The 55,012-nt window shown below is 72.3% G+C and carries 57 protein-coding genes (2 of these 57 only partly in view); 33 read left to right on the forward strand and 24 right to left on the reverse strand.

Features of this window, described 5'->3' with window-relative positions; translation table 11 throughout:
• The 4 genes in view from ACFUJ1_RS25425 to ACFUJ1_RS25440 are tightly spaced (at most 52 nt apart) and all read right to left on the reverse strand, a layout consistent with a single transcriptional unit that may run on beyond the window.
• Positions 1-605 carry the 5' end (the start) of a cytochrome bc complex cytochrome b subunit gene (locus ACFUJ1_RS25425; protein WP_378649471.1) on the reverse strand. 1,057 nt of this gene lie to the left of the window's left edge, so 605 of the gene's 1,662 nt are visible here — the first part of the coding sequence; it begins with the start codon at positions 603-605; its stop codon lies beyond the left edge, outside the window.
• On the reverse strand, positions 602-1,879 hold the full coding sequence (locus ACFUJ1_RS25430; RefSeq protein ID WP_378649473.1) for a ubiquinol-cytochrome c reductase iron-sulfur subunit: 1,278 nt from the start codon (positions 1,877-1,879) through the stop codon (positions 602-604). Before ACFUJ1_RS25430 ends, ACFUJ1_RS25425 begins: the two co-directional genes overlap by 4 nt.
• A complete protein-coding gene (locus tag ACFUJ1_RS25435; protein WP_378649475.1) occupies positions 1,876-2,739 on the reverse strand; it encodes a c-type cytochrome in 864 nt (287 codons plus the stop codon). Before ACFUJ1_RS25435 ends, ACFUJ1_RS25430 begins: the two co-directional genes overlap by 4 nt.
• 52 nt (positions 2,740-2,791) lie before the next feature.
• Positions 2,792-3,403 carry a heme-copper oxidase subunit III gene (locus ACFUJ1_RS25440; protein WP_233016725.1) on the reverse strand — a complete coding sequence of 204 codons (612 nt, stop codon included), beginning with the start codon at positions 3,401-3,403 and terminating at the stop codon, positions 2,792-2,794.
• A gap of 95 nt (positions 3,404-3,498) precedes the next feature.
• Between ACFUJ1_RS25440 and ACFUJ1_RS25445 the strand changes: the two genes are divergently transcribed.
• Positions 3,499-3,894 (forward strand): hypothetical protein, encoded by a 396-nt coding sequence (locus ACFUJ1_RS25445; protein WP_378649477.1) that lies wholly within the window; start codon positions 3,499-3,501, stop codon positions 3,892-3,894.
• A gap of 84 nt (positions 3,895-3,978) precedes the next feature.
• Positions 3,979-5,079, forward strand: coding sequence for an anthranilate phosphoribosyltransferase (gene trpD / locus ACFUJ1_RS25450; RefSeq protein WP_378649479.1), 1,101 nt, complete (start codon positions 3,979-3,981; stop codon positions 5,077-5,079).
• 59 nt (positions 5,080-5,138) lie between these two features.
• Here trpD and ACFUJ1_RS25455 read toward each other — a convergent pair whose 3' ends face one another.
• Complete coding sequence (locus ACFUJ1_RS25455; protein WP_067655137.1) at positions 5,139-5,414, reverse strand: Lrp/AsnC family transcriptional regulator; 276 nt, start codon at positions 5,412-5,414, stop codon at positions 5,139-5,141.
• 17 nt (positions 5,415-5,431) lie between these two features.
• A complete protein-coding gene (locus ACFUJ1_RS25460; RefSeq protein ID WP_378649481.1) occupies positions 5,432-7,165 on the reverse strand; it encodes a DEDD exonuclease domain-containing protein in 1,734 nt (577 codons plus the stop codon).
• A gap of 469 nt (positions 7,166-7,634) precedes the next feature.
• Here ACFUJ1_RS25460 and ACFUJ1_RS25465 point away from each other — a divergent pair, with 469 nt between their 5' ends.
• The 14 genes from ACFUJ1_RS25465 to ACFUJ1_RS25530 all read left to right on the forward strand — a co-directional run bounded on the left by ACFUJ1_RS25465 (position 7,635) and on the right by ACFUJ1_RS25530 (position 20,187).
• Positions 7,635-8,186 carry a C40 family peptidase gene (locus tag ACFUJ1_RS25465; RefSeq protein ID WP_378649483.1) on the forward strand — a complete coding sequence of 184 codons (552 nt, stop codon included), beginning with the start codon at positions 7,635-7,637 and terminating at the stop codon, positions 8,184-8,186.
• A gap of 156 nt (positions 8,187-8,342) precedes the next feature.
• The gene (locus tag ACFUJ1_RS25470) at positions 8,343-9,398 is read left to right on the forward strand and encodes an NlpC/P60 family protein (RefSeq protein ID WP_378649485.1); all 1,056 of its coding nucleotides are present in this window, start codon (positions 8,343-8,345) and stop codon (positions 9,396-9,398) included.
• A 5-nt stretch (positions 9,399-9,403) separates the two neighbouring features.
• Positions 9,404-10,351, forward strand: a complete 948-nt coding sequence (locus ACFUJ1_RS25475) for a hypothetical protein (protein ID WP_378649486.1) — start codon at positions 9,404-9,406, stop codon at positions 10,349-10,351.
• Between the two features lie 10 nt (positions 10,352-10,361).
• Positions 10,362-11,489, forward strand: coding sequence for a glycosyltransferase family 4 protein (locus ACFUJ1_RS25480; protein WP_378649487.1), 1,128 nt, complete (start codon positions 10,362-10,364; stop codon positions 11,487-11,489).
• Positions 11,490-11,537: 48 nt separating this feature from the next.
• Complete coding sequence (locus ACFUJ1_RS25485) at positions 11,538-11,933, forward strand: polyketide cyclase / dehydrase and lipid transport (protein WP_378649488.1); 396 nt, start codon at positions 11,538-11,540, stop codon at positions 11,931-11,933.
• A 46-nt stretch (positions 11,934-11,979) separates the two neighbouring features.
• On the forward strand, positions 11,980-12,417 hold the full coding sequence (locus ACFUJ1_RS25490; RefSeq protein WP_378649489.1) for an SRPBCC family protein: 438 nt from the start codon (positions 11,980-11,982) through the stop codon (positions 12,415-12,417).
• Positions 12,418-12,440: 23 nt separating this feature from the next.
• Complete coding sequence (locus ACFUJ1_RS25495) at positions 12,441-13,664, forward strand: ArsA family ATPase (RefSeq protein WP_378649591.1); 1,224 nt, start codon at positions 12,441-12,443, stop codon at positions 13,662-13,664.
• Positions 13,661-14,239, forward strand: a complete 579-nt coding sequence (locus tag ACFUJ1_RS25500; RefSeq protein ID WP_378649490.1) for a hypothetical protein — start codon at positions 13,661-13,663, stop codon at positions 14,237-14,239. Before ACFUJ1_RS25495 ends, ACFUJ1_RS25500 begins: the two co-directional genes overlap by 4 nt.
• Positions 14,236-15,219, forward strand: a complete 984-nt coding sequence (locus ACFUJ1_RS25505) for an ROK family glucokinase (RefSeq protein ID WP_378649491.1) — start codon at positions 14,236-14,238, stop codon at positions 15,217-15,219. Before ACFUJ1_RS25500 ends, ACFUJ1_RS25505 begins: the two co-directional genes overlap by 4 nt.
• A 127-nt stretch (positions 15,220-15,346) precedes the next feature.
• Positions 15,347-16,084 (forward strand): lysophospholipid acyltransferase family protein, encoded by a 738-nt coding sequence (locus ACFUJ1_RS25510; protein ID WP_378649492.1) that lies wholly within the window; start codon positions 15,347-15,349, stop codon positions 16,082-16,084.
• A 70-nt stretch (positions 16,085-16,154) separates the two neighbouring features.
• Positions 16,155-16,922, forward strand: coding sequence for a sporulation protein (locus ACFUJ1_RS25515; protein WP_378649493.1), 768 nt, complete (start codon positions 16,155-16,157; stop codon positions 16,920-16,922).
• 117 nt (positions 16,923-17,039) lie between these two features.
• The gene (locus ACFUJ1_RS25520) at positions 17,040-17,435 is read left to right on the forward strand and encodes a hypothetical protein (RefSeq protein WP_378649494.1); all 396 of its coding nucleotides are present in this window, start codon (positions 17,040-17,042) and stop codon (positions 17,433-17,435) included.
• A gap of 132 nt (positions 17,436-17,567) precedes the next feature.
• Positions 17,568-18,866, forward strand: a complete 1,299-nt coding sequence (locus ACFUJ1_RS25525) for an MFS transporter (RefSeq protein ID WP_378649495.1) — start codon at positions 17,568-17,570, stop codon at positions 18,864-18,866.
• Positions 18,867-18,906: 40 nt separating this feature from the next.
• A complete protein-coding gene (locus ACFUJ1_RS25530; protein WP_378616435.1) occupies positions 18,907-20,187 on the forward strand; it encodes an FAD-binding oxidoreductase in 1,281 nt (426 codons plus the stop codon).
• A 60-nt stretch (positions 20,188-20,247) separates the two neighbouring features.
• Here ACFUJ1_RS25530 and ACFUJ1_RS25535 read toward each other — a convergent pair whose 3' ends face one another.
• Together ACFUJ1_RS25535 and ACFUJ1_RS25540 are read right to left on the reverse strand one after the other, a co-directional pair.
• The gene (locus tag ACFUJ1_RS25535) at positions 20,248-20,664 is read right to left on the reverse strand and encodes a cytochrome c oxidase subunit 4 (RefSeq protein WP_378649496.1); all 417 of its coding nucleotides are present in this window, start codon (positions 20,662-20,664) and stop codon (positions 20,248-20,250) included.
• A 13-nt stretch (positions 20,665-20,677) separates the two neighbouring features.
• The gene (locus ACFUJ1_RS25540; protein WP_378649497.1) at positions 20,678-21,679 is read right to left on the reverse strand and encodes a cytochrome c oxidase subunit II; all 1,002 of its coding nucleotides are present in this window, start codon (positions 21,677-21,679) and stop codon (positions 20,678-20,680) included.
• A 346-nt stretch (positions 21,680-22,025) separates the two neighbouring features.
• Here ACFUJ1_RS25540 and asnB point away from each other — a divergent pair, with 346 nt between their 5' ends.
• Positions 22,026-23,966: an asparagine synthase (glutamine-hydrolyzing) gene (asnB, locus tag ACFUJ1_RS25545; RefSeq protein WP_378649498.1), complete on the forward strand. Its 1,941-nt coding sequence runs from the start codon at positions 22,026-22,028 to the stop codon at positions 23,964-23,966.
• A 4-nt stretch (positions 23,967-23,970) separates the two neighbouring features.
• Here asnB and ACFUJ1_RS25550 read toward each other — a convergent pair whose 3' ends face one another.
• From ACFUJ1_RS25550 to ACFUJ1_RS25560, 3 genes are all read right to left on the reverse strand, one after another.
• Positions 23,971-25,389 carry an ATP-binding protein gene (locus ACFUJ1_RS25550; RefSeq protein ID WP_378649499.1) on the reverse strand — a complete coding sequence of 473 codons (1,419 nt, stop codon included), beginning with the start codon at positions 25,387-25,389 and terminating at the stop codon, positions 23,971-23,973.
• Positions 25,390-25,476: 87 nt separating this feature from the next.
• Entirely contained in the window at positions 25,477-26,448 is a 972-nt protein-coding gene (locus tag ACFUJ1_RS25555) for a carbohydrate kinase family protein (protein ID WP_378649500.1), read from the reverse strand.
• Positions 26,449-26,544: 96 nt separating this feature from the next.
• Positions 26,545-26,901, reverse strand: coding sequence for an iron-sulfur cluster assembly accessory protein (locus ACFUJ1_RS25560; protein WP_233016704.1), 357 nt, complete (start codon positions 26,899-26,901; stop codon positions 26,545-26,547).
• A gap of 175 nt (positions 26,902-27,076) precedes the next feature.
• Here ACFUJ1_RS25560 and ACFUJ1_RS25565 point away from each other — a divergent pair, with 175 nt between their 5' ends.
• Complete coding sequence (locus ACFUJ1_RS25565) at positions 27,077-27,736, forward strand: DUF3043 domain-containing protein (RefSeq protein ID WP_378649501.1); 660 nt, start codon at positions 27,077-27,079, stop codon at positions 27,734-27,736.
• 63 nt (positions 27,737-27,799) lie between these two features.
• Here the strand turns inward: ACFUJ1_RS25565 and ACFUJ1_RS25570 are convergent, their stop codons facing one another.
• Complete coding sequence (locus tag ACFUJ1_RS25570) at positions 27,800-27,961, reverse strand: hypothetical protein (protein ID WP_378649503.1); 162 nt, start codon at positions 27,959-27,961, stop codon at positions 27,800-27,802.
• Between the two features lie 86 nt (positions 27,962-28,047).
• Here ACFUJ1_RS25570 and ACFUJ1_RS25575 point away from each other — a divergent pair, with 86 nt between their 5' ends.
• The 5 genes from ACFUJ1_RS25575 (at position 28,048) to ACFUJ1_RS25595 (ending at position 32,512) form a co-directional block, all read left to right on the forward strand.
• Positions 28,048-29,016 (forward strand): helix-turn-helix domain-containing protein, encoded by a 969-nt coding sequence (locus ACFUJ1_RS25575; protein WP_378649505.1) that lies wholly within the window; start codon positions 28,048-28,050, stop codon positions 29,014-29,016.
• A 10-nt stretch (positions 29,017-29,026) separates the two neighbouring features.
• The gene (locus tag ACFUJ1_RS25580; RefSeq protein ID WP_378649507.1) at positions 29,027-29,569 is read left to right on the forward strand and encodes a bifunctional adenosylcobinamide kinase/adenosylcobinamide-phosphate guanylyltransferase; all 543 of its coding nucleotides are present in this window, start codon (positions 29,027-29,029) and stop codon (positions 29,567-29,569) included.
• 79 nt (positions 29,570-29,648) lie between these two features.
• Entirely contained in the window at positions 29,649-30,728 is a 1,080-nt protein-coding gene (cobT, locus tag ACFUJ1_RS25585; protein ID WP_378649509.1) for a nicotinate-nucleotide--dimethylbenzimidazole phosphoribosyltransferase, read from the forward strand.
• 82 nt (positions 30,729-30,810) lie between these two features.
• Entirely contained in the window at positions 30,811-31,554 is a 744-nt protein-coding gene (locus ACFUJ1_RS25590; RefSeq protein ID WP_378649593.1) for an adenosylcobinamide-GDP ribazoletransferase, read from the forward strand.
• Between the two features lie 244 nt (positions 31,555-31,798).
• Positions 31,799-32,512: an MBL fold metallo-hydrolase gene (locus ACFUJ1_RS25595; RefSeq protein WP_378649511.1), complete on the forward strand. Its 714-nt coding sequence runs from the start codon at positions 31,799-31,801 to the stop codon at positions 32,510-32,512.
• Between the two features lie 61 nt (positions 32,513-32,573).
• Here the strand turns inward: ACFUJ1_RS25595 and ACFUJ1_RS25600 are convergent, their stop codons facing one another.
• A complete protein-coding gene (locus ACFUJ1_RS25600) occupies positions 32,574-33,671 on the reverse strand; it encodes a branched-chain amino acid aminotransferase (protein ID WP_378649513.1) in 1,098 nt (365 codons plus the stop codon).
• A gap of 27 nt (positions 33,672-33,698) precedes the next feature.
• A complete protein-coding gene (gene gcvT, locus ACFUJ1_RS25605) occupies positions 33,699-34,799 on the reverse strand; it encodes a glycine cleavage system aminomethyltransferase GcvT (protein ID WP_378649515.1) in 1,101 nt (366 codons plus the stop codon).
• A 68-nt stretch (positions 34,800-34,867) separates the two neighbouring features.
• Here gcvT and ACFUJ1_RS25610 point away from each other — a divergent pair, with 68 nt between their 5' ends.
• Positions 34,868-36,391: a leucyl aminopeptidase gene (locus ACFUJ1_RS25610; RefSeq protein WP_378649517.1), complete on the forward strand. Its 1,524-nt coding sequence runs from the start codon at positions 34,868-34,870 to the stop codon at positions 36,389-36,391.
• Between the two features lie 26 nt (positions 36,392-36,417).
• Here the strand turns inward: ACFUJ1_RS25610 and ACFUJ1_RS25615 are convergent, their stop codons facing one another.
• The gene (locus tag ACFUJ1_RS25615) at positions 36,418-36,780 is read right to left on the reverse strand and encodes an oxidoreductase (protein WP_378649519.1); all 363 of its coding nucleotides are present in this window, start codon (positions 36,778-36,780) and stop codon (positions 36,418-36,420) included.
• Between the two features lie 250 nt (positions 36,781-37,030).
• Here ACFUJ1_RS25615 and sucB point away from each other — a divergent pair, with 250 nt between their 5' ends.
• From sucB to lipA, 5 genes are all read left to right on the forward strand, one after another.
• A complete protein-coding gene (sucB, locus tag ACFUJ1_RS25620) occupies positions 37,031-38,794 on the forward strand; it encodes a 2-oxoglutarate dehydrogenase, E2 component, dihydrolipoamide succinyltransferase (RefSeq protein ID WP_378649521.1) in 1,764 nt (587 codons plus the stop codon).
• 18 nt (positions 38,795-38,812) lie between these two features.
• Entirely contained in the window at positions 38,813-39,721 is a 909-nt protein-coding gene (locus tag ACFUJ1_RS25625) for a TIGR01777 family oxidoreductase (RefSeq protein ID WP_378649523.1), read from the forward strand.
• Between the two features lie 71 nt (positions 39,722-39,792).
• The gene (locus ACFUJ1_RS25630; protein ID WP_378649525.1) at positions 39,793-40,317 is read left to right on the forward strand and encodes a GNAT family N-acetyltransferase; all 525 of its coding nucleotides are present in this window, start codon (positions 39,793-39,795) and stop codon (positions 40,315-40,317) included.
• A 10-nt stretch (positions 40,318-40,327) separates the two neighbouring features.
• Entirely contained in the window at positions 40,328-41,044 is a 717-nt protein-coding gene (gene lipB / locus ACFUJ1_RS25635) for a lipoyl(octanoyl) transferase LipB (protein WP_378649527.1), read from the forward strand.
• A gap of 10 nt (positions 41,045-41,054) precedes the next feature.
• Positions 41,055-42,113 carry a lipoyl synthase gene (lipA, locus tag ACFUJ1_RS25640; RefSeq protein ID WP_378649529.1) on the forward strand — a complete coding sequence of 353 codons (1,059 nt, stop codon included), beginning with the start codon at positions 41,055-41,057 and terminating at the stop codon, positions 42,111-42,113.
• Positions 42,114-42,158: 45 nt separating this feature from the next.
• On the opposite strand, the gene ACFUJ1_RS25645 is transcribed toward lipA, so the two are convergent.
• The 4 genes from ACFUJ1_RS25645 to glnA all read right to left on the reverse strand — a co-directional run bounded on the left by ACFUJ1_RS25645 (position 42,159) and on the right by glnA (position 45,128).
• Positions 42,159-42,665 carry an MmpS family transport accessory protein gene (locus tag ACFUJ1_RS25645; protein WP_378649531.1) on the reverse strand — a complete coding sequence of 169 codons (507 nt, stop codon included), beginning with the start codon at positions 42,663-42,665 and terminating at the stop codon, positions 42,159-42,161.
• A gap of 73 nt (positions 42,666-42,738) precedes the next feature.
• Positions 42,739-42,885 (reverse strand): hypothetical protein, encoded by a 147-nt coding sequence (locus ACFUJ1_RS25650; RefSeq protein WP_378649533.1) that lies wholly within the window; start codon positions 42,883-42,885, stop codon positions 42,739-42,741.
• The gene (locus ACFUJ1_RS25655) at positions 42,882-43,478 is read right to left on the reverse strand and encodes a type IV toxin-antitoxin system AbiEi family antitoxin (protein ID WP_378649595.1); all 597 of its coding nucleotides are present in this window, start codon (positions 43,476-43,478) and stop codon (positions 42,882-42,884) included. The genes ACFUJ1_RS25650 and ACFUJ1_RS25655 overlap by 4 nt, the downstream gene beginning before the upstream one ends.
• A gap of 213 nt (positions 43,479-43,691) precedes the next feature.
• Entirely contained in the window at positions 43,692-45,128 is a 1,437-nt protein-coding gene (glnA, locus tag ACFUJ1_RS25660) for a type I glutamate--ammonia ligase (RefSeq protein ID WP_378649535.1), read from the reverse strand.
• 434 nt (positions 45,129-45,562) lie between these two features.
• Between glnA and ACFUJ1_RS25665 the strand changes: the two genes are divergently transcribed.
• Entirely contained in the window at positions 45,563-46,015 is a 453-nt protein-coding gene (locus tag ACFUJ1_RS25665) for an RDD family protein (RefSeq protein WP_378649537.1), read from the forward strand.
• Here the strand turns inward: ACFUJ1_RS25665 and ACFUJ1_RS25670 are convergent, their stop codons facing one another.
• Together ACFUJ1_RS25670 and ACFUJ1_RS25675 are read right to left on the reverse strand one after the other, a co-directional pair.
• Complete coding sequence (locus ACFUJ1_RS25670; RefSeq protein ID WP_378649538.1) at positions 46,016-46,753, reverse strand: DUF4191 domain-containing protein; 738 nt, start codon at positions 46,751-46,753, stop codon at positions 46,016-46,018.
• Between the two features lie 25 nt (positions 46,754-46,778).
• Complete coding sequence (locus ACFUJ1_RS25675; RefSeq protein ID WP_378649540.1) at positions 46,779-47,249, reverse strand: hypothetical protein; 471 nt, start codon at positions 47,247-47,249, stop codon at positions 46,779-46,781.
• A gap of 173 nt (positions 47,250-47,422) precedes the next feature.
• On the opposite strand from ACFUJ1_RS25675, the gene ACFUJ1_RS25680 reads away from it, so the two are divergent.
• From ACFUJ1_RS25680 to ACFUJ1_RS25690, 3 genes are read left to right on the forward strand one after another with little or no spacing between them, the layout of a single operon-like run.
• Positions 47,423-49,078, forward strand: coding sequence for a CocE/NonD family hydrolase (locus ACFUJ1_RS25680; RefSeq protein WP_378649542.1), 1,656 nt, complete (start codon positions 47,423-47,425; stop codon positions 49,076-49,078).
• Positions 49,075-50,424, forward strand: a complete 1,350-nt coding sequence (locus ACFUJ1_RS25685) for a M20/M25/M40 family metallo-hydrolase (RefSeq protein WP_378649544.1) — start codon at positions 49,075-49,077, stop codon at positions 50,422-50,424. The genes ACFUJ1_RS25680 and ACFUJ1_RS25685 overlap by 4 nt, the downstream gene beginning before the upstream one ends.
• 26 nt (positions 50,425-50,450) lie before the next feature.
• Positions 50,451-51,326 (forward strand): alpha/beta hydrolase, encoded by an 876-nt coding sequence (locus ACFUJ1_RS25690; RefSeq protein WP_378649546.1) that lies wholly within the window; start codon positions 50,451-50,453, stop codon positions 51,324-51,326.
• Here the strand turns inward: ACFUJ1_RS25690 and ACFUJ1_RS25695 are convergent.
• The 3 genes from ACFUJ1_RS25695 to ACFUJ1_RS25705 form a co-directional block, all read right to left on the reverse strand.
• Entirely contained in the window at positions 51,323-52,762 is a 1,440-nt protein-coding gene (locus ACFUJ1_RS25695; protein WP_378649548.1) for a metallopeptidase, read from the reverse strand. The genes ACFUJ1_RS25690 and ACFUJ1_RS25695 overlap by 4 nt on opposite strands.
• A 73-nt stretch (positions 52,763-52,835) precedes the next feature.
• Positions 52,836-54,011 carry an endonuclease/exonuclease/phosphatase family protein gene (locus ACFUJ1_RS25700; RefSeq protein WP_378649550.1) on the reverse strand — a complete coding sequence of 392 codons (1,176 nt, stop codon included), beginning with the start codon at positions 54,009-54,011 and terminating at the stop codon, positions 52,836-52,838.
• 190 nt (positions 54,012-54,201) lie between these two features.
• Positions 54,202-55,012, reverse strand: the 3' end of a protein-coding gene (locus tag ACFUJ1_RS25705) for a bifunctional [glutamine synthetase] adenylyltransferase/[glutamine synthetase]-adenylyl-L-tyrosine phosphorylase (RefSeq protein ID WP_378649552.1). 2,201 nt of this gene lie beyond the right edge of the window; the window shows 811 of its 3,012 coding nt (coding positions 2,202-3,012); the start codon falls outside the window, past its right edge; it ends in the stop codon at positions 54,202-54,204.

Genomic DNA, 55,012 nt, shown 5'->3' on the forward strand with positions numbered 1-55,012 from the left:
TCGCCGGGGAAGTCACCGCTGAAGATCAGCCAGTGCATCCAGGTGCCGATCACCGGGATCGAGATGGTGATGCCGGAGAACGCGGCGCGCAGGCCGGTGCCGGAGAGCAGGTCGTCCGGGAGCGAGTAGCCGAAGAAGCCCTCGAACATCGCCAGGATCAGCAGCAGCGAGCCGATCACCCAGTTCGCCTCGCGCGGCTTGCGGAACGCGCCGGTGAAGAAGATGCGGAACAGGTGGATGATGATCGAGGCCGCGAAGAGCAGCGCCGCCCAGTGGTGCACCTGGCGCACGAACAGGCCGCCGCGCACCTCGAACGAGATGTTCAGCGCGGTTTCGTAGGCCCGCGACATCCCGACGCCGCGCAGCGGCTGGTACGAGCCGTCGTAGACGACGTGCGTCATCGACGGGTCGAAGAACAGCGTGAGGTAGATGCCGGACAGCAGCAGGATGATGAAGGCGTACAGCGCGATCTCACCCAGCAGGAACGACCAGTGGGTCGGGAAGACCTTGTTCACCGACCGCTTCACGAAGGCGGCGGCGCGGTACCGCTCGTCCAATTCGTTCATCTGGGCGGCCGCGCGGCCGCCCGATGCTTCAGCACTCATGATCGACGCTCCCAATAGGCGGGCCCGAGCGGCTCGATGAAGTCGCGGGCGGCGACGAGGTACCCCTCGGAATTGACGGTGATCGGCAGCTGCGGCAGGGCGCGGGCGGCCGGACCGAAAATCGGTTTGCCCCATTCGGTCGCGGAGAACTGCGACTGGTGGCAGGGGCACAGGATCCGGTTGGTCTGCTGCTCGAACAGCGAGGTCGGGCAGCCGAGGTGGGTGCAGATCTTCGAGTAGGCGAAGTAGTCGCCGTAGTTGAAGCTCTCCTGGCCCTTGCGCTTGATGGCGCTCTCCGCGTCCTCGGTGCGGAGCCGGATCAGCATCACGGCGTTGCGGATGCCGCGCAGCGACTGCAGCGTCTCGTGCGAGTCACCGCGCCACTTCTCCTTCCACGGGAACACCGTCTCCATGGCGCCCGCGTCCAGGTCTTCGGGCCGCACCAGCACGACGTCCTCGGGACGACCGGTGTCGCGGCGCAGGTAGATGGTCTCGCCGGTGTAGTCCGGGGTCCAGCCGGAGACCCAGAGCGGCGACTTGTCGCGCTTGGCCCACGGGTTCTTGATCAGGCCGCCGACGAAGACCAGCAGCGCGCCGACGCCGAGCACGCCGACCCCGGCGCCCGCGGTGCGGGTGATCATCTTGCGGCGGCCGAGCGTCGTTGTCTCCAGCGCGTCCGACATCTGCGCGGCCAGGGTGCGCCGCTCGACCTCGTCGGACGGCCCGTCGTGGCGGGTCTGGATGGAGAGCTCGTGCGGGATGAACCGCTTCCTGATCAGCACCACGGCGATGCCGATGACCAGCACCGAGATGCCGAAGGTGAGCCCGACCAGCGGGGTGAAGAGCGCGTACTCGGCGTGCCCCGCCTCGTTCGCGCCCTTGAACTCCCACGGCCAGAAGAGGAAGACCCCGACCAGCGCGGCCGCGGCGATGCCGGAGACGGCGAACCAGAAGCTGACCGCCCGCTCCGCGCGCTTCTCGGCCCTGGTGCCCGGCTCCGGGAACCGCTCGGCCCGGTAGGCGACATCGACGTCGTCGCGCGCGGTGCCGATGGCGACCAGTTCGTCCCGGGAGAGCCCGTCGAGCTGCTCGGAGGTGAAGGTGCCCTTGGGGTCGAGCTTCCGCTCGGCAGTGTCGTGCCGCTCGGCAGTGTCGTGCCGCTCGGCAGTGTCGTGCCGCTCGGCAGTGTCGTGCCGCTCGGCGGCGGACTGCCGCTCGGCGCTCTCGGACCCCTCGTCCGGCCGGACCATGTCGTTGCGCTCCTCTGCACTCATACCCGGGTTCCGATCCACATCGCCGCGCCGACGACCGCCGTGACGCCGATCACCCAGAGGGCGAGCGCCTCGGTCGCGGGGCCGAAGCCGCCGAGGTCCCAGCCGCCGGGCGCCTTTTCTTCCCTGACGTTCAGCACGTACGCCACGATGTCGCGCTTCTCCTCGTCGCTCAGCTGGCGATCGGAGAACTTCGGCATGTTCTGCGGGCCGGTGAGCATGGCGGCGTAGATCTGCTGCTCGCTGGCGGGCGCCAGCGGCGGGGCGTACTTGCCCGAGGAGAGCGCGCCGCCGCGGCCGGTGAAGTTGTGGCAGGAGGCGCAGTTCATCCGGAACAGCTCGGAGCCGCGGCCGATGTCGGTACCGCGCAGCGACTCCTGGGCGATCTCGCCGTTCGCGTCGCGGATCACGGTCGGGCCGCCGCCGTTGGCCGCCACGAAGGCGCCGAGCGCGTCGGTCTGCTGCGGGTCGAACTTCGGGGGCTTCCGCTCGGCCTGGGCCTCGTTGCGGGTCATCGGCATGCGGCCGGAGGACACCTGGAAGTACACGGCGGCCTCGCCGACGCCGATCAGGCTGGGGCCGCGGTCCTCGACGCCCTGCAGGTTGGCGCCGTGGCAGGTGATGCAGGAGGTGTCGTACAGCTGATTGCCCTCGCGGATGAGCGCGGAGGTGTCCTCGTTCGCCGTCGCCACCTGGGGCTCCGGGGTGAGGGCGGTCGCGAGGAACCCGGCTCCGACCAGTCCAACCAGGAGCGCGAGGCCGCCCGCGATCCGCCTGCGCAGCCTGCGCTGCCTGCGGGTCGTGCCGGCCTCGCCCTTTCCGGGGCCGGCGGGCTTCGGCGCTGACGGGGGAGATGAACTCATCTGTGTCCCTTTGGAGTAGACGGAACCGACGTTACGTTTCGCCACGCCCGCGTCAGCGGACGAAGTAGATCGTCGCGAACAGGGCGATCCACACGATGTCGACGAAGTGCCAGTAGTAGGAGACGACGATGGCCGCGGTGGCCTGCGCGGGCGTGAACTTGCTCATCTTCGTGCGGGCCAGCAGGAAGACGAACGCGATCAGCCCGCCGATCACGTGCAGGCCGTGGAAGCCGGTCGTGATGTAGAAGACCGAGCCGTACACGCTGCTCGAGATCGAGGTCCCCTCGTGCACCAGGTGGTAGTACTCGTAGCCCTGCCCGGCGACGAAGAACGCGCCCATGGCCAGGGTGACGGCATACCAGCGCCGCAGCCCGAACACATCACCCCGCTCGGCGGCGAAGACGCCCATCTGGCAGGTGAAGGAGGATGCGACCAGGACCGCGGTGACCGGAACGGCGAGACCCAGGTTCAGCTCGGTGGGCTCCGGGGGCCAGTTCCCGTTCGCCTGCGCGCGCGCGACGAAATACATCGCGAACAGGCCGGCAAAGAACATCAGCTCGCTGGACAGCCAGATGATGGTACCGACGCTCACCATGTTGGGCCGGTTCAGCGAATGCACACGCTGGGTTATGGCCGATCCTTGGGTCCCTACTGCGGTCGTCACGGGGTAAGTATGACTCCCCGTAGTACGACAGAGGTAGCCGGGTGCGAAAGTCGCTCCCGCCGTGTCGGGAAGAACACTCGAGAAGGAGGCAGGAGATGGCGGACGGACCCTGGTGGCGGCGGCTGTTCGGCGCGGCGCGGGCGGTGGGGCTCGATCCGGCGCGCCCGGATCTGGTCGTCGTGGCGGCGAGTTTCGACGATGCCGAGGCGGCGTCCGCGGCGCTGGAACGGGGCGATCGGCTGGTTCCGGGCGACGAGGTCGTGCTCCGGCACCACCTCCGGGTGCCCGCCGAGCACGTCGAGCGGGTCTGCGAGCTGGCCGGGCAGGACGGGTACGTGCGGGCCGAGTCCGGCGACCCCGGGTTGCTGCTGCTCCAGCGCGTCCAGGTGCTGGACGCGCTGCACTGCTCCCAGGAGCGTTCCCGCATGGCCGGGCTCGCCCAGCGCCACGACGGCGTCGCCGAGGGCTGGGAGGCGCTGCAGCCGGGCTGAGCCGCGCCGGGTGGAATCCGGCGGCGCGGGCGCGCCGTTCCGCACTACTCTGCAACCCGACATCGAACGGAAGAACGGGTGGAGATGAGCGTGCGCAGCTGGCCCCAGGTACTCGGCGTACTCGCCGACGGCGGCGACCTGACGGCGGACGACACCACCTGGGTGATCGACGAGATCTTCTCGGACAACGCCACCTCGGCCCAGATCGCCGCCTTCGGCGTCGCCATGAAGATCAAGGGCCCCACCCCCGCCGAGCTGGGCGGCATGGCCGCGGGGATGCTGGGCCACGCCACGCTGGTGCGGGTGGAGGGCGACGCGGTCGACATCGTCGGCACCGGCGGTGACCGCTCCGGCTCGGTGAACATCTCCACCATGTCCTCGGTGGTGGTCGCGGCGGCCGGGGTTCCGGTGGTCAAGCACGGCAACCGGGCCGCCACCTCGAAGGCGGGCGGCGCCGACGTGCTGGAGGCGCTCGGCGTGCGGCTCGCGCTCGGCGCGGAGGCGGTGGCGCGCTGCGTGCGCGAGGTCGGGGTCGGCTTCTGCTTCGCGCCGCTCTTCCACGCCGGGCTGCGCTTCGCCGGCCCCGCGCGCAAGGAGATCGGCATCCCGACCGTCTTCAACGTGCTCGGCCCGCTCACCAATCCCGCGCAGCCGCGCGCGGGGCTGGTCGGCTGCGCCTTCCCCGACCTGCTCCCGGTGATCGCCGGGGTCTTCGCCGAGCGCGGGGCGAGCGCGCTGGTGGTGCGCGGCAACGACGGGCTGGACGAGATCACCACCTCGGACACCACCGCGGCCTGGGTGGTCTCCGGCGGGGTGCGGCGCGCGGCCGTGATCGACCCGGCGCGGGTCGGCATCCCGCTGGTGCACCTGGATGCGCTGCGCGGCGGCGATGCCGCGATGAACGCCGCCGTGGCGCGGGACGTCTTCGCCGGGGCGAAGGGCCCGGTGCGGGACGCCGTGCTGCTGAACTCGGCGGCCGCCATCGTCGCCTACGACCTGGCGGTCGGCGCGGAGAGCGCCGGCGAAGTCGCTGCCGCCCTTGCCGCAGGCGATCCGGCGCTCGGCGACGCGCTGCACACCGCGCTCGGCGCGGGAATCGAGCGCGCCGCCGCCGCTGTGGACGGCGGGAAGGCCGCCGAGCTGCTGGACCGCTGGGTCGCGCTCACCGCGGTACTGGCGGACTGAGCCCCCGCCGTACTTCCCGAGCCGGAACCCCGCTCCCACATCGGCGCTGCAGCGCGACCTCACTCGCCGAGCGAGAACCCCGCCTCCACGTCCGCGCTGGAGTACGACTTGAAGGCGATGTGCGTGGTGGTGCGCAGCACGCCGGGCACCTTGTCGATCCCGGCGGTGACGACCTCGGCGACCTGCTCGTGGTCGCGCACCCGCACGATGGCGATCAGGTCGACGTCGCCCGCGCAGGAGTACACCTCGGTGACGCCCGCGGTGTCCGCGACCGCCTGCGCGGTCTCCGGGATGCGGGCGTTGTCGGCGTGGATCAGCACGATCGCGGTAATCATGGTGCCAGCGTAGGCGGTCAGCCCGCCCGTTCCCGGTACTCCCGTTCCGGGTCCGGCGGGCGGGCCGCCGCCCGCGCCTTCTCCGCCCACGCCAGGTGCCCGGCGGCCCCGGCCAGCGGCTCGGCGTAGCCGATCTCGGTGCGCACGATGCGCACTCCCGGCCGCAGCAGCCATCGCGCCACCAGCGCCACCTCCTCCGGTGAGGCCCCCCGCAGCGGCGCGACACCGTCCCCGTCGCCCTCCTCGACCACCACGGTCTCGGCACCCGCGACGATGCTCTCCACGACCGGCATGGGCGGGGTGCCGCGCGGGGCGCACCCGGCCCCGGCCAGCCGCCCGTGGCGGATCACCGCGAACTCCCAGCCGCCCGCCCCGTCCGGCCCGGCGGCGATCAGCTCGGGGAGCCGGGCGAGCGCGGCCAGCCGCTGGGTGCGCGCCAGCGCCCGCACCACCTGCGCGGCCCGATCGCGCAGCCGCGCCGCGGCCTCGTAGTGCTCGCGCTCGGAGCGGCGCTCGATCTCGGCGAGCATGGCGCGCAGCGGCGCGTCGCCGCGCCCGGCGAAGAGCGCGCGCACGGCGTCCGGCCGCTCCGCGTACCCGGCCGCGTCCAGCCCATCGGCGGTGGCGGCCGGGCACCCCCCGACGACCGCGGCCGGGCAGCTGTGCCGCGCCCCCTTCGGCAACCGCCCCGCACAGGTGCGGATCCCGCAGAACTCGGCGAGGCTCGCGGCGACGTCCACCGCGTCCGCCCTGGAGCGGAACGGCCCGAGCGCCACCCGATCCGGCTCCCGCACCACGGTGAACCGCGGGAACGGCTCCGCGCTGAGCGCGATCCACCACCCCCGCTTCGGAAACTTGGAGCGCCGGTTGTACGGCGGTGCGTGCGCGACCAGCAGCCGCAGCTCGCGCACCCCCGCCTCCAGCCCGTGCGCGCACACCACGTGGTCGACCCGGGTGGCGAGCGCGACCATCTCCTTCATCCGCCCGCGCGTCTCCGACCCGGTGAAGTAGCCGCGCACCCGGCGGCGCAGGTTCACCGCGGTGCCGACGTAGAGGACCTCGTCGCCCGGGCCGCGGAACAGGTACACGCCGGGCGCGGACGGCAGCCCGGAGGCGAGCCCGCGCTTCGCGCGCTGCCCGGCGGAGACGTCGGGCAGGTAGTCGAGCAGCTCGGTGAGGCTGCGCACCCCCAGGTTGCCCACCCGGCCGATGAGCGCGTGCAGCACGTCGACGGTGGCGCGGGCGTCGTCGAGCGCCCGGTGCGTCGGCTGCACGCTCGCGCCCAGCACCCTGGCCAGCACGCCGAGCCGCACCGACGGCGCCTCGTCCCTGGCCAGCACCCGGCGCGCCAGCTTCACCGTGCAGACCACCTGCGGATTCGGCCACGGCGTCGCGCTGCGCTCGGCGGCGGCCTTCAGGAACGCGGTGTCGAAGCGGGCATTGTGCGCGACCAGCACCGCACCGGCGGCGAACTCCAGGAAGCCGGGCAGCACCGCCTCGATCCGCGGCGCCGCGCAGACCATGACGTCGGTGATGCCGGTGACGCGCACGATCGCGGGCGGGATGGCGCGCCCCGGATCGATCAGCGTGGCGAACTCGCCGATGACCACGCCGCCGCGCACCTTGACCGCGCCGATCTCGGTGATGGCGTCCGCCGCGGGGCTGCCCCCGGTGGTCTCCAGGTCGACGACGACGAAGGTGGTGTCGTAGAGCGGGGTGTCGAGCTCGTCGAACGCCAGTTGCGCGGACATGGCGGGCAGCGTAAACGGAGCCACCGACACGGGCGACATGCGTGTAATTACCCGGCCGGACGGTCCGAAATACGACGATGTGATCGGAGTCTCGAATATTCCGATCAGCTATCACGCTCGAACCAGATCCATACCGGACGTACGGTCTGCAAGACTCGGTTCCGAACCACGCACGCGAGCCGCGGTGGAGCAATAACGGTTCTCTCGACCTAAACCGCTCCCACGTGCGAAGACATCGTTCAGCGCCACGCTGATCCGAATTCTGACACGCCCGGATCGGATCCTCGGTCGATGTGGCGTTTCCCGGAGTTACCATTTCGTGATTGCTGTGAGATCGAACTCAGATATGCATAGCCCTCTCTCCGAAATGTCCGGATGCCGCGAACCCCGGGCTTTACAACACCCCGTGATCTATTCGTAACCTTCTCGAGACCTCACGGAGCCGTGAGGCAGAGAGGAAGACCGCATCATGGCGAAGACCGCCAAGCGCGCCCTGGCCGCAGGAGCCGTCGGAGCAGCCATCACCGGCGCGTTTCTCCTTCCCGCCGCACCCGCGTCGGCCCAGCCGATCACCATCCCCGGCGTCGGCACCTTCGACGTCCCGGACACCGTCCAGATCCCGCAGGGGCTGCCCGGCATCGAACTGCCCGGCGCCCCGCCGTTCGTCGCCCCGCAGAAGACCGCGGGCGAGCTGGCGCTGGACGCCGCGCTCTCCAAGGTCGGCTCGCCGTACGTGTACGGCGCCGCCGGGCCGAACGCCTTCGACTGCTCCGGCCTGGTCAAGTGGTCCTACGCCGAGGCGGGCGTCGAGCTGCCGCGCACCAGCGGCGCCCAGCTGTCGGCAGGCACCGCCGTATCGATGGACGAGCTGCAGCCCGGCGACATGATCTCGTTCTACGGCGGCGGCCACTCCGGCCTCTACGCCGGCGACGGCAACGTCGTGCACGCCGCCACCTCCGGCCAGCCGGTGAAGGTCGCCCCGATCTCCTCCATGCCGGTGAGCGGCGCGCGGCGCTTCTGAGCGACCGCCCGGGTTCCCGGCGCCGCGCCACGCGACCGCGCGGCGCCGGGACATCGGGGATCCGCACCCGGGTGGACACGGTCCGGGACCGTTCCGTAACCTGATCGAGACCTTCGCGGGTTCCCACTTCACCGACCGAACGGGGCGCGACAGATCGTGGCAGCACACCGAAGCCAGACTCGTGCGGTTGCGAGCACGTTCGCGGCCGCGCTGGTCGCGGTCACGCTCTACAGCAGCGGCCCGGCAGGCGCCGACCCGGTCGCGCTGCCCGCCACCCCCGGTGACGCCGTGCAGCAAATGATCGACCTCTCCCGGCAGTCCGAGCAGCTCAACCAGCAGGCGCTCGACGCCGAGTCCGATCTCGACGTCAAGCTCGGCGCGCAGCACGACGCCGACGTCAAGCACGACGCGGCGCAGGCCCAGCTGGACGCCGCCCGCGCCGAGGTGCGCCGGTACCAGCCGATGATCGACCGCACCGCCATCGCCGCCTACCAGGGCGCGCGCACCAACCGGCTGTTCGCGGTGCTGGTCAGCGACTCCCCGCAGCAGCTGCTCGACCAGATGTCCACGCTGGACGTGATGTCCGCGCAGACCCAGGAGCAGCTGGACAAGTTCCGGCACGTCACCGATATCGCCTCGGCCGCCGAGAGCGAGGCCCGTTCGGCCGCCGACTCCGCCCGCGCCGCCGCCGACAAGGCCGATACGGTCCGCGCCGACCTGCGGCACAAGCAGGACGACCTGAGCGGCGCCGTCTCCCGCGTGATCGAGGCGTGGGGCAAGCTCTCCGCCACCGACCGGGCCGGGCTCGCCGGTTCACCCTTCCCGCCCGGTTTCGACCGCGACACCCTGCTGCAGGGGCTGGTCCCCGGCAGCGGCACCAGCGCGCTGGCCGCCGGGCTCACCCGGGTCGGCGACCCGTACGTGTGGGGCGCCACCGGCCCGAGCCAGTTCGACTGCTCCGGCCTGGTGCAGTGGGCCTTCAAGCAGGTCGGCAAGAACGTGCCGCGGACCAGCTCCGCGCAGGCGAGCTACGGCACCCCGGTGAAGAAGGAAGACCTGCAACCCGGCGACGTCGTCTTCTTCTACCCGGAGATCTCGCACGTCGGGATCTACGCGGGCAACGGGCTCATGCTGCACGCCTCCACCTTCGGCGTCCCGGTCGCGGTCGCGCCGATGAGCAGCACCCCGTACCACTCCGCCCGGCGCTACTGACCCCGGTGCGGCGCCCGGCGCTCGTCGCGGCGGCCATCGTGCTGCTGCTCGGTGCCGGTGTCGCGCTGTTCACCCTGCGGTCGGGGCCGGGTGAACCGGGCGAGCCGGGGCTCTCCGCCGCCGCGGCGGCTCATCCCCGGCTCCCCGAGGTCCGCCGGACCATGGCGGCATACGGCCCGCTCACCGCCGAGACAGCGCGGACGGCGGGTGGTGAATCGCTGGTGGTCGGCCACCCGGACCGCGCCGCCGACGTCGCGGCGCTCGCCGCCGAACTCCCCGCCGCGGTCGACGCCGTCACCGCCGTGTGGGGCACCGGGTGGCCGCGCACCGCGCTGCTCGCCGTCGCGGACAGCCCCGCCGAGTTCGCCGGGCTGATCCGGGCCACCGGCCCGGTCTCGCCGGAGCTCGCCGCCGCCAGCGTCGCCGATCCCTTCCGGCTCGGCAGCACCCCGACCGGCCAGCGCGTCGTCTTCTCCCCCGACGCAGGCCGCAGGCTCGGCCCGGACGGCCTCGCCACGCTGCTGCGGCACGAACTCACCCACGTCGCGGCGCGCGCCGTCACCTCCGACGCCGCCCCGCAGTGGGTGCTGGAGGGCTTCGCCGACTACACCGCGCACCGCGCGCGCCCCGCCGACTTCACCGCCACCGCCCCCACCCTCACCGCCGCACTGCGCGCGGGCGCGGGCCCGGCCGACCTGCCCGCCGACGCCGACTTCCGCGGCCCGGACGCCGTGCAGGCGTACGAGCGGGCCTGGTCGGTGCAGGCCTACCTCGCCGACGCCTTCGGCGAGCAGGCCGTGCCCCGGCTGTACCGGCGGCTGGCCGCGGGCCCGCTGGACACGGCGGGCGAGGACGCCGCGCTGCGCGCCGAACTCGGCGTCGGCCGGGCCGAGCTGGTGGCGGGCTGGCTGGGCTGGATCGCCGAGCGGAGCGGCGCCGCCGCGGCCCGGTAGGTTTGTCCGCATGGCTCGAACCCTGCTGGTCACCAATGATTTCCCGCCCCGGCCGGGCGGCATCCAGTCCTACCTGCAGGCGCTCGCCGAACAGCTCCCCCCGGACGACCTCGTCGTCTACGCCCCGCGCTGGCGCGGCGACAGCCACGAGCGGTTCGACGCCGCGCAGAAGTACCGCGTGGTGCGGCACCCGACCACGCTCATGCTGCCGACCCCCGCCGTGCTGCGCCGGGCCCGCGGGCTGCTGCGCGAACACGGCTGCGACACCGTCTGGTTCGGCGCCGCCGCCCCGCTCGCGCTGCTCGCGCCGCCGCTCCGGCGGGCGGGCGCGGAGCGCATCCTGGCCAGCACGCACGGCCACGAGGTCGGCTGGTCCATGCTGCCCGCCGCCAGGCAGTCGCTGCGGGTGATCGGCGAGCACACCGACGTCGTCACCTACGTCAGCAAGTACACCCGCGGCCGGTTCGCCGCCGCCTTCGGTCCGGACGCCGCGCTGGAGTACCTGCCGCCCGGCGTCGACCCGGAGGTCTTCGAGCCCGACCCGGCGGCCCGCGCCGAGCTGCGCGCCAGGTACGGCCTCGGCGACCGCCCCACCATCCTGTGCCTCTCCCGGCTGGTCCCGCGCAAGGGGCAGGACGCGCTGATCGCGGCGCTGCGCCCGGTGCGCGCGCAGATCGACGGCGCGGTGCTGGTGATCGCGGGCAGCGGGCCGGACGAGCAGCGGCTGCGCAGGCTCGCCGAGAGTTCGGGGGTGGCCGAGCACGTGGTCTTCACCGGGCGGGTGCCATCCGGCGAGCTGGCCGCGCACCACACCATCGGTGACGTCTTCGCCATGCCGTGCCGCACCCGCGGCGCCGGGCTGGACGTCGAGGGGCTCGGCATCGTCTTCCTGGAGGCGTCGGCGAGCGGCGTCCCGGTGGTGGCGGGCCGCTCCGGCGGCGCCCCGGAGACGGTGCGCGAGGGCGAGACCGGGTACGTGGTCGACGGCCGCTCGGTGCCGCACCTGGCCGGGGCTCTCGTCGACGTGCTCGGCGACCGGGACCGCGCGGCCGCCATGGGCGCCGCCGGGCGCGCGTGGGTGCAGCGGGACTGGCGCTGGGACAGCCACGGCGCCCGGCTGCGGCAGCTGCTGCGCTGATCGCCCCGGGGGTCGGCTGCGTCACATCGGTCCATTACAGTCACCCGGGTGAGCAGCATCGTGGTCGCCGACCAGACCTTCGTCGCCGCGCCGGGGGCGGCCGTCGCGGAGGTGCTCGGCGCGCCGAACCACTGGCGCCGCTGGTGGCCGGAGCTCGAGCTCGAGGTCCGCGAGGACCGCGGTGACAAGGGCATGCGCTGGATCGTGCGCGGTGCGGTGACCGGCTCCATGGAGGTGTGGCTGGAGCCCTCGCTGGACGGGGTGATCCTGCACTACTTCCTGCACGCCGACCCCGCGGGCGAGCCGCCCGCCCCGCGCCGCCTGGCCGCGCTGGCCAGGGAGCGCCGGGTCGCGGGCAAGGAGATGTCGTTCGAGATCAAGTCCCGGCTGGAGGCGGACCGCCCGGCCGGCGTCACGCCAGGGCCGGACCTGCTCGTCTCGTGAGCCGGCTGCCGACCACCGCACCCGTCGAAAGGAACCGCCGCCAGCCATGGCCGACCGGACCCAGAGATCGATCGTCGTCGAGGCCCCCGCGGAGCAGGTGATGGCCGTCATCGCCGATCTCGGCCGGTACCCGGAGTGGGTCGCGGCGGCGAAATCCGTCGATGTGCTCGAGGTCGGCCCCGACGGCCGCGCGGGCACCGCCCGCTTCGTGCTGGACGCGGGCGTCGTCAAGGACACCTACGTGCTGCGCTACGACTGGCGCGCCGACGGCCGCGCGGTGAGCTGGACGCTGCTCGAGGGCGAGCTGCAGAAGGCGCAGGACGGCAGCTACGAGCTCACCGACCAGCCCGGCGGCGGCACCAGGGTGGTCTACGAGCTCACCGTCGACCTGAACATCCCGATGATCGGCATGTTCAAACGCAAGGCCGAGAAGGTCATCACCGACACCGCGCTGAAGGAACTGAAGAAGCGGGTCGAAGGCTGACCGGTCAGCGGACCCGCCTGGAACTGTTCGTCGGCAAGGGCGGCGTCGGCAAGACGACGCTGGCCGCGGCCACCGCGGCGGCCTGCGCGCGGGCCGGGCAGCGGGTGCTGATCGCCTCGCTGGACCAGGCGCACTCGCTCGGCGACGCCTTCGGCTTCCGGTTCCCGCACGACGCGGGGACGATCGCCGGGATCGCGACCGTCGCACCGAATCTGGAGGTCGTCGAGCTGGATTCGCTGGCGCTGCTGGAAGATCGCTTCGCCGACGTGGTCCGGCTGCTCGCCGCCGACGCCAGGCACCGGCACGACGGCATCGACCCGGCCGCGCTGGATCCGGCCGAGCTCACCGGGCTGCCCGGGGTGCAGGAGCTGCTCGTCCTGGTCGAGGTGGCGCAGTACGTGACCGAGGAGCGGTACGACCTGGTCGTCCTCGACTGCCCGCCCACCGCCGACATGCTGCGCATCCTCACTGCCCCGGACACCCTGCTCGGCTACCTGAGCCGGATCTGGCCCGAGCACGACCGCGCGCTCAGCAGGGGCGGCACCGACCTGCGCCGCGCGGTGCTCGCGGGCACCGTGGACCGGATCGTCGCCGCCGTCACCGAGGTTCGCGACCTGCTCGCCGACCCGGCCCGCACCGGCGCGCGGCTGGTGACGCTGGCCGAGCGGCTCTCCACCGCGGAGTCGGCGCGGGTCCGCTCCGCGGCCGCGCTGCTCGGGCTGCGCCTGGACGCGGTGCTGGTCAACAAGGTCCTCCCCCCGGTGCCGCCGGTGCCAGACCTCGCCGCCGCGCACCCGGCGGTGCGCTGGTACCTGGGGCTGCGCGCTGAACAGCTCGCCGTCCTGGACGAACTGCGCGCCGCGATGCCCGAGGTTCCGGTGCTGGTCACCGAGCACCGCGGCGCCGAACCGGTCGGCGCCGACGCGCTGGCCGCGCTCTCGGTTCCGCTGTCGCCGCCTCCTATGCTTGACGGAAATCCCGCCGAGGGAAACGGACCGGTGGTTCGCTGGGAATCGGGTACCGGCCTGGAGTCGGTGTACACGCTGCGGATGCGGCTTCCGGTCGTCGATCCGGCGACGCTGCGCCTTGGACGAGTGGAGGACGAGTTGATCGTGGGAGCGGACGGGGTCCGGCGGCGGGTGCCGCTGGCGCCGGTATTGCGGCGATGCACGGTCGACGGCGCCGAGCTCGGCGACGACGCGCTGGTGGTGCGCTTCCGCCCGGACCCGCAGGAGTGGCCGCGATGACCGAACGGCCGCCCGAGGACGAGCTCGCCGAATTCGCCGCCGAGCTCAAGCTGCTCGCCGAGGCGGTGCTGGAGCGGGTGGAGCCGGTGCTGCGGCGCACCGCAACCACCGGCCGCACCGACTGGGAGAGCTGCAGCTGGTGCCCGGTCTGCGCGGCCGCCGCGCTGCTCCGCGGCGAGCGGCACGACGTGCTCGCCGCCATCGCCGACCACGGCACCGCCATCGTCACGGTGCTGCGCGAGGCGCTCGCAGGCGTCCCGGTCGATCCGGTCCGGTTCGACCCGGAAACGGGTGAGCCGCACGAGCATGCGCCCGCACACCCCGGCCACGCCGCGGCACGGGGAGACTCGAGCTCGTCCGGCGCGGCACAGCCGGATGCCGACGCGGGCCACGGCGACGCGACCGGCCGAGGCGCCGCCCGCTCCACCGCGCACGAATCCGGCCGGGCCGCTTCCCGCGCGAGCGACCCGCGCACCGGCACGGCCGAACGCACCGACGCCGGAGACCAGGGCAAACGCCGTTTCCGGCGCGACGGCAGCGGCTACGTCGACATCCCCGTCACCGTCCGGCGATGACCGGCCGGATTCGGGGCGGCGCCCCCCTCACCGTCGGCATCGATGTCGGCGGCACCAATATCCGCGCCTCCGTCGTCGACGCCGACGGCGAGGTGCTCGACACCGTCACCGCCCCGACCCCGCACTCCGCGAAGGCACTCGACGCCGCGCTCGCCCGCACCGTGCGCGAGCTGCGCCAGCGCCACGACATCGCCGCCGTCGGGCTCGCCGTCGCCGGCTTCGTGGACGCCGCCCGCGCCCGCGTCCGCTTCGCCCCGCACCTGCCGTGGGAGGACGCCCCGGTCGCGCGCATCCTCACCGCGAAGCTCGACCTCCCGGTGGTGCTCGAGCACGACGCCAACGCCGCCGCCTGGGCCGAGTACCGCTTCGGCGCGGCGGCGGGCGGGCACAACGCGGTGCTGATCGCGATCGGCACCGGCATCGGCGCCGCGCTGCTGGTCGACGGCGAGCTGTACCGCGGAACGCACGGCATCGCACCGGAGCTCGGCCACCTGCAGGTGGTGCCGGACGGCCGCCCCTGCCCGTGCGGCAAACGCGGCTGCTGGGAGCGGTACTGCAGCGGAACGGCGCTCGCCGACACCGCCATCGAGATGCTCGCCACCGACCCGGTCACCTCGACCGTGCTGGCGCGCGACGTCATCCGCGACCCGGGTTCGCTCACCGGTCGCCGGGTGGCCGACGCGGCTCAGGACGGCGACCCGCTCGCGGTCCGGGTGCTGGCCGACTTCGCCCGCTGGCTCGGCCTCGGCCTCGCCTTCGTGAGCGATATCTTCGACCCCGACCTGGTGGTGATCGCGGGTGGCGTCAGCACCTCGTCCAGGCTCTTCCTGGACGAGGCCAGGGAGCACTACGCCCGCTCGGTCACCGGGGCCGGGCACCGCCCGCTCGCCCGCATCCGCACCACCCAGCTCGGCGAGGCGGCGGGCATGATCGGCGCCGCCGAGCTGGCCCGCGCCGCGCTCGTCACGGCCGAGGGGTGACGGCGGTGTTGCTGTGTGGTGAAACGCACCGTTCGGATTGGATGTGACGTAAACCCGGCGGTAGAGTCGGAAATAGAGTCGTCGTGTCGGTCCCGCTCGTCATCACCCGGTCCGGGGGAAGGATGCCATGTTCTACTGGCTGCTGAAATTCGTGCTGCTGGGACCATTCCTCCGCTTTTACAACCGGCCCGAGGTCGAGGGCGTCGAGCACATCCCGGCCGACGGCCCCTGCATCATGGCGGGCAACCACCTCTCCATCGCGGATTGGATCTTCGCCCCGCTGTCCAGCCCCCGCCGGATCAACTACCTGGCCAAGGCGGAGTACTTCACCACCCCCGGGGTCAAGGGCAGGCTGAAGAAGATGTTCTTCAGCGGCACCGGCCAATACCCGATCGACCGCAGCGGCGCCGACGCCGCCGAGGACGCGCTGAACGCCGCCCGCGCGCTGCTCGACCAGGGCAAGCTCGTCGGGCTCTACCCGGAGGGCACCCGCTCCCCCGACGGCAGGCTCTACAAGGGCAAGACCGGCCTGGCCCGGCTCGCGCTCGAGACCGGCGTCCCGGTGATCCCGGTCGCGGTGATCGGTACCGACAAGATCAGCCCGCAGGGCGGTTTCCGCTGGCGGCGGCACCGGGTGACGGTCAAGTTCGGTGCCCCGATCGACTTCTCGCGCTACGAGGGGATGTCGGGCAACCGCTTCGTCGAGCGCGCGGTCACCGACGAGGTCATGTACGAGCTCATGCGGCTCAGCGGCCAGGAGTACGTCGACGTCTACGCCGCGAGCCTGAAGCGGGGCGTGCCGAGCGGCTCCCGTCCCAACCCGGCCGCCGACGCCGCGCGCATCCCGGACACCGCCGCGGGCTGAAGAGCGCGGCGGCGCCGGCCGTAAGCGCTTCGTAAGGCGTTCTCGAGCCCGGGCAAGCAGACTGTCCGTCATGTTCAAGAAGTTGCTTGCGGCCGTCGGAGTCGGCGGCGCCGAGGTCGAGACCGAGCTGTTCACCCCGGGCGTGCAGCCCGGCGGCGTCATCGAGGGCGTCGTCCGGGTGCGCGGTGGCCAGGTGCCGCAGCGCATCGACCGGATCGCGGTCGAGCTGGTCACCCGGGTCGAGCACGAGTACGAGGACGGGGAGACGCACCGCGACACCGGCTTCGGCGCGCACGACGTCTTCCACGGCTTCGAGCTGGCCCCCGGCGCCTTCCACGAGTTCCGGTTCGGCGCGCGGGCGCACCTGGAGACCCCGATCACCTTCTTCGACGGTCAGCCGCTGCCCGGCACCGTTGTCGCGCTGCGCACCGTGCTCGCCGTGAGCGGCGCGGTGGACGCCACCGACAGCGACCCGATCGGCGTCGGCGCGCTGCCCGCCCAGCACATCCTGCTCGACGCCGTGCGGCGCTGGGGTTTCCCGCTGCGCAGCGCCGACGTCGAGCACGGCCGGCTACACAACACCCCGCAGCAGCTCCCGTTCTTTCAGGAGATCGAGTTCGGCCCGTCGCACCAATTCCCCCGGCTGAACCAGCTGGAGGTCAGCTTCGTGCCCGCCGAGCACGGCATGAGCGTCGTGTTCGAGGCGGACAAGCGCGGCGGGCTCTTCACCGAGGGCCGCGACGCCTACGACAACCTCTGGGTCGAGTACGCGAACCTGCCGCACGTCGACTGGACGGGCGAGGTCGGGCACCGGATCGAGCGGCTCGCGGGCCACTAGCTCCCGCCGCTGGCGCGAAAAGTCAACCAGCACCGGCAGACCCGGGTCGCCACCGGTCCCGCACGGATCCCAGGCATGTGACATCATGTCGCGCGGATAACGAACAGGGAATGCGGTATGGATTTCGGCTGGTTGCAGATCGCCGTCGTCGCGGCGGCGGTCGCGGCTCGATTGCTGGCCGGTGGCCGGCTGCACGACGTAACGGTGACGACGTACGGGGTACCGCTGGTGCTCCTGCTCGGCCCGCTGGCGCTCGCGGGCCAGCACGCCCCGGTGCTCGCGCACCCGGTGCTCATCGCCGCCGACGCCTGCGTCCTGGCGGCCGCCCTGCTCTTCCCCGACTTCGGCGAGTCGGGGCGCTATCACATCCCGCTGCTCATGCTGCTCCGCGGCGAGCCCGCGCTCGCCGCGGGCAACCGGATCGCCCCCGCCTTCCTCGCCGTCGGCGCCCTCGCCCTCACCGCCTACCTCATCCTGCTCGCCGCGCTCTGGATCGTGATCGCCCTCAGCTGACGCAAGCGGGGGCCATTCGGTTCGCATTCGAGCACCCGGATTCTGTTGTGATTCAGGCCACCTTGCATTCGAACCAACAGCTGGCAGACCCTGCACGGACCAGCCGGATCGATCGGGGCAGGGGACTACGACATGTCGTCGACGACGACCGCCCACCGAGATTTTCGGCTGTTCACCTCCGGGCAGGTGAGCACGGCGTTCGGTTTGGCGCTCACCGCGGTGGTGGTGCCGATCCTCGCGGTCGAGGGGTTCGGGGCAAGCGCGTGGCAGATCGGCCTGCTCCAGGCAGCGACCGCGGCTCCAGTTGTCGTCCTCGGTTTCCTCGTCGGGGTGTGGTCGGATCGGCAGCGACGCAAGCGGAGCCGGCTCATCGTGCTCGACCTGCTGTCGGTCGCGGTGCTGGTCACGCTCGCACTCGGCGTCGCGTTCGGTGTCGCCGGCTTCTACTGGCTGCTCCCGGTGATGGTGTTCTTCGGGATCAGTTCGCTGGCGATCGAAGCGCTGTACTTCTCGCACCTGAACACCGTCATCGGCGAGCGCACGATCATGAGCGCGCGCTCCCGGCTGATCGGCGGGGAACGGCTCGGCTCGGCGACCGGCCGCGGGGTCGCCGGTGTGCTGGTCTGGATCGGCGGGTACGCGCTCCCGCTCGTCCTCGACGCCGTGTGCTATCTCGTCAACGCCGCTTGCCTGGCGCTCATCCGCAGCCCCGACGAAGCGGGGGCGGCACCGCCGTCGAGAAGCTTGCGGCGGGAGGCCGCGGACGGCTTCCGCGCTCTGTCCGAGGTCAGGATCCTGCGGGGATTCGCCACCGCGGGACTTCTGATCTCGCTGGCCGAAGCGATGCTGATGGCGCTGCTGCCGATTCTGCTGCTGCGGACCCTCGGGCTGCCGGAGGCGCTCTACGGGGCCGTCTTCGTCGCCGCCAGTCTCGCCGCCGCGGCAGGCGCCCTGGTGTGCGCGCCGCTGGCGGCCCGGTTCGGTGATCCCGCGGTCTGCCGGATCGGGCTGGCCGGGATCGCGGCCGGATCGGCCGTCGTCGCGACGGGTGCGACCGTGGGCGGGCCGGTGCTCGGCTCCGGCATCGTGGCGGGCGGCTCGGCGCTGCTCGGCTTCTCCGGCTCGATCTGGAACGTCGGGCTGACCACCGCGGTGACCGCACGCGCCGATGCCGCGCTGCTCGGCCGCGTGACGCTGAACGTGCGCACGCTGACCGCGCTGGCGGCGATGTCCGGTGCGGTGCTCGGCGGCGCGGCGGGCAGCCTGATCGGCATCGGGGGCGCCGCGTGGATCGCGGTCGCCGTCGGCGCGATCGGGGCCGGGCTGATGGCCGGATTCGTCGGCGAGGGGCGTCCGGAGGGCGAGCCCGGCCGGAGCGCAGCGGAATCGGGCGTTCCGGTCGGCGGGAAAGCATCGCGGAGCAGGCGGTAGGGGGCGCGCGAGCGGGCGCGCTGTGGTTGACTTCCGTGCCATGAGCACGTCGCACTTCGCCGCCGCCACCGAAGAATATCTGCCCCGCGATACCGCCGATGTGGTTCGCACCGTGCGGGATTCGCGAGGTCGCGCGGCCCGGCTGGAGGTGCACGGCGGGGAGCCGGTCGAGGACGGGCTGGATCTGCCGGATCAGCGCGCCGTCGTCTCCATGCGGCGGATGAACCAGGTGCTCGACATCAACCTGGGCAGGCGGACGGTGCGGGTGCAGGCGGGGGCGAAGCTCTCCGACATCGACCGCAGGCTCGGTGCGCACGGCCTCGGGTTGCCGATCGTCGGCGACCACCGCGACATCACCGCGGGCGGCTTCGCCTCGGTGGGCGGGGTGAGCACCGCCTCGCACCGGCACGGCCTGTTCATCGACCAGATCACCGACCTGGAGTACGTGGACCCGGACGGCCGGATCGGCACCTGCGGCCGCGGCCACCACACCGAGCGGTTCCGCCGGATCCTCGGCGGCGGCGGCCGGGCGGGCATCATCACCGCGCTCACCCTCGACGTGGTCGAGGTGGACAAGGACCACACCTGGCTCACCACCGACGCCGACCGCTTCCTCGACTTCGACTCCTTCGTCGAGCACGCGCACGCGGAGATCAGCAGCCCGGGCGAGTCGGTGCTGCAGGTGGGGCGCTGGGTCGACACCGCGCGGCTCAAGGTCTCCCGCCCGGTCGGCACCGGGCACGTGCAGCTCGGCACGGTGCGCTTCGGCCAGTGGTCAAGCCTGCACCACACCACCCCGACCCGCTCGCTGCGCGCGCGGCGCGACCTCGGCACCCGCACCCGCAAGTCGCTCGGCGCGATCGCCTCGGCCGCGAGCGGCAAGGCGGGCGCCCCGGTGCGCAACGCCGCCGCCGGCGCGCTCATGTTCGCGCCGAAGGTGCTCACGCTGCGCGACGCCGAGTACCTGGCGGACACCGTGATCAGCTCAGCGGAGCGCGGCCCCGCCTACCGGGTCGGCGTCTTCGCCCCGCTGGCCAACTACGCCTCGGTCTTCTACCGGCTGCACGACCTCTTCGCCGGGCTGCGCGAGGAGACCGGCTGCTTCACCGTCATCTCCGCCATGACGTACGGGGTCCGCTCGGACTATCTGCGGGCCGAAACGGCGCGCAGGGACCTCCCGGGTACCGACCACGGCCTGATCGCCTTCACGGCCCGGCTGCGGCCGTCGGCGCTCCCCTCCGAGCAGCTGCGCGCCCTCGTCGCCGAGATCGACGAGATCTGCCGCTCGGAGAACGCGCTGCGGTACGAGTCCACCCAGTAGCCCCCGGACAGACGAGAGCGCCCCACCGGTACTCCGGTGGGGCGCTCGTCGTTCGGTGGATCAGTGCTTCTCGGGGCCGACGTGGTACTCGAAGACCAGCCCGGCCGCGGCGACCAGGATCAGCACGACGCCGGTCCCGATCAGCCAGAACTGGAAGAAGGCCAGCCCGAGGGCGGTCACCGCGCCCGCGCCGGCGAGCAGGATCGGCCACGGGCTGTTCGGCGAGAAGAAGCCGAGGTCGCCCGCGCCGTCCACGATCTCGGCGTCGTCGTAGTCCTCGGGCCGCAGGTCGAGCCTGCGGGCCACGAAGCGGAAGTAGGTGCCGATGATCAGGGAGAGGCCCGCGGTCAGCACCATGGCGGTGAGGCCCGCCCACTCGATCCCGGTGCGGGACTGGGCTGTGAAGAAGCCGTAGACGGCGCCGACGATGATGAAGAACACCGTGAGCAGCTCGAAGATGCGCGCTTCGATCCTCATGTCAGATCAACCCTCACTTGCTCTCGGCCGCGACCGCGGTCTTCGTCGTGCGCTCGGTGTCGAACGGCCGGGTGGAGGTGGCCACCGGCGACTCGCCGATGGACTCCAGCGCCTCGGCGTTGGTCCGGCCCTGCTGCCGCGCCTCGAGGTACCGGGTGAACTTCTCCGGCGAGACGGCGCGCACCTCGAAGTTCATCATCGAGTGGAAGGTGCCGCACATCTCCGCGCAGCGGCCGACGAAGGCGCCCTCCTTCTCGATCTCGGTGATCTGGAAGACGTTGTCGGAGTGGTTCTCCTTGGGGTTCGGCATGACGTCCCGCTTGAACAGGAACTCCGGCACCCAGAAGGCGTGGATGACGTCGGCGGCGACGAGCTGGAACTCGATCACCTTGCCGGTCGGCAGCACGAGCACCGGAACCTCGGTGCTGGAGCCGACCGTCTCGACCTTGTCGTAGTGCAGGTAGGACAGGATGTCGTTGGCGGGCTTGCCGTGCATCGGGCCGGGCTGCGGGTGGCCGTGCTCCTCGTCGACCCGCTCCTTGTACGCCTCGAGCTGCTCCTGCGCCTGGCCCTCGCGCACGGTGTCGATGCCGTCGTAGCGGAAGCCGTCCTTGAAGTCGACGTTCCGGTAGCCGAACTTCCAGTTCCACTGGAAGGCGGTGACGTCGACCGTGACGTCCGGGTCGGGCACCTTCTCGTGCACGTAGTTCTGCACCACGACGGTGAAGTAGAAGAGCACCGCGATGATGACGAACGGGATCGCCGTGTAGGTGAGCTCGAGCGGCACGTTGTAGCCGGTCTGCCTGGGGAACTCCGGGGAGTCCGGCCGCTTCCGGTGGAACACGACGGTCCAGAAGGTCAGGCCCCAGACCAGCACGCCCATCGCCAGCGCGGCGATGACCGACCAGGTCCACAGCTCGCGCATCCGCTCGGCCTGCGGGGTGATACCCGAGGGCCAGCCGAAGCGCAGCCAAACATTGTCGATCGAGCAGCCGGAGACGAGCAGGGCGGTCATCCCGAGGGACACCACCAGCCCGGCCCGGCGAAGGACGCGGCTCCGCCGACCCCCGACGGGTCGTGCCCCGATCTCTTCGCTCGCCTTGTGCGCCACGCTCACGCCTTCCTGGTCGCCACACATCCCGACTGATTCAGGGCACCTGAAAATGTCCTGAGTACTACGCAGCGTAGACCAAACCGGCGCCCCGGTCGCCGCCGGGTCGGCTTCGACACGCACGACCGGGAGGTTCCCGCGGTGGCACTCCGCGCGCCGCGCCGCCGGGGCGGGTGCGGCATACTCGGGCAGAACATTTCGACTTCCCCGGGGAGCAGCCCCGGCCGACCGAATCGAGGGTGCCGACACCGTGTGTGGACTGCTCGGCTTTCTGACTTCCGACGTGGCGGCACCGGACACCGTGGAGCGGGTGTACGACGCCCTGCACTGCGTCCGCCATCGCGGGCCCGACGAGCGCGGCACCTGGCACGACGACCACGTCATCTTCGGCTTCAACCGGCTGTCGATCATCGACATCGAGCACTCGCACCAGCCGCTGCGCTGGGGTCCGGCCGAGAACCGCGAGCGCTACGCGCTGACCTTCAACGGCGAGATCTACAACTACCTCGAGCTGCGTGCGGAGCTGGCCGCCGCGCACGGCGCGGAGTTCGGCGCCGAGCCGATCTTCCGCACCGAGGGCGACAGCGAGGCCATCGCCGCGGCCTTCCACTACTGGGGCCCGGAGGCGGTGCGCAGGCTGCGCGGCATGTTCGCCTTCGCGATCTGGGACACCGAGACCGGCGAGCTCTTCCTTGCCCGCGACCCGTTCGGCATCAAGCCGCTCTTCCTGGCCACCGGCCCCGGCGGCACCGCGTTCGGCAGCGAGAAGAAGAGCCTGCTGGAGTTGCTGCCCGCGCTCGGCCTGACCGACAAGCTCGACCCGCGCGCGCTGGAGCACTACACCGTGCTGCAGTACGTGCCGGAGCCGGAGACGCTGCACGCCGACATCCGGCGGCTGGAGTCCGGCAGCTACGCCACCGTCCGCCCCGGCGCGGCGCCGGAGGTCACCCGCTACTTCGAACCGCGCTTCCCGGTGCGGCCGTTCACCGGCGACCCGCAGGACCGCTACCGTGAGATCGCGGCGGCGCTGGAGGACTCGGTCGCCAAGCACATGCGCGCCGACGTGACCGTCGGGTCGTTCCTCTCCGGCGGCATCGACTCCACCGCGATCGCGGCGCTCGCCATGCGGCACAACCCCGGGCTGATCACCTTCACCACCGGGTTCGAGCGCGAGGGGTACTCCGAGGTCGACGTGGCCGCGGAGAGCGCGGCGGCGATCGGCGCGCGGCACATCGTCAAGGTGGTCTCGCCCGCCGAGTTCGCCGCGGCCATCCCGGAGATCGTCTGGTACCTGGACGACCCGGTGGCCGACCCGGCGCTGGTGCCGCTGTACTTCGTCGCCAAGGAGGCGCGCAAGCACGTCAAGGTGGTGCTCTCCGGCGAGGGCGCGGACGAGCTCTTCGGCGGGTACACGATCTACCGCGAGCCGCTCTCGCTGAAGCCGTTCGAGCGGCTGCCGCGCGGGCTGCGCAGGCTGGCCGGGCGGCTCTCCGAGCGGATCCCCGACGGCACCCGCGGCAAGAGCCTGCTGCACCGCGGCTCGCTCACCCTGGAGGAGCGGTACTACGGCAACGCGCGCAGCTTCAGCGACGCGCAGCTGCGCTCGGTGCTGCGCGAGTTCCGGCCGGAGTGGACGCACCGCGACGTCACCGCCCCGATCTACGACCGCTCCCGCGGCTGGGACCCGGTCACCCGCATGCAGCACCTCGACCTCTTCACCTGGCTGCGCGGCGACATCCTGGTCAAGGCCGACAAGATGACCATGGCGAACTCGCTCGAGCTGCGCGTTCCCTTCCTCGACACCGAGGTGCTGAAGGCGGCCGAGGGGCTGCCCTACGAGCAGAAGATCAGCCCCGACACCACCAAGTACGCGCTGCGCCAGGCGCTGGAGGGGATCGTCCCGCCGCACGTGCTGCACCGCGCCAAGCTCGGCTTCCCGGTCCCGCTGCGGCACTGGCTGCGCGGCACCGAGCTGCACGACTGGGCGCGCGCCCAGATCGCCGACTCGCAGACCGACCACCTGCTGGACAAGGCCGCCGTCTCGCGGATGCTCGCCGAGCACCGCGAGGGTCGCTCGGACCACAGCCGCAGGCTGTGGACGGTGCTCGTCTTCATGGTGTGGCACGGGGTCTTCGTCGAGCAGCGGATCAAGCCCGAGATCCAGGAGCCGACCTACCCGGTCTCGCTCTGATTTCTCAGGTCGACCACGCCGCGAGGAGCTCGGCCGGCCCGTAGGCCGCGTCGAGCCCCGCGCAGTCGATCCCGCTGCGCGAAACGGCCAGCACCGGCACCGGTTCAGCGGTGAGCGCCGCGCGGTGCCGGTGCAGCGCCGCGAGATCGTGCCGGTCGAACGGAGAATTCTCCAGCCACTTCACCGACCCCACGAACAGCAGTTCCTTCGCAACCGGTTCGCGGTCGGCGCCGACGATGTCGATCTCCACGTCGTTCGTGCGGGTCCAGTACCCGCCGATCGCGGGCGCGGCGGGAAGATTCGCGTCGGGCAGCAACCGTGCGAGCGCCTCCCGCACCAGCGGTTCGATCGCCCGCCCGCGCCAGCTGGTCCAGTTCTCGCGGATTCGCGCGAGCGTCAGGTCCCCGCGACCGCGTTCGATCTCGGCCATCGCCGGCCCGAGTAGTTTCAGCCAGAACCGCAGGTAGGGATCGGCGACGCGGTAGCGGCGATCTTTCGACGGCCACGTCGCCACCGGCAACTCCGCCGCGATCACCCGCTTGTCCGCGAGGACCGCCAGCGACCGCTGCAGCGAGGCCGCGCTGATTCCACCCGCCGCACGGGCGATGTTCGAGAACGTCCGCTCACCGCTTCCGATCGCGGACAACACCGCGCGGGCCTGCGCCTGCTGCGGAAATTCCGCCGCGAGCGATCGCTCGGCCGAGACCAGCAGCGCCGACACCGGGTTGTCGAGCGCGTCCGCCAGGAATTCCCACACGCCCGCGCCACGCGACCACTCGGCGCAGACGAGCGGCAGTCCACCGGTGATCAGAGCCGCGTCGAAAGCCGTCTGCGGCTCGAGGTCGAGCATCTCGCCGACCTCGGCGGGGTCGAGCGGGCCGAGCACCATCTCGCGCCCGCGCTGATGGAATGGGCGGCCGTAGCTGTTCAGCGCCTCCATCATCGACAGGTCGGACCCGATGAGAATCAGCAGCACCGGCTTCGTCTCCAGCACCCGATCCCAGGCCCGCTGGAGCATGCCCTCGAAGTTCCCCTCCGCGTCCATCAGGTAGGGCACCTCGTCCATGACAACCACGCTCGCCCTGTCCGATGGCAGGGTGGCGCCGAGGATGTCGAATGCGGCATCCCAGCTGGACGGGCGAGCCGCCGCCAGGAGACCGGCCGAGGGCAGGGAGGACGCCTGCGCGTCGCGACCGAGCCGCTCGAGATCCACCTCCGGCGACGCACCGGTGGCCGCGTAGAAGAGGAAGGGCACCTCGGCTCGTTCCGCGAAGATCTCCACCAACCGCGATTTACCGACTCGGCGGCGCCCCCTGAGCAGTACACAACGCCCCGGCCGTGCCCCGCCGACCTCGGCCACCACCTTGGACAGCTCACGATCGAGCAGCTTCAGTTCACGTCGTCGACCGACGAATTCCGCCATGCCACCTCCACCGAGCCGCAATTACTAACGCCCATGTTACTAACATGAATGTTAGTAACATGGGCGCAGTAGCGAAGTCGGTGGAGTTCAGAGCACGCGCTCGATATCGGCGGCGGCTTCGGGCCCGTACGCCTTGGTGAGCCGCTCGACGGCATCGACCTTGTCCAGCGCCCACTCCTGGGTGCCCATGGTCTCCAGCACGAGCACCGCGACGAGCGAGCCGAGCTGGGCGGCGCGCTCGAGGCCGAGCCCGGCTGAGTGCCCGGTGAGGAATCCGGCGCGGAAGGCGTCGCCGACGCCGGTCGGCTCGACCTTGGTGTTCTCCGGCACGACGCCGACCTCGACGGACGTGCCGTCCCTGTCGACGACGAGGACCCCGTCACCGCCGAGCGTCGTCACCCGGATGCCGACGCGCGCGGCCACCTCCTCCTCGGTGAGCCCGGTCTTCTGCAGCAGCAGCGCCCACTCGTACCGGTTGGTGAAGAGATAGTCGGCGCCGTCGATCAACTGCACCGCCTGGTCCCCGTCGAGCCGCGCGAGCTGTTGCGAAGGGTCGGCTGCGAACCGAATCCCCAGTTCGCGGCACTCGGTGGTGTGCCGCAGCATCGCCTCCGGATCGTTGGCGCCGACCAGCACCAGGTCGAAGTCGTGGTGCTCGGCCAGCTCGCCGATCCCGATGTCGCGGGATTCGCTCATGGCGCCGGGGTAGAAGGAGGCGATCTGCGCCATGTCGTCGTCGGTGGTGCAGACGAAGCGGGCGGTGTGCGCGGAGTCGGAGATCCGGACCGCGGAGCAGTCGACCCCGCTCGCCTCCAGCTTGCCCCGGTAGGACTCACCGAAGTCGGCGCCGACCGCGCCGACCAGCAGCGGGTTGCCGCCGAGCTGGCCGATGGCGTAGGCGATGTTGCCCGCGACGCCGCCGCGCCGGATCTGCAGGTCGTCCACGAGGAAGCTCAGGGAGACGTGCTCCAGCTGATCGGCGAGGAGCGCGTCCGCGAACCGACCGGGGAAACGCATGAGGTGGTCGGTCGCGATGGACGCGGAGACAGCGATGGTCACGAGGCGGAGTCCTTCGACGGTAGGCGGCCTGCGTGAGCGGCACGCGACGGCGTTGGGCCGGGACTCACGTCCCGGCCCAACCGTATCAATCGATCGTCAGTTGAAGGAGTCGCCGCAGGCGCAGGAGCCGGTGGCGTTCGGGTTGTCGATGGTGAAGCCCTGCTTCTCGATGGTGTCGACGAAGTCGATCGAGGCGCCCTCGACGTACGGCGCGCTCATCCGGTCCACCGCGAGCGCGACGCCGGCGAACTCGACGGTGAGATCGCCGTCCAGATTGCGGTCGTCGAAGAAGAGCTGGTAACGCAGGCCCGCGCAGCCACCCGGCTGCACCGCGATCCGAAGCGCGAGATCGTCGCGGCCCTCCTGGTCCAGCAGCGCCTTCGCCTTGGCGGCGGCAGCGTCGGTCAGCTTCACGCCGTGGGTGGCGGTTGCGGTCTCGTTCTGCACAGTCATGGACTCTCCTAGGGACAGCTGTGGTCGCCCGCGAGCGATGCACGCCGAATCGTGCCGGTCGGGCAGGTTCAACGCCACTCGTCGGGCCGCTATTCCATCTTGCCACCCGCGGGCGCCTCCGTGCTGCCCGGGACCGGAGTATCGCGTGATCCGCGTCATCGAATAGCCTGGTCGGGTGAAGTTGTTCCGTCGTGGCGAGTCCGATACCACCGACGCGACCGCCGTCACCACGGCGGACGCGAGCGAAGGCGCCGTCCCGGCGGCGGCCACCGCCACCGCGGGCAAGGGCCGTCCCACCCCCCGGCGCCGGGATGCCGAGGCCCGCAAGCGCGGCCCGATCGCCCCCGCCCCGATGACCTCCAAGGAAGCGCGCGCCCGCCGTAAGGCGAACCGCGGCGACCGGGCCGACCGGAAGGTAGCCGCCGCCGAGCGCCGCGCCGCGGCCCAGGACCGCCGCGAGCGCATGCTGGCCGGTGAGGACAAGTACCTGCTGCCGCGCGACCGCGGCCCGGTGCGCGCGCACGTGCGCGACATCGTCGACGCCAGGCGCAACCTGGTCGGGCTGTTCATGCCGATGGCGCTGGTGCTGATCCTCTCCATGTTCGCCGCGCCCGGGCTGCAGACCATCGTCACGCTGGCCATGCTGGTGATGATGGCGTTCATGATCGTGGAGGGCGTCTTCCTCGGCCGGATCATCAACAACCGGGTCCGCGAGCGCTACCCGGACACCACCGACACCGGCTTCAAACTCGGCTGGTACGCCTTCGTGCGCGCCTCGCAGATCCGCAAGATGCGCGCGCCCAAGCCGCGGCTCACCCCGGGCGACCCGGTCTGATCCACCGCCTACGAGAACAGCCCGCCGGTGCTACCGGCGGGCTGTTCTGTTTCGGGGGTTGGGTCACCGGTGATGACCAACCCGGGTGGAGAGCGCCGCCAGGTCGGCGCGGAACCGTTCGGCGTCCCGATCCTGGACGGCGCCGGAGCCGGCCCGGGCGGGACCGGCGGCGATGAGCGCTCCGAGGAGCAGGACGACGGCGAGGGCGAGCAGAAAACCAATCATGGCAGTAATTGTTCGCTCGTTCATATCCCGCCGAAAGTGGCAGCTCTGACATTGTTCGTAAAGATACGGCCAGCTACCCTGATGCCATGCTGCAGAAGGTCGCCGTCGTGCTCGCGCAGAACATGGCCATGTTCGAGTTCGGCGTGGTCTGCGAGGTCTTCGGGCTGGACCGCACCGAACAGGGGCTGCCCGGCTTCGACTTCCGGGTCTGCGGCGCCGACCCGGGGCGGCCGCTGCGCTCCTCGACGCCCGGCGTCACCGTCACCCCGGACTACGGCCTCGACCAGCTGGCCGGGGCCGATCTCGTCGCCGTCCCCGCCTTCCCGGTGACCGCACTGGACAACGGGCTCGATCCCCGGCTGGTCGATGCGGTGCGCGGCGCCGCCGACGCCGGTGCCATCGTGCTCACCGTCTGCTCCGGCGCCTTCCTGGCCGGCGAGGCCGGGCTGCTCGACGGCCGCAAGTGCACCACGCACTGGCGCTACGTCGACGATCTCGCCGCCCGCTACCCGGCCGCGACGGTCGACCCGGACGTGCTCTTCGTCGACGAGGGCAACCTGGTCACCAGCGCGGGCACCGCGGCCGGGATCGACGCCTGCCTGCACCTGGTGCGCCGGGAGATCGGCAGCGCCGCCGCGAACGGCATCGCCAGGCGGATGGTGGTCCCCCCGCAGCGCGACGGCGGGCAGCGGCAGTTCATCGAGCGCCCGATCGCCGAGTGCACCTCGGACAGTCTGAGCGCCACCCTGACCTGGATGAGCGAGCACCTGGAGCACCAGCACACCGTCGAGGAGCTGGCCGCCCGCGCGCGCATGTCGACCAGGACCTTCGCGCGCCGCTTCGCCGCCGAGACCGGGACCACCCCGGTGAAGTGGCTCACCACCCAGCGCGTGCTCTACGCCAAGCACCTGCTGGAGGACTCCGGCGACGGGCTGGAGCGGATCGCCGGGCTGGCCGGGTTCGGCTCGGCGGCGCTGCTGCGGCACCACTTCCAGCGGCAGGTCGGGATCGCGCCCACCGAGTACCGGCGCCGGTTCGGCGGCGAGCCCCGGTAGCCTGCGCGGCATGGGTGACTCCCCCGGCGGGCCGCGCACACTGGTGCTCGGCGGCGCGCGCTCCGGCAAGTCCGCGCACGCCGAGCGGCTGGCGGGCGACGGCCCGGTCCGCTACCTCGCGACCGCCGTCCCCGACCCCGCCGACCGCGATTTCGCCGAGCGGATCGCCGGGCACCGGGCCCGCAGGCCCGCGGCGTGGGAGGTGCTGGAGAGCGCCGACCCGGCCGCCGTCCTCACCGAGCCCGCCGATGCTCCCCCGGCGACCCTGGTGGACGACATCGGCACCTGGCTCACCGCCCGGATCGACGCGCTGGACGCCTGGGCGGCGCCGCGCGGCACCGTCGCCCCTGCGGCCGACGCCCTTGTCGCGGCGGTCGACGGCTACCGGCACCGGCTGGTGCTCGTCAGCCCGGAGGTCGGGCTCGGGGTGATCCCGGCGACCCGCTCCGGCCGGCTCTTCCGGGACGAGATCGGCGCCCTGAACCAGCGCCTGGCCCAGGTCTGCGACGAGGTGGTGCTGGTGGTGGCCGGGATTCCGATGCGGGTGAAATAGCCACCGCCCGCATCGGACACTATGGAGCGGCAGCGCGCGGCCACCGGCCCCGCGCCGGAAGCACGCGGAAAGGCTGACAGTGACACACGGATTCGAACCGGTCTCCGCTCCCGACGCCCTCGTGCGCGCGGCCGCCGTGGCGCGCCAGGCGCAGCTCACCAAGCCCGCGGGCGCGCTCGGCCGGCTCGAGGAGCTGGGGAACTGGGTCGCGGCCTGCCAGAGCGCCTGCCCGCCCGCGCAGTTCGAGCGGGCGCGGGTGGTGGTCTTCGCCGGGGATCACGGGGTCGCGCGGCACGGCGTCTCGGCGTACCCGAGCGAGGTGACCGCGCAGATGGTGGCGAACATCCTCGACGGCGGCGCCGCGGTGAACGCCTTCGCCGCCGTCGCGGGCGCGACCGTCCGGGTGGCCGACATCGCGGTGGACGCCGACACCGACCCGGCCGTCTCCGCGCACAAGGTGCGCCGCGGCAGCGGCTCGGTGGACCGGGAGGACGCGCTCAGCGAGGACGAGGTGCGCGCCGCGCTGGACGCGGGCCGCGCCATCGCGGACGAGGAGATCGACGCGGGCGCCGACCTGCTGATCGCGGGCGACATGGGGATCGGCAACACCACCCCGGCCACCGCGCTGATCGCCACGCTCACCGGCACCGAGCCGGTGGCCGCCATCGGCCGCGGCACCGGGGTCGACGACGCGGGCTGGAGCCGCAAGCTGGCCGCCATCCGGGACACCATGCGCCGGATCCGCCCGGTCGCCAAGCAGCAGCCGGTGGCGCTGCTGCGCGTCGGCGGCGGCGCCGACATCGCCGCCATCACCGGTTTCCTGGCCCGCGCCGCCGCCAGGCGCACCCCGGTCGTCCTGGACGGCCTCGTGGTGACCGCCGCCGCGCTGGTCGCCGAGGATCTGGCCGACGGCGCCAAGGCGTGGTGGGTGGCCGGGCACCGCTCCACCGAGCCCGCGCAACGGCTGGCGCTGCGGCACCTGCACCTGGAGCCGCTGCTCGACCTGGACATGCGGCTGGGCGAGGGGTCGGGCGCGCTCGCCGCGCTCCCCCTGCTCCGCGCCGCCGTCGCCGCGCTCGGCGAGATGGCCACCTTCGGCGACGCGGGCGTCAGCACCCGGGCCGAAACCGCCGCCCCCGCGGCGAACCTGCGGAAGTGAACCGGACTCCCGGCGCGCACCGGGCCGACCCGCGCGTGGTGCTCGGCACCGGTGCCATGGCCGGCCGCGGCGGGACCCGGTGATCACCGGACTGCGGCTCGCACTCTCCTGGCTCACCGTGCTCCCCGCGCGCGGGCCGGGCGAGATCGACCGCAGAGCGGCAGGACAGGCCATCGCCGCGGCGCCCGTCGCAGGGCTTTCGCTCGGAGCCGGGGCCGCAGCGGTCCTGTGGGCGCTCACCGCGGCGGGCGCGACGTCGATCCTGGCGGGGCTGCTCACGGTCGGCGCACTCGCCGTCGGCACGCGCGGCATGCACCTGGACGGCCTGGCCGACACCGCCGACGGCCTCGGCTGCTACGGCCCGCCCGAACGCGCCCGCCGCATCATGAAGGACGGCGGGATCGGCCCCTTCGGCACGGCCGCGCTGCTCATGGCCGTCCTGACCCAGGCCTTCGCTTTCGCGGCACTCGCGGACGCGGGCCTCTGGGCAGGCGTGCTGCTCGCGGTGACCACCGGCCGGATCGCCGCGGTCATCGCGTGCGTGCGCGCCCCGGCCGCACCGGACACCGGCTTCGGCGCCCTCGTCGCCGCCACCCAGCGCCCACTGACCGCCGCCCTGTGGGCGACCGCCGCGCTCGCCGCGGCCGCCCTGCTGCCCGGCATCGCGCCCTGGCACGGCCCGCTCGCGGTCGCCGCCGCACTGACCGTCGCCGCGTTGCTGACGCAGCATTGCGTCCGCCGTTTCGAGGGGCTCTCCGGCGACGTGCTCGGCGCCGCGGTGGAATCGGCGACCGCGACCACCGCCGTACTCCTCACTCTCGGCTGAGCCGCCCGAAAGTCCGATACTCGGCCGGTAATTCGGAGATATACCTCCCGACCAGTGCCATCCAGCTATTGCCCGGCACGCCCGCTCCGCTGTTTCCGGCACCGAAAAGGCCACCGCACGGCAACCGCACCCCGCAATTTCGAACGAGTTCCGCCCCGATGTGGCGACCACCACAGTCTGGGTCAGTGGACATTTTCCGGCCGACTCGCACGCATCGTCTGGGTCGCACAATAAGGTGTACGCCATGTCTTCCGAGCGCCTGTACTTTCGCCAGCTGCTGTCCGGCCGGGATTTCGCCGTCGGCGATCCGATCGCGACGCAGATGCGGAATTTCGCGTACCTGATCGGCGACCGGGAGACCGGAGAGTGCGTCGTCGTCGATCCCGCCTATGCGGCGGGCGATCTCGCCGACCTCGCGGAGGCCGACGGCCTGCGCCTCACCGGCGTGCTCGCCACGCACCACCACCCGGACCACGTCGGCGGCAGCATGCTCGGCTTCACCCTGCGCGGCGTGCGCGAACTGCTCGAGCGGACCAGCGTCCCGGTGCACGTGAACAACGCCGAACTGACCTGGGTCGCCAATGTCACCGGCATCGCGGAGAGCGAATTCACCGGCCACGAACACGGCGACAAGCTCAGCGTCGGGACTTTCGAGATCGAATTGTTACACACGCCCGGACACACGCCGGGCAGCCAGTGCTTCCTGTTCGAGAACCGGCTCGTCGCGGGTGACACGCTCTTCGTCGACGGCTGCGGCCGCACCGATTTCCCCGGCGGCGATTCCGACGAGATGTTCCGCAGCCTGCGGCATCTCGCCGGGCTCCGCGGCGACCCGGTGGTCTATCCCGGGCACTGGTACTCGCAGGAGCCGAGCGCGCCGCTGACCGCGGTGCGCGACAACAACTACGTGATGCGCCCGCAGACGCTCGACGAATGGCACATGCTGATGCCGGGCTGAGCCCAGCACACGCCCAGCAGCCCTGCCCGTCGTTCCGGACGGCAGGGCCGGGCGGCCGCGATCAGAAGCGGAAGAGCCAGTCGTGGGTATCGGCGAAGGTACCGCGCTGAATGCCGGTCAGGGTGTCGCGCAACGCCAGGGTGACCTCGCCCGGCTCCCCACCGCCGATGGCGACTTCGCCTTCGGGCGAACGCACCCAGCCGACCGGGGTGATGACCGCCGCGGTGCCGCAGCCGAACACCTCGGTGATCTCGCCGGAGGCCGCGCCGTCCAGCCACTCGCGCACCGAGACCTTGCGCTCCTCCACCCGGTACCCGGCGTCGGCGGCGAGCGTGATGAGCGAGTCGCGGGTGATGCCGGGCAGCAGCGAGCCGGAGAGCTCCGGCGTCACCAGCGTGGCCTCCGAGCCGGAGCCGAAGACGAAGAACAGGTTGTTGGTGCCCATCTCCTCGACGTAGGCGCGCTCGACGGCGTCCAGCCAGACCACTTGGTCGCAGCCCTTCTCGGTGGCCTCGGCCTGGGCGAGCAGCGAGGAGGCGTAGTTGCCCGCCACCTTGGCCTCGCCGGTGCCGCCGGGCGCGGCGCGCACGTACTCGGTGGAGAGCCACACCCGCACCGGCTTCACACCGCGCGGGAAGTAGGCGCCGGCCGGCGAGGCGAGCAGCAGGTACTTGTAGGAGGAGGCGGGCTTCACGCCGAGCCCCGCCTCGGTGGCGAACATGAAGGGCCGCAGGTAGAGCGATTCCTCGCCGCCCGCCGCCGGCACCCAGTCGCCGTCCGCCGCGAGCAGCGCGCGCACCGACTCGATGAAGAGCTCGTCCGGTAGCTCGGCCATCGCCAGCCTGCGCGCCGAGCGCCGGAAGCGCGCGGCATTGGCGTCGATCCGGAAGCACGCGATGCTGCCGTCGGCCTGCCGGTACGCCTTGAGCCCCTCGAAGATGGCCTGGCCGTAGTGGAAGACCATGGTGGCCGGATCCATCTGCAACGGCGCGTACGGCTCGACCCTGGCGTCGGTCCAGCCGCCGTCCCGGTAGTCGATGGAGACCATGTGGTCGGTGAAGTACCTGCCGAAGCCCGGCGCCGCCAGAATCTCCTGTACCCGCTCCCCCGGAGTGCGGGCGGGATGCGGAATACGGGCGAACTGTGCAGCAGCGGTCATGCCCCCGATCCTATCGGGGCGCCCTGATCAGGCGGGGCGCGCGTCCACGAACGGCGGCCGCACCACGGCGCAGCGCAGCCGCCTGCCGCGCACGTCCGCGGTGACCTCCGCGCCCGGCTCCAGCCCGGCCGCGGTGTCGAGCAGCGCGAGCGCGATGCCGCGCTCCAGGGTCGGCGAGAAAGTGCCGGAGGTGGTCTCCCCGACCACCTCGTCACCGCGCAGCACGCGCTGCCCGCGGCGCAGCACGCCGCGGTCGATGGCGCGCAGCCCGAGCAGCGTCCGCGCCGGTCCGGCGGCCTTCTCCCGCTCCAGCGCGGCCTTGCCCCAGAATCGCTGCTTGGCCCAGCCCACCGCCCAGCCGCAGCGCGCCTGCAGCGGGCTGATGTAAGGCCCGAGCTCGTGGCCGTGCAGCGGGTACCCCATCTCGGTGCGCAGGGTGTCGCGGGCGCCGAGCCCGGCGGGCTGCCCGCCGGCGGCGCGCACCGCGTCCAGCAGCGCGCGGAACACCGGCTCGGCATCGTCCCAGCGCGGCAGCAGCTCGTAGCCGTGCTCGCCGGTGTAGCCGGTGCGGCAGACCCGGACCTCGCGGCCGCGCCACTCGGCGTCGGCGAAGGCCATGTAGCCGAGACCGGCGGGCAGGCCGAGGCTTTCGAGCACCTCGGGCGAGCGCGGGCCCTGCACGGCGAAGACCGCGTAGGCCCGGTGGTCGTCCGTCACCGTGACGCCGCCTGTGCTCGCCCTGCGCAGCCGGGAGACCACCTCGGCCGTGTTGGCGGCATTGGGGACCAGGAAGATCTCGTCCGGCCCCACGAAGTAGGCGATCAGGTCGTCGACCACGCCGCCCTCCTCGGTGCAGCACAGCGTGTACTGCGCCCGGCCCGGCCGGATCCGGTCCAGGTCGTTGGTGAAGGCGCCGTTCACGAACTCCGCCGCGCCGGGGCCGCGCACCGTCGCCTTGCCGAGGTGGCTGACGTCGAAGAGCCCGACCGTCTCGCGCACCGCCGCGTGCTCGCGCACCGTGCCCGCGTAGGAGACCGGCATCCGCCACCCGCCGAACGGCGCGAAGGTCGCCCCGAGCTCGGTGTGCACAGCGTCGATCGGTCCTCGGAGCAGCTCGGTATCGGTCACCCGAGGCAGCTTAGCGGCTCCAATCCGCCGGGCGGCGGGCTCGCGGTGACGCGCAGTAGCCTGACCCCATGACCGCTGCTGCTGATCGTTCACTTGGCCCGGAACTGGCTCGTACCACCGCTCTCGGCCCCGACACCGACGTGCTCGTCATCGGCGTCACCTCCTCCGAGAACGGCCCGGCGATCGTGCCCGACGACCTGTTCACCGACGTGCTGAGCGCCGAGCTGCGCGCCACCCTGCTCGATCAGCTCGGCGCGGTCGGCGCGAAGGGCAAGGCCGAGGAGCTCACCCGGGTGCCTGCCCCGGCCGGGCTGGACGGCATCACCAGCGTGCTCGCCGTCGGCCTCGGCTCGGCGGAGAAGCTGGACGCCGAGCAGATCCGGCGCTCGGCCGGGGTCGCGGCGCGCGCGCTGAGCGGCACCGAGCAGATCGCCAGCACGCTCTCCGGGCTCGACCTCGGCGCCGCCGCCGAGGGGTTCTACCTCGGCGCGTACACCTTCACGCCGTACCGCTCGGCGAAGACGGCGCCGAAGCCGGACGAACGCCCCGTGGCCAGGGTCGAGCTGCTCGTCCCCGAACCCGATTTCGGCGAGGAGGCGCTGTTCCGCGCCCAGCTGGTCGCCGAGGCGGTCGCCACCGCCCGCGACTTCGTCAACACCCCGCCCAGCCACCTCTTCCCCGCCGAGTTCGCCGACCGCGCCGCGCTGCTCGCCGAGGCCGCCGGGCTCACGGTCGAGGTGCTGGACGAGCGGGCGCTGGAGGCCGGTGGCTACGGCGGCGTGATCGGGGTGGGCAAGGGCTCGTCGCGGCCGCCGCGGCTGGTCCGGATCAGCTACGAGGGCGGGCCGCGCCGGGTCGCGCTGATCGGCAAGGGCATCACCTTCGACACCGGCGGCATCTCGATCAAGCCCGCCGCCGGCATGGACGCCATGACCTCCGACATGGGCGGCGCCGCGGCGGTCATCGCGACGACGCTGCTCGCGGCCAGGCTGAGCCTGCCGATCACGGTCACCGCGACGGTGCCGATGGCCGAGAACATGCCGTCCTCCACCGCGCAGCGCCCCGGCGACGTGCTCACCCAGTACGGCGGCACCACCGTCGAGGTGCTGAACACCGACGCCGAGGGCAGGCTGATCCTGGCCGACGCCATCGTCCGCGCGGGCGAGGACGACCCGGAGTTCCTGATCGACGTCGCCACGCTCACCGGCGCGCAGATGGTCGCGCTCGGCACCCGCACGCCCGGTGTCATGGGCACCGAGGAGTTCCGCGACCGGGTGGCCAGGATCTCCCGCTCGGTCGGCGAGAACGGCTGGGCCATGCCGCTCCCGCCGGAGCTGCGCGCCGACCTGAACTCCAAGGTCGCCGACATCGCCAATGTGGCCGGTCACCGCTGGGGCGGCATGCTCTCCGCCGGACTCTTCCTGAAGGAGTTCGTGCCGGAGGGGGTGCAGTGGGCGCACATCGATATCGCGGGCCCGGCCTACAACACCGGCGGCGCCTTCGGCTACGTCGGCAAGGGCGGCACCGGCGTCCCGGTGCGCACCTTGATCGCGGTGCTGGAGGAGATCGCGGCCGAGCCGGTCACCGAGTAGGACGGTCGCGGGCTCGGCGGGCCGCCTCAGAGCTCGTCGAGTTCGCGCTCGAGCTCGCGCTTGCGGCGGATGCGCTCGCGCTCGTCGTGGTCGCGCATGCGCTGCGGGTAGCCGGTGCGCGCCACGTCGTAGACCGGGATCCCGAGATCGCCCGCCAGCCGGTGCGCGCCGCGCTCGCCGACCACGCGCCTTGTCCACTCCCCATCGGCGGCGATCAGGACAACCGTGACATCGGTCACGGTGGTCTTGGGCTCGACATAGCCCTCGACGCCGGTGTGCGTGCGCACCCAGTCGGCCAGGTAGCGGGCGTCCTCGCCGCGCGGCCCGCCCGGCCGCGCTGCCCGTCCGGCCCTGGCGGTGGCGCCACGGAAGCGATCGAGCAGCCCCATCGCGGTATCTCCTCCTCGTCGGCACCGGCCGCGGGTTCGTCCGGCGCGACCGGGTAGTTCCATAGTGCCCGAGCCCGGTAGTTGCCCGCCCTGTGCCGCATGCCACGCGCGCGAGTGCAAGGATGGACCGCGGTACAAGAACCACACAGATCCGGTGCCGAGCGCGCGCGGAAGCCGCCGCGACCCGTGGCGGCGCCCACCGGGCAGCGAACTGTTGTAGACCCGTCGAGCAGTCAAGGAGTCAACGGACATGGCCTTCTCCGTCCAGATGCCAGCTCTTGGTGAGAGCGTCACCGAGGGAACGGTCACCAGGTGGCTGAAGCAGGAAGGAGACACGGTCGAGGTCGACGAACCCCTGCTCGAGGTGTCGACCGACAAGGTCGACACCGAGATCCCGTCTCCGGTCGCCGGTGTGCTGACGAAGATCGTCGCCCAGGAGGACGACGTGGTCGAGGTCGGCGGTGAGCTGGGCGTGATCGGCGATGCAGGCGAGGCGCCTGCCGAGGACGAGGCTCCGGCTCCGGCCGCCGAAGAGGCGCCGAGCGAGGAGGCACCCGCCGAGGAGGCCCCGGCCGAGGAGGAGCCCGAGCCCGAGCAGAGCGCACCCGCCGCGTCGTCGGGATCCGGTGACGGCACCCCGGTGAAGATGCCGGAGCTGGGCGAATCGGTCACCGAGGGCACCGTCACCCGCTGGCTCAAGGCCATCGGCGACGAGGTCGCCGTCGACGAGCCGCTGCTCGAGGTCTCCACCGACAAGGTCGACACCGAGATCCCCTCCCCGGTCGCGGGCACGCTGCTCGAGATCACGGCGGAGGAGGACGACGTCGTCGCGGTCGGCGGTCAGCTCGGCGTGATCGGCAGCGGTTCGCCCGCGCCGAAGAGCGAGCCCGCGCCCGCACCCGAGCCGAAGCAGGAGGCCGCTCCGGAGCCCGAGCCGGAACCCGAGCCGGAGCCGGAGCCCGAGCCCGAGCAGGCCCCCGCGCCGAAGGAGGAGGAGCAGCCTTCGAAGCAGGCGCCCGCCCCGAAGGCCGAGGCGCCGAAGAGTGCGCCCGCCGCCGGTGCCAACCCCTACGTCACCCCGCTGGTGCGCAGGCTGGCCGATGAGCACGGCGTCGATCTCGGCGAGCTGAGCGGCTCCGGCGTCGGCGGCCGCATCCGCAAGCAGGACGTGCTGGCCGCGGCCGAGGCCAAGAAGGCCCCCGAGCCCGCCGCCGCGCCCGCGCAGCAGCAGCCCGCCGCGGCCGCCGCCGCCCCGAAGGCGCAGCCGAAGCCCGCGCCCGAGCTGGCCCACCTGCGCGGAACCACGCAGAAGGCCAACCGGATCCGGCAGATCACCGCGACCAAGACGCTGGAGTCGCTGCGCACCACCGCGCAGCTCACCCAGGTGCACGAGGTCGACGTCACCCGGATCACGGCGCTGCGCACGAAGGCAAAGGCGGCCTTCAAGGAGCGCGAGGGCGTGAACCTCACGTTCCTTCCGTTCTTCGCCAAGGCCGTCGTCGAGGCGCTCGGCGTGCACCCGAACGTCAACGCCAGCTACGACGACGACAGCAAGCAGATCAGCTACCACGCCTCGGTGCACCTCGGCATCGCCGTCGACACCGAGCAGGGGCTGCTCTCGCCGATCATCCACAACGCCAGCGACCTCTCGCTGGCCGGGCTGGCCAGGGCCATCGCGGATATCGCAGGCCGGGCGCGCAACGGCGGGCTGAAGCCGGACGAGCTCTCCGGCGGCACCTTCACCATCACCAACATCGGCAGCCAGGGCGCGCTGTTCGACACCCCGATCCTGGTTCCGCCGCAGGCGGGCATGCTCGGCACCGGCGCGATCGTCAAGCGCCCGGTGGTGGTGACCGACGAGAACGGCAGCGAGTCCATCGGCGTCCGCTCGATGGCGTTCCTTCCCCTGACCTACGACCACCGCCTGATCGACGGCGCGGACGCGGGCCGCTTCCTCACCACCATCCGGCATCGCCTGGAGGAAGCCGCGTTCGAGGCCGATCTGGGGCTGTAGCGAAGGGCCGCCGTCTCGATGAAGGTCGTTGTCGCCGGTTCGTCCGGCCTGATCGGGACGGCGCTCGTCGCGGCGCTGCGCCGGGACGGGCACGAGGTCGCCCGGCTGGTGCGGCGGCAGCCCGCCGCACCGGACGAGTTCGCCTGGGATCCCGCGCGCGCCGAGCTCGACCAGCGGGCGCTGCGCGGGGCCGACGCCGCCGTCAACCTGTGCGGGCGCAATATCCACGCCCAGCGCTGGACCGGCCGGTTCAAGCAGGAGCTGCGGGACAGCCGGATCACCCCCACCGACGTGCTGGCCGGGGCGGTCGCCGCCGCCGGGGTCCCGGTGCTGGTCAACGCGGGCGGCGTGCACATCTACGGCGGCGCCACCGGGGACCGGGTGATCGACGAGACCGCCCGGCCCGGAACCGGTTTCCTCGCCACGCTCTGCCGGGACTGGGAGGCCGCCACCGCGCCCGCCGCGGCGGCCGGGGTCAGGACCGTGCTGCTGCGCGGCGGCCTGGTCCTCGCCCGCACCGGCGGGCTGCTCGGCGTGCTGCGCCCGCTCTTCGGGCTCGGCATCGGCGGCCGCTTCGGCGACGGCAGGCAGTACACGCCGTGGATCTCGCTGGCCGACGAGGTCGGCGCGATCCGGCACGTGCTCGCCGACGGCGACGTGGCGGGCCCGGTGAACGCGGTCGGCCCGGCCCCGGTCACCAATGCCGAGTTCACCAGGGCGCTCGGCCGCGCGCTGCGCAGGCCGACCCCGCTGGTGGTGCCCTCGTTCGTGCTGCGCGCCGCCATCGGCGAGTTCGCCGACGAGGCGGTGCTGCGCGGGCCGCGCGTCATCCCGACCGTTCTGGAGGAGAGCGACTACGTGTTCCGCCACCCCACCCTCGGCACCGCGCTGACCGACCTCTTCGATCCGGCGGGGGACGGCGCTTGAGCGAGTCAGGCCCGGAGGCGGAAGCGGAGCGTAGCCACGGAGGGCCCTCGCTCACGCGCGATCGACACAGCGTGAAGGTGCGTGATGCCGTACGAGCCGATCTACCGGCGATTCTGGTCATTCACAACGCCAATATCGCCGCCTCGACGGCGATCTGGGACGTCGACGAGGTCGGCATCGACGATCGGGAGACGTGGTTCGCGGCGCGCGCCGCGGACGGGCACCCGATCCTGGTGGCCGAGATCGACGGCGAGCTCGCCGGTTACGCAGGCTACGGGCAGTGGCGCCCCAAGCTCGGCTACCTGCACAGTGTGGAGAACTCGGTGTACGTGGCCGAGCGCTTCCAGCGCCGCGGGGTGGCGCGGGCGCTGCTCGGCGCGCTGCTGGAGCGGGCCCGCGAGTCGGGTTCGGTGCACGCGGTGATCGCCGCGATCGAGTCCCGCAACACCGGCTCCATCGCACTGCACGAGCAGTTCGGCTTCCGGATCGTCGGCAAACTCCCCGAGGTGGGGAGAAAGTTCGGCCTGTGGATGGATCTCACGCTCATGCAGCTCACGCTCCCGGTCCCCGAGCCCGACCACCGGCTCGGGGCGTAACGTCGGCGCTGTGAACACCACACCGTCCGCCCGCATCGACTCGACCCCGATCGTGGTCGAGGATCTGGGGCTGATCGACTACCACCGGGCCTGGGACCGGCAGCGCGAGATCGCCGCCGAGCGCGCGGATGGCCGCGGCGTCGATCGGCTGCTGCTGCTCGAGCACCCGTCCGTCTACACCGCGGGCCGCCGCACCGAGGCCGAGGACCTGCCGATCGACGGCAGCCCGGTGGTGCAGGTCGACCGCGGCGGCAAGATCACCTGGCACGGGCCGGGCCAGCTGGTCGGGTACCCGATCGTCCGGCTTGCCGAGCCGGTGGACGTGGTGAAGTACGTGCGCAGGCTGGAGGAGGCGCTGATCAGCGTCTGCACCGGCTTCGGCATCGAGTGCGGCCGGGTGGACGGCCGCTCCGGGGTCTGGCTGCCCGCAGCGGGGCCGCTGGCCGAGCGCAAGATCGCCGCCATCGGGGTCCGGGTGCAGCGCGGCGTCGCGCTGCACGGCATCTCGCTGAACGGCAACCCCGCCATGGACGGCTTCCAGGCCATCGTGCCGTGCGGAATCCGGGACGCGGGCGTCACCACGCTGACCAGGGAGCTGGGGTACGAGGTCACCGTCACCGAGCTGAAGCCGCTGGTGGCGGCGGCCATCGGGCAGGCGCTCGACGGCGAGCTGCCCGTGCGCGATCACACGCTCGCCCGTTCCCGAGCCACGGCGCCGACGGCGTAAGGTCGAGACAGTGACCACCGCTCACGAGACTCCCACGCCCCGCTCCACCCCCGGCGAGGCCGCCCGCGCCCCCCAGGGCCGCAAGCTGCTCCGCATCGAGGCCCGCAATGCCGAGACCCCGATCGAGCGCAAACCCGGCTGGATCCGCACCCGCGCCACCATGGGCCCCGAGTACACCGAGCTCAAGGGGCTGGTGAAGCGCGAGGGGCTGCACACCGTGTGCGAGGAAGCCGGCTGCCCGAATATCTTCGAGTGCTGGGAAGACCGCGAGGCCACCTTCCTCATCGGCGGCGAGCAGTGCACCCGCCGCTGCGACTTCTGCCAGATCGACACCGGCAAGCCCGCCGCGCTCGATCGCGACGAGCCGCGCCGGGTGGCCGAGAGCGTGCAGGCCATGGGGCTGCGCTACAGCACCATCACCGGCGTCGCCCGCGACGACCTCGAGGACGGCGCCGCCTGGCTCTACGCCGAGACCGTGCGCGCCATCAAGGCGCTGAACCCGAACACCGGCGTCGAGCTGCTCATCCCGGATTTCAACGCCGTGCCCGAGCAGCTGGCCGAGGTCTTCTCCGCCCGCCCCGAGGTGCTCGCGCACAACCTGGAGACGGTGCCGCGCATCTTCAAGCGCATCCGCCCCGCGTTCCGCTACGAGCGCTCGCTGTCGGTGCTCACCGCCGCCCGCGAGGCCGGGCTGGTCACCAAGTCGAACCTGATCCTCGGCATGGGCGAGACGCCGGACGAGGTCACCCAGGCCATGCGCGACCTGCACGAGGCGGGCTGCGACATCCTCACCATCACCCAGTACCTGCGCCCCTCGCCCCGGCACCACCCGGTGGACCGCTGGGTGAAGCCGGAGGAGTTCGTCGAGCACTCCCGGGTGGCCGAGGAGCTCGGCTTCGCCGGTGTGATGGCCGGGCCGCTGGTCCGCTCCTCGTACCGCGCCGGTCGGCTCTACGCCCAGGCCATGGCGCACCACGGCCGCGAGATCGCCCCCGCCATGGCGCATCTCGCGAACGAGGGCACCGCGTCGCAGGAGGCCAGCTCGGTGCTGGCCCGCTTCGGCAGCTGAGGTTTCGCGCCGGTCGGTGGGTGATCGCCGCACCGACCGGCTCGCTCACTCCCCGCCCGCGTCCCCGCTGCAGCTGACCATGGAGAACGGGCCGTTCGAGGTCTGCTCGGAGAGCACCCGGCCGTCGACCAGGATGCGGCAGGAGAGCTCCTCGCCGTCCTCCCCGCTCTGCGCCGTCAGGCTCACGTACTTCCCCAGCCCGTCGATGGTGACGTCCTTGTTCCACGGCAGCGGCGCCTCCGACTCCTGCGCGATATCGAAGTCCCGCCCCGAATACGTCACCGAAGCGACGCCGCCACTCCCCCGCACCTCGTAGGCGACGGTCACCTCCCGCTTCGCTTCCTTGTCCACCTCGTTCACGGCCCCCGCGATCAGTGCCATGCACCCGCCGACGCCAAGCAGGATCACCAGCGCGATCCCCCCGAGAATCCACGGCCACTTGGCCTTCTTCCGCGGCGGCTGCGCGTACCCCTGCGGCCCGTAGCCACCGGGGTACTGCCCCTGCTGCGGCGGCGCCGGGTACTGCTGGGGGCGCCCGTACTGATCGGTCATGAAGCCTCCCGCTCGATGATGCCTGTCCGCTATGAGTGCGGATCGATTGCTCATCGAACCAGGTCGGGCGGGTTTACGGATCGCTTTGCACGAACAGACTTTCACCGTCCACGGCACGTGCCCACGCCTCGCGCACGATGTCGAGCGCCGTCGCCGTTGCCGTCAGGCGTGTCTGCCCAGCCAGGCGGGCCGCGACCTCGTCGCGCTCGTCGAGGTTCACCGATACTCCTCCACCCAGCCCTCGGCGCGGCGCAGCGCGGCCTGAAGACGCTGCGGCCCCGCGAGTTCGGTGAGCCGACCGGGATCGCTGCGGCGATAGAGCGCGGCGACGGCCGAGCGCACATCCGGCTCCGCATCGCCGAGGGAGGGCCGCCGAGCCAGGTCGAGCACCGTCTGCTCCGGGGTCGTCACCAGCGCGCCGCCGAGGGACGTCCGTACCCGCTCCGCGTCGAGCACGTCCACATCGCGCTGCACGAACCGGACGACCGCCTGGCGGTCGACCAGCGTGATCGGCCGGTGCTGAGCCGGCACCGCGACCACCGCGGTGGCCAGGGCGCGCGGAATCACACCGTGCAGGCGAGCTGCGCTCACCCCCATCAGCACGGCACGGTCGGCCCCGTGGATCGCCGAGGCGATCCCCGCCGCAGCGGCTTCGAGATCCGGCAACCACGCCCGGCCCACCTGGTCTTGCGGCACCACGATGTAGTAACCGTGCGCGATTCGGTGCAGCACACCCCGCTCGGCGAGCCGCAAGAGCTCGGGGCTCGGTTGGGCATACAGCGAGGCGGCATCTCTCGCACGCACGGTTCGCAGCGGCGAGCGCGCCAGCAGACCTGGCAGGGACGTGCTACGGGCCGGACTCAACCTGCTCCTTCACTATGCGAATAGTTGGCTTATACCCCACTAAATGCATAGTAGTCGCGGATCGAGAAGGCGACCCTGGCCCACCGCCCCCGGAACGGACCGAAGCCCCGGCATCCCCCATCGGAATGCCGGGGCTTCGGAGAACCCTTACCGCAGAACGACTTACACGTCGTAGTACAGCTCGAACTCGTACGGGTGCGGACGCAGGTTGACCGGCGCGATCTCACCCTCGCGCTTGAGCGTGATCCAGGTCTCGATCAGGTCCTCGGTGAAGACGTTGCCCTCGGTGAGGTACTCGTGGTCCTGCTCGAGGCGGTCGATGACCGAGGCGAGGCTGGTTGGGGCCTGCGGGATGCCCTTGGCCTCCTCCGGCGGGAGCTCGTAGAGGTCCTTGTCGACGGGGGCGAGCGGCTCGATCTTCTTCTTGATGCCGTCCAGCCCGGCCATCAGCATGGCGGCGAAGGCGAGGTACGGGTTGCCCGAGGAGTCCGGCGCGCGGAACTCGATGCGCTTCGCCTTCGGGTTGTTGCCGGTGACCGGGATGCGGACCGCGGCGGAGCGGTTGCGCTGCGAGTACACCAGGTTGATGGGGGCCTCGTAGCCGGGGACCAGGCGGTGGTAGGAGTTCACCGTCGGGTTGGTGAAGGCCAGCAGCGAGGGGGCGTGGTGCAGGATGCCGCCGATGTAGTGGCGCGCCAGGTCGGAGAGGCCGCCGTAGCCCGCCTCGTCGTGGAAGAGCGGCTTGCCGTCCTTCCACAGCGACTGGTGCGCGTGCATGCCGGAGCCGTTGTCGCCGAAGAGCGGCTTGGGCATGAAGGTGACGGACTTGCCCTCGGCCCAGGCGGTGTTCTTCACGATGTACTTGAAGAGCTGCAGGTCGTCGGCGGCGCCGAGCAGGGTGTTGAACTTGTAGTTGATCTCGGCCTGACCGGCGGTGCCGACCTCGTGGTGCCCGCGCTCCAGCTCGAAGCCTGCGTTCTGCAGGTTGGTGGCGATCGTGTCGCGCAGGTCGACGTAGTGGTCGTACGGCGCCACCGGGAAGTAGCCGCCCTTGTTGCGGACCTTGTAGCCCCGGTTCAGCTTGCCGTCCGGGTCGCGCTCGGCGCCGGTGTTCCAGGAGCCGGAGACCGATTCGATCTCGTAGAACGAGCCGTTGATGCCCGAGTCGTAGCGGATCGAGTCGAAGATGTAGAACTCGGCCTCGGCGCCGAAGTACGCGGTGTCGGCGATGCCGGTGCTGCGCAGGTACTCCTCCGCCTTGCGGGCGATGTTGCGCGGGTCGCGCGAGTACGCCTCGCGGGTGAAGGGGTCGTGCACGAAGAAGTTGATGTTCAGCGTCTTGGCGGCGCGGAACGGGTCGAGCTGCGCGGTGCTGAAGTCGGGCAGCAGCAGCATGTCCGACTCGTCGATGGACTGGAAACCACGGACGGAGGAGCCGTCGAAGGCGAGGCCGTCCTCGACGAGATCGGTGGTGAACGCCTTGCCCGGGATGGAGAAGTGCTGCTGCACACCGGGCAGGTCGCTGAAGCGGATGTCGACGTACTCGACCTCCTGCTCCGCGATGTACTTGATGACCTCGTCGGCCGTGCTGAACGTCACTTGTTCTCCTTACCGATCGGTTCCCAGCCCGTGTCGATTGCGTGGGTTCGTCGTGAGACGGTATGGACGCGGTGTTTCCCGGCAATCAAGGCTGTGTTTCGCGAGTGTTACACGTACGTCGATTGGTGTGAGGTTGCCCGCCTCGCCCCCGCCCCTCGACGATCCTGCCATGCGCGAGGCTCGCGCACGACGTGGACACCGGTTTGCGGGCGCGCCCGACTAGCGATTGCCCAGGTGTAGCCCTTGATCTGCGCGGTCCGCAGCGAGCGGGCGGGCGCGGTGCCAGCGAAGTGCTGGCAGCCCGAGCGGGGCCTTACCTACATGCCGTGGAGAGAGGTCCCGAAAGGGGACCCCGCGTACCGGCACAAGTTAACTGCGGGTGTGCGGCCGCACCGGGTGAATCGGGCGGACGCGGCGGCACCTATTCTGGGGTCATGGCGCGTATCACCGGTTCCTGGCTGTCCGGACCCGCGGCGGAGCCGGGTGGCCCGGCCGCGGCGGGGTACCGGGGCGAGCAGTTCGGGCTGCCCGAGCAGGGGGCGGGCTCGGTCGCGGGCATGGGCAGGCGGGTGGTCGCGGTCTTCCTGGACTGGATGATCGCGGTCGGCATCTCCGCGCTGATCGTGCGCGGGGTGAATGCCAATCTGCCGCTGCTCATCTGGTTCGTCATCGGCATCGCGGCGGTGACGCTGTTCGGCTTCACCCCCGGCCAGTACTTCGCGCGGCTGCGGGTGGGCCGGATCGAGGGCCCGGTCCCGGTCGGCTTCGTCCGGGCGCTGGCCAGGCAGGCGCTGCTGGTGTTCGTGATCCCGGCGCTCTTCACCGACGCCGACGGCCGCGGCATGCACGACCGCGCCACCGGCACCGTGCTGGTGCGGTCGCGCTGATCAGCGGCGCCGGATGGTGCGCTGCATGCCGCGCATCTTGGCGTTGCCCGGCATCGGCCCCTTGGGCAGGGCGGGGCCGCTGCGCGAGCTGAGCGCGGAGAGCCTGCCCTCGATGTTGTCCATCCGCTTGGCGTCGATGTTGCGCGGCAGCTTGGTCAGGTAGCGCTGCAGCTCCTTGAGCGGCACCTGGCCCTCGTCGTTGCCGATCACGACGTCGTAGATCGGGGTGTCGCCGATCAGCCTCGCGGTGCGCTTCTTCTCCTGGGCGAGCAGCGAGCGCACCCGCTGCGGGTTGCCCTCGGCGACGAAGATGACGCCGGGCAGCCCGATCACCCGGTGTACCGCGTCCAGCTGGGTGGTGGCGGCGACGCCGTTGCTCACCCGCCACTTGCCCTGCAGGTTCTCCAGCACCCAGGCGGCGGCGCCCGCCTGGCCCTCGGCGCGGGTGTAGACGGTGCGCTGCACCCGGCGGCCGAAGATGATGAAGGCGAGCAGGACGCCGAGCAGGAAGCCGAGCGGCAGCAGGAACCACTGGATGCCGAAGATCAGCCCGATCAGGAAGAACAGCACGGTGCTGCCGAGCACCGAGCCGATCATCAGCGGGAGCAGCAGCTTGTCTTCCTTGCGCTGCATCTGGAACGCCTGCCACAGCTGCTGCCTGCGTTCCTTCGACTGCTGCTTGCGCGCCGCCTTCGCCGCGGCCTTCGCTTCCTTGGAAGCGGCCTTCCCTGCTGCCATGGTGCTCAGGATAGTGCCAGGCCGATCAGCCCCGCGCCGGGCTGCGGTCCGGCGGCTCCCGCCGCCCGACCACGCCGAGCACGGAGAGGTCGAGCGCGCCGGGGTTCTCGGTCCAGCCGCTGGCCCGCAGGTCGGCGGGGGACCGCACGCCCATCGCGTCGTGCAGCCCGATCGCCGCGCCCCTGGCGAGCTCGGCCAGCGTGCGGCCGGAGATCGGCCAGAGCAGGGTGCGGCTCCAGTTGTCGACATCGCGCCCGGCGTCCGGCGCGGTCCAGCCCAGCTCGCGCAGCCGCTGCGCACTCGCCGGGGAGATCGGTTCGAGCAGGAAATCGTTGCCCGCCAATTCCGCGGAGAGCCGGATGTCGAATTGCACGAATTGCGCGTAGCGGTTTCCGGAGGCGGCGAGCACCAGGGTCGCCCGGGACGGGAGTTCCGCGAGGCAGCGCGCGAGCGCGACCACGAAGCGATCCCAGTCACCGGCTGTCGAATCGTTCATTCTCAATCCCCGAGCCATCGAATGCGCCGATCATACGCCCGGAGGCGGGCCGCTCTCGTCGTATTTCCGGCCGACATCGGCGTGTCTCGCGCCGCGCAATTCGGCGCGGTGCCACGGAAGTACCCCCGATCCGGGGTCTGGCGCGATACCGCGCGGCGGTCGATAGTGCTCGGGTGACGATCGGGACGGTGATTCGCGCGCTGGCGGGGGCGCTGCTGGTACTCGGGGTGGTCGCGCCGGTGACGGCGGCGCAGCCGCAGCCCGCGTTCCAGTGGCGGGAGGAGTACCTGACCGCGCCGGACGGCACCCGGCTGCACGCCGACATCCTGCGCCCGGCCGGGCTCGCCGACGACGTGCGCACCCCGGTGATCATGACCGTGAGCCCCTACCGCAACCAGCTCGCCTACCTCACGCTGCCGCGCCCGCAGGGCGGCCCGGCCACCGACTACCTGCCGGTCGGGGCGCTGCTGGCGGCCGGTTACACCTACGTCATCGTGGATCTGCGCGGCTTCGCGGGCTCGTCCGGCTGCCCGGACTACGGCGGGCCGGGCGAGCGCGGCGACGTGCGGACGGCGGTCGAGTGGGCGGCCGACGCGCCGTGGTCGACCGGGAAGGTGGGGCTGTACGGCCTCTCCTACGAGGGCTGGGCCGGGGTGATGGGGCTCGCCGAGCGGCCGCGCGGGCTGGCCGCCGTCGCCACCTTCGGCCCCGCGGTGGATCCCTACACCTATCTGTACATGCAGGGCATCTCGTGGCGCTTCTCCGGCAAGCCGGTGGTGGAGACCGGATTGCGCCCGGCCGACGGGGTCGGCTTCGAGCATCTGCTCTTCGCTTCCATTCCGGGGCACTGGAATTCGTCGCCGGAGTACCGGGCGAATGCCGGACAGATTCCGCTCGACTGCTATCTGCCCTATCTCGCGGAGACCGCGAATCACGATCCGGACACCGCTTTCTGGCGGGATCGAGAACTGGTCGAGAAGGTGCGCGGCAGCACCGTTCCGGTATTCCTCGGCCAGGGGCTGACCGACTACAACACCCGCCCCTACCGGGTCTTCGATTTCTGGGACGCGCTCGGCCCGGGTGCGCACCGCGCCTGGTTCGGGCAGTGGGGGCACCGGGATTGCCAGGAGAAATGCGCGGGGCCGGATTTCACCGCCGAGGTGCGCGCCTTCTTCGACCGGCACGTGGCGGGCCGTGCGGTCGAGGTGCCCGGCCCGCGGATCACCGTGAACGCGGCCGACGGCACCTGGCGCGGCGAACAGCAGTGGCCGCCCGCCGACGCCGCGCGGGTCCCGGTGCCGTTGCGCACCGGCACCTACACCCACCGCGGCCTGCTGCCCGGACCGGACCGCGAGATCTGGACGATCTCCGAGCCGCTGCCGACGACCCAGCACCTCGCGGGCATCCCGACCGCGACGCTGCGGCTCGACGGCCCGCCCGCCGCCACGGTCGCGATGGAGCTCTACGACGTGGAGCCGAGCGGCCGCGCCACGGTGATCACCCGCGGCATCGCCCCGGTCACCGAGACCGCGCGGATCCGGATGCTGGCCCAGGACTGGCCGATCGCGGCCGGGCACCGGATCGGCATCCGGATCGTGGACATGGTGGACGACGTCTGGGTCGGCGCCGGGGTGAACGCGCCGGTCACGGTGGTCGCCGCCGAGGTCGAGTTGCCGCTGCTCACGGCGCTGCGCAGCGCCGACCTGCCGGGCGGCACCGGGGCCGACCTGATCAAGTGGAAGGCCGAGCGGGTGCTCACGCTCGGGCCGGGGGTGGTGGAGAATGCGAGTGTGCCGCTGAACCTCCCCGCCCCGAGTCCGGCCCCGTGACCGAGCCCGCCGTCACGCCGGTCGACGACGCGGTGGCCGAGCGCCTCGCCGTGGCGCTGCGCTGCGTGACCATCTCCACCGAGCCGCCGACGAACGCCGCCGACGGCGAGTTCGACCGGCTCGGCGCGCACCTGGAGCAGTCGTTCCCGCTGGTGCACCGGGAGCTGGAGTGCACCCGCTTCGGGCACAGCCGGCTGTACCGGTGGGCCGGGCGCGAGCCGGAGCGGGTGGCCGGGCTGCTGCTGGCACACCTGGACGTGGTGCCGGTGGACGACGAGAGCCGCTGGACGCACCCGCCGTTCGACGGCGTGGTGGACGACGAGTTCGTCTGGGGCCGCGGCGCCATCGACGACAAGAGCCGGGTGCTCGCGCTGCTGGAGGCCACCGAGGCGGCGCTGGCCGCGGGGGTGCGGCCGCGGCGCACGATCTACCTGGCCTTCGGCCACGACGAGGAGACCTTCGGCGACTCCGGCGCCGTGCGGATGGCGGCGCACCTGCGGGCGGCCGGGGTGCGGGCCGAGCTGCTGCTGGACGAGGGCGGCGTGATCGCCGAGGACCTGGCCGACGGCGTCGCGGTGCCGGTCGCCACCGTCATGGTCGGCGAGAAGGGGTACGCCACCGTGCGGATCGCGGCCACGCAGGTGGGCGGCCACTCCTCGATGCCGGGGAAGCAGACCTCGGTGGGCCGGGTGGCGCGCGCCGTCGCCCGGGTGCAGGACAACCCGATGCCGCTGCGGCTCACCCCGGTGATCGCGGACATGGTCGGCAGGCTGCGGCTGGTGATGCCGCGCGCGCGGCGAATCCTGCTGCGCGCGGCCAGGATCGCGGCGCCGCTGGTGATCCGCATCCTGGCCGCTGGGCCGCAGACCGAGGCGCTGGTGCGCACCACAACCGCACCGACCGTCTTCCACGGCGGGGTGAAGGCCAACGTGCTGCCGCAGCGCGCCGAGGCGCTGGTGAACTTCCGCATTCTGCCCGGTGATTCGGTGCAGAGCGTGCTGGAGCACTGCCGTGCGGTCGTCCGCGATCCGGGGCTGACCGTCGAGCTGGTCGGGCTCGCCTCGGAGCCGTCGGACACCAGCGGCCCCGGCCCCGCCTTCGAGCTGGTCGCGGAGCTGGCCCGCGCGGTGGTGCCCGGTATCGCGGTGACCACCGGGCTGGTCCCCGGCGCCACCGACTCCAGGCACTACGACGGCCTGGCCGGCACCAGGTGCAACTTCGCGCCGATCGTGCTGAGCAAGGCCGACCTGGAGCGGATCCACGGCACCGACGAGCGGATCTCCCGGCTCAACTACGCTCGCCTCATCGAATTCGACCGGCGCCTGCTCGACCGGCTCGCCGGCTGACCGCACCCGAACCGAGGAGCACAGCGATGGCCGGCTTCACCACGAACGGCTTTCCCGAGAGCGGCACCTTCGACGGCAGCGGCGGGCGGGTGGCCTGGTACACCCGGCAGCCGGGTGGCGACCCGCGCGGGGTGGTGATCCTGGTGCACGGCGTCGCCGAGCACGCCGGGCGCTACGCCGAGCTGGCCGAGCATCTCAGCTGCAACGGCTTCGCCGTCTACACCTTCGACCACATCGGCCACGGCGGCTCCGCCGGGGCGGGCACCGCGAATATCGGCTCGATGGGGGCCGCCGCGGACAATGTGGCCACCCTGCTGGACCGGGCCACCGCCGCGCACCCGCGCGCGCCGCGCTTCCTGCTCGGCCACTCGATGGGCAGCCTGGTGGTGCTGCACCTGCTCACCAGGGGCACCGCGCCGGAGCTGGCCGGGGTGGTGCTCTCCGCGCCGCCGCTGGACATCCCGCTCGGCAACCCGGTGCAGCGGCTGCTCGCCCCGCTGCTCACCAGGGCGCTGCCCGGGCTCGGCGTGCTGCAGCTGGACTCCGCCGACATCAGCCGCGACCCCGAGGTGGTGCGCCGCTACGACGAGGACCCGCTGGTCTTCCGCGGCAAGCTGCCCGCGCGCACCGCGGTGGAGATCATGGACACCGCCGAGCGGCTCAAGGGCAGGCTCGGCCGGCTCGACCAGCCGCTGCTCGTGCTGCACGGCACCGGTGACACCATCGCCGCCCCCTCCAGCGCCGACCTGCTCGATCAGCGCGTGACCTCGACGGACAAGTGCGTCCTCCGGTACGACGGCCTCTACCACGAGGTCTTCAACGAGCCGGAGCGCGACGCCGTCTTCGCCGACCTGTCCGGGTGGCTGCGGGCGCGCAGCGCGCCCGCGCGCCCCTCGGCCTAGGCGAAGCGGGTGTAGCAGGACTGCTCGCCGTCGAGCACCCCGAGCCGGAACGCCTCCAGCCGGGCGAAGCCGCTCGGCACCACCGCGCCGTCGACGTCGCTCGCAACGAAACCGTCGGCGAGCAGCCCGGAGACCGCCTCGTCGAGGTCGCCCGCGGAGAGCCGGGGATCGCTCCCCTCCCTGCTCAGCGCGGTGGTGACCGCGCCGGAGAGGCAGGCGGTGCGCAGCCCGGCGCTCTCCGCGCCGGTCAGCGACATGCCGCGGTCGCGCTGCACCGCGAGGGTGTAGCGGGAGACGAACGCGACGAAGGCGTTGTAGTCGCCGGTGACGATGGCCGAGAGCGGCGCGTCCTCGCCCGCCTTCGGGCCGCCGCGCTCGGCCAGGTCGGCGACGTCGGAGCCGATCGTGTCGGTGTCCGGGCAGTAGCTCACCGGCTCGGTCGGCGGCGCGCCCGCGCAGCTCCGGCCGACGCCGGAGTAGTCGAACCGCGGGGCCGAGGAGAGCGGCATGATCCGGCCGAGCGCGGAAGCCATGCTGGTCAGCGACTCCCGATCGACCGGGAGCTGGCCCTCCTCCTCGCCGTACTCGAAGGTGACCGGGAGGCTGCCGCGGCGCGCCTCGATCTCGGCCCGGTCGATCCGGGTGCAGCCCGCCACGCCGTCGGTGTAGCCGACCTGGACGGCGGTGATCCGCTCGAAGGCGGTGCCGTGCACGTTGTCCGGGTCGTTCGGGTCGCGGTCGCGCACCGCGACGGTGGCGCCGAGCACCGCGTTCAGGCCGTCGGTGGTGTTCAGCGTGAAGTGCGCGGAATCGCCCTCGGCGACGTAGCGCAGGAAGGCGCCGGCCAGGCAGTCCGCCTGCTGCTCCTGGACCAGGGTCGGGGTGGCCCGGTTCGACATCTTCGCCTGGCCCTGCACGGCGTGGCCGTACTCGTGCGCGAGCACCATGACGACGGCCATCTCGTCGAAGCTCTTCACCAGCTCGGGCAGCAGGATGCCGCGGTCCCAGCCGATCGAGTGGTCGCGGCCGCAGTACGCGGCGTTCACGAACTGGTAGGTGTCCTCGGCGCAGAACTCGACGGCCTGGTTCTTCGGCGCGGTGGCGTCCCAGGAGATGATCTTCGCGACCGGGGCGAAGGCGCCGTCGAAGTGCTTGGGCCACTCGGCCTGCCAGAAACTCTCGACATCGGTGAGCGCGTTCAGGGCGAGCGTGTCCATGGCGCCGCCGTCGCCGTTCTCCGCGGTCCTCGTGCTGTTCGGCACGTTGTCGCGCGGGCCGCTCGGGCCGGTGCTCGAGGTGGAACCCGCGATCTGCCAGGGATTCTCGGCGGCCGTCGCGGCGCGCGGCTTGTCGTTGGTGAAGCCGCTGGCGCAGCCGGTGAGCAGCAGCCCGGTCGCCAGGATGGCGGCGCAGAGCCGCGGCAGGGTCGTTCGCATTCGGTTGTCCTCCCCGGAAAGCACCGTCGAGCGTTCACATGCTAATCGCAGGCGAGGGCGGTGGCGTATCGCCTCAGTCGTCCAGCCGGATCCGGGCGAGGACGGCGCGGTGGTCGGAGCGCGGGACCGTGAGGGTGCGCACCGATTCGGCGGTGCCGCCCGCGAGCAGGACGTGGTCGATGCCGATCAGCGGGCCCCAGGCGCGGTCGGCGGGGAAGGTGAGCTGCGGTCCGGCGCCCGCGAGCTCGGCGGCGTCGGCGAAGCGCCCGCCGAGCAGCGCGCGGAAGGCGGTGTGGTCGCGGGTGGCGTTGAAGTCGGCGCCGACGACGACCGGGCCGGTGCTGGCGGCGAGAATCTGCTCGGTGCGGGCCATTTCGCCGGCCCAGGCGCCGAAATTCAGCGGGGGCGGCATGGGGTGGAAGTTGAGCACCTGGATCGGGCCGAGCTCGGGGTGGTCGACGGTGACGCCGAGGTTGGCCATCTCGAAGCCGTCGAAGCGGCGCTCGTCGCGGATCGGGTAGCGGCTGTAGATGCCGCTGCCGCCACCCCCGGTGCCCGCCTGCAGGTAGCGGTAGGGCAGGTCTTCGGCGAGCCCGGCGGCGTCCAGGCGGGCGACCGCCTCCAGGGTGAGTTCCTGCGCGGTGAGCACGTCGACCCGCTCGTCGCGCACCACCGCGCGGACGGCGTCGGCGTCGGCGCCGCCGAAGAGCAGGTTCGACTGCAGCACGGTGAGCGGCGGGCCGTTGCCCGCGTGGCCGTCGGCGACGAAGAGCGGGAGCTGGGTCCAGAACGCACCCGCCAGCACCGCGAGGGCGAGCGCGCCGGAGCGGTAGCGGCGCGCGACCGCGAAGAACAGGAGCGCGAGTACCGCGCCGAGCATCAGGTAGGGGGCGAAGGAGGCGAGCAGCACCGCCGAGAAGCGCTGCGAGATGCCGTAGTGCAGCGCGATGCCGAGCAGGGCGACGGCGACCGCGAGCCAGCCGAGCACCGAGCTGACCTGCTGCCACCAGCGACGCGGGCCGCGCGGGGCAGCGGCCGGGGTGGCGGGGCCGCCGGCACCGGCCTGCCCCGCGGTGCCGGGTCCGGCCGGCACGTCGGTGCGAGTAATCGGCTGCTCGGCGGCGCCGGGGCGCGCCGGGGAATCGAAGCGAGCCGTCGGCCGCTCGGCGGTGCTGGTCTGCCGCGACCCCGGGACACGGCTCGGCTCGGCCCCCCGGGGATCGCGGCCCGGATCGGGTGCGCGCTCCATGCGGGCGAGCCTACCCGGACGGCCGATCGACAGCGCGGCCCGCGATCCGGCCCCGGCTTCCCGGCGATGCGGGCTGCGGCGCGGCCCGCGGTCCGGCCCCGGCTTCCGGCGATGCGGACTGCGGTACGACACCGGCGGGCAGTGCTCCGGCGAGCCGGAGAGCACCGTGCCCGCCGGGGCGGTGGCGGGGTCAGCCGCCGAAGACCCGCTCCACCACGGCCTTCGCCCGCCGGGTGACGCGCAGGTAGTTGTCGAGGAACTCACCGCCGTCGTCGGTGGGCCAGCCTGCCACCTTCGCGACGGCGGAGAGCAGCGGGCCCGGCCCCGGCAGCTGGTCGCTCGGCTTGCCGCGGACCAGGACCAGCGCGTTGCGGGCGGCGGTCGCGGTGATCCAGGCGTCGCGCAGCAGCGCGACGTCGTCGGCGCCGAGCAGCCCGGTCTCCTCGATGACGTCCAGCGACTGCAGCGTCGAGGTGTTGTGCAGCCCGAGCACCTCGTGCGCGTGCCGCAGCTGCAGCAGCTGCACGGTCCACTCGATATCGGCGAGCCCGCCGCGGCCGAGCTTGGTGTGCGTGGCCGGGTCGGCGCCGCGGGGCAGCCGCTCGGAGTCGACCCGCGCCTTGATCCGCCTGATCTCGCGCACCGCGTCCGCGGAGACGCCGCCCTTCGGGTAGCGCACCTCGTCCACGACGTGCAGGAAGCGCACGCCGAGCTCCTGGTCGCCCGCGACCTGGTGGGCGCGGAGCAGCGCCTGCATCTCCCAGGGCTGCGACCACTGCCGGTAGTAGGCGGCGTAGGCGGCGAGGGTGCGCACCAGCGGTCCGTTCCGCCCCTCCGGCCGCAGCCCGGCGTCCACCTGCAGCGGCGGGTCGGTGCTGGGCGCGCCGAGCAGCTTCTGCAGCCGGTCGGCCACCGAGTTGGCCCACTTCACGGCCTTGGTCTCGTCGACGCCCGGCCGCGGGTCGCAGACGAAGAGCACGTCGGCGTCGGAGCCGTACCCC

The sequence above is a fragment of the Nocardia sp. NPDC057227 genome (assembly GCF_042669725.1).
In the GTDB taxonomy this organism is placed as follows: Bacteria; Actinomycetota; Actinomycetes; order Mycobacteriales; family Mycobacteriaceae; genus Nocardia; species Nocardia asteroides_A.

Bases quoted from the DNA above. Each gene is read 5' to 3' on its own strand.
- ACFUJ1_RS25430 (WP_378649473.1), bottom strand. From the start codon at position 1,879: ATGAGTGCAGAGGAGCGCAACGACATGGTCCGGCCGGACGAGGGGTCC.
- ACFUJ1_RS25435 (WP_378649475.1), bottom strand. From the start codon at position 2,739: ATGAGTTCATCTCCCCCGTCAGCGCCGAAGCCCGCCGGCCCCGGAAAG.
- ACFUJ1_RS25445 (WP_378649477.1), top strand. From the start codon at position 3,499: ATGGCGGACGGACCCTGGTGGCGGCGGCTGTTCGGCGCGGCGCGGGCG.
- trpD (WP_378649479.1), top strand. From the start codon at position 3,979: ATGAGCGTGCGCAGCTGGCCCCAGGTACTCGGCGTACTCGCCGACGGC.
- ACFUJ1_RS25455 (WP_067655137.1), bottom strand. From the start codon at position 5,414: ATGATTACCGCGATCGTGCTGATCCACGCCGACAACGCCCGCATCCCG.
- ACFUJ1_RS25460 (WP_378649481.1), bottom strand. From the start codon at position 7,165: ATGTCCGCGCAACTGGCGTTCGACGAGCTCGACACCCCGCTCTACGAC.
- ACFUJ1_RS25465 (WP_378649483.1), top strand. From the start codon at position 7,635: ATGGCGAAGACCGCCAAGCGCGCCCTGGCCGCAGGAGCCGTCGGAGCA.
- ACFUJ1_RS25480 (WP_378649487.1), top strand. From the start codon at position 10,362: ATGGCTCGAACCCTGCTGGTCACCAATGATTTCCCGCCCCGGCCGGGC.
- ACFUJ1_RS25490 (WP_378649489.1), top strand. From the start codon at position 11,980: ATGGCCGACCGGACCCAGAGATCGATCGTCGTCGAGGCCCCCGCGGAG.
- ACFUJ1_RS25500 (WP_378649490.1), top strand. From the start codon at position 13,661: ATGACCGAACGGCCGCCCGAGGACGAGCTCGCCGAATTCGCCGCCGAG.
- ACFUJ1_RS25505 (WP_378649491.1), top strand. From the start codon at position 14,236: ATGACCGGCCGGATTCGGGGCGGCGCCCCCCTCACCGTCGGCATCGAT.
- ACFUJ1_RS25510 (WP_378649492.1), top strand. From the start codon at position 15,347: ATGTTCTACTGGCTGCTGAAATTCGTGCTGCTGGGACCATTCCTCCGC.
- ACFUJ1_RS25515 (WP_378649493.1), top strand. From the start codon at position 16,155: ATGTTCAAGAAGTTGCTTGCGGCCGTCGGAGTCGGCGGCGCCGAGGTC.
- ACFUJ1_RS25520 (WP_378649494.1), top strand. From the start codon at position 17,040: ATGGATTTCGGCTGGTTGCAGATCGCCGTCGTCGCGGCGGCGGTCGCG.
- ACFUJ1_RS25525 (WP_378649495.1), top strand. From the start codon at position 17,568: ATGTCGTCGACGACGACCGCCCACCGAGATTTTCGGCTGTTCACCTCC.
- ACFUJ1_RS25530 (WP_378616435.1), top strand. From the start codon at position 18,907: ATGAGCACGTCGCACTTCGCCGCCGCCACCGAAGAATATCTGCCCCGC.
- ACFUJ1_RS25535 (WP_378649496.1), bottom strand. From the start codon at position 20,664: ATGAGGATCGAAGCGCGCATCTTCGAGCTGCTCACGGTGTTCTTCATC.
- ACFUJ1_RS25540 (WP_378649497.1), bottom strand. From the start codon at position 21,679: ATGACCGCCCTGCTCGTCTCCGGCTGCTCGATCGACAATGTTTGGCTG.
- ACFUJ1_RS25550 (WP_378649499.1), bottom strand. From the start codon at position 25,389: ATGGCGGAATTCGTCGGTCGACGACGTGAACTGAAGCTGCTCGATCGT.
- ACFUJ1_RS25560 (WP_233016704.1), bottom strand. From the start codon at position 26,901: ATGACTGTGCAGAACGAGACCGCAACCGCCACCCACGGCGTGAAGCTG.
- ACFUJ1_RS25570 (WP_378649503.1), bottom strand. From the start codon at position 27,961: ATGATTGGTTTTCTGCTCGCCCTCGCCGTCGTCCTGCTCCTCGGAGCG.
- ACFUJ1_RS25575 (WP_378649505.1), top strand. From the start codon at position 28,048: ATGCTGCAGAAGGTCGCCGTCGTGCTCGCGCAGAACATGGCCATGTTC.
- ACFUJ1_RS25580 (WP_378649507.1), top strand. From the start codon at position 29,027: ATGGGTGACTCCCCCGGCGGGCCGCGCACACTGGTGCTCGGCGGCGCG.
- ACFUJ1_RS25595 (WP_378649511.1), top strand. From the start codon at position 31,799: ATGTCTTCCGAGCGCCTGTACTTTCGCCAGCTGCTGTCCGGCCGGGAT.
- ACFUJ1_RS25600 (WP_378649513.1), bottom strand. From the start codon at position 33,671: ATGACCGCTGCTGCACAGTTCGCCCGTATTCCGCATCCCGCCCGCACT.
- ACFUJ1_RS25610 (WP_378649517.1), top strand. From the start codon at position 34,868: ATGACCGCTGCTGCTGATCGTTCACTTGGCCCGGAACTGGCTCGTACC.
- ACFUJ1_RS25615 (WP_378649519.1), bottom strand. From the start codon at position 36,780: ATGGGGCTGCTCGATCGCTTCCGTGGCGCCACCGCCAGGGCCGGACGG.
- sucB (WP_378649521.1), top strand. From the start codon at position 37,031: ATGGCCTTCTCCGTCCAGATGCCAGCTCTTGGTGAGAGCGTCACCGAG.
- ACFUJ1_RS25625 (WP_378649523.1), top strand. From the start codon at position 38,813: ATGAAGGTCGTTGTCGCCGGTTCGTCCGGCCTGATCGGGACGGCGCTC.
- ACFUJ1_RS25645 (WP_378649531.1), bottom strand. From the start codon at position 42,665: ATGACCGATCAGTACGGGCGCCCCCAGCAGTACCCGGCGCCGCCGCAG.
- ACFUJ1_RS25665 (WP_378649537.1), top strand. From the start codon at position 45,563: ATGGCGCGTATCACCGGTTCCTGGCTGTCCGGACCCGCGGCGGAGCCG.
- ACFUJ1_RS25670 (WP_378649538.1), bottom strand. From the start codon at position 46,753: ATGGCAGCAGGGAAGGCCGCTTCCAAGGAAGCGAAGGCCGCGGCGAAG.
- ACFUJ1_RS25675 (WP_378649540.1), bottom strand. From the start codon at position 47,249: ATGAACGATTCGACAGCCGGTGACTGGGATCGCTTCGTGGTCGCGCTC.
- ACFUJ1_RS25690 (WP_378649546.1), top strand. From the start codon at position 50,451: ATGGCCGGCTTCACCACGAACGGCTTTCCCGAGAGCGGCACCTTCGAC.
- ACFUJ1_RS25695 (WP_378649548.1), bottom strand. From the start codon at position 52,762: ATGCGAACGACCCTGCCGCGGCTCTGCGCCGCCATCCTGGCGACCGGG.
- ACFUJ1_RS25700 (WP_378649550.1), bottom strand. From the start codon at position 54,011: ATGGAGCGCGCACCCGATCCGGGCCGCGATCCCCGGGGGGCCGAGCCG.